This window comes from Salinicola sp. CPA57 (assembly GCF_003206035.1).
GTDB classification, from domain to species: domain Bacteria; phylum Pseudomonadota; class Gammaproteobacteria; order Pseudomonadales; family Halomonadaceae; genus Salinicola; species Salinicola socius.
The window spans coordinates 235,211-282,091 of record NZ_PZJR01000007.1; the positions used below are offsets into that span (position 1 = coordinate 235,211).

48 protein-coding genes and 1 tRNA gene (1 of these 49 running past the window's edge) are annotated in these 46,881 nt (G+C 59.7%); 33 read left to right on the forward strand and 16 right to left on the reverse strand.

The annotated features are described in order from the left end of the window. On the reverse strand, window positions 1–121 hold the start of the coding sequence (locus DOM36_RS09340; protein WP_110642858.1) for an NUDIX domain-containing protein. 386 nt of this gene lie to the left of the window's left edge; the window shows 121 of its 507 coding nt (coding positions 1–121); the start codon lies at window positions 119–121; the stop codon falls past the left edge of the window. 206 nt (window positions 122–327) lie between these two features. Between DOM36_RS09340 and DOM36_RS09345 the strand changes: the two genes are divergently transcribed. Next, the gene (locus tag DOM36_RS09345) at window positions 328–1,986 is read left to right on the forward strand and encodes an acyl-CoA dehydrogenase family protein (protein WP_110642860.1); all 1,659 of its coding nucleotides are present in this window, start codon (window positions 328–330) and stop codon (window positions 1,984–1,986) included. Between the two features lie 22 nt (window positions 1,987–2,008). Here the strand turns inward: DOM36_RS09345 and DOM36_RS09350 are convergent, their stop codons facing one another. Beyond that, window positions 2,009–2,617 (reverse strand): LysE family translocator, encoded by a 609-nt coding sequence (locus tag DOM36_RS09350; protein ID WP_110642862.1) that lies wholly within the window; start codon window positions 2,615–2,617, stop codon window positions 2,009–2,011. 174 nt (window positions 2,618–2,791) lie between these two features. Here DOM36_RS09350 and DOM36_RS09355 point away from each other — a divergent pair, with 174 nt between their 5' ends. Then, window positions 2,792–3,115, forward strand: a complete 324-nt coding sequence (locus DOM36_RS09355) for a DUF883 family protein (RefSeq protein WP_110642864.1) — start codon at window positions 2,792–2,794, stop codon at window positions 3,113–3,115. Window positions 3,116–3,274: 159 nt separating this feature from the next. Continuing rightward, on the forward strand, window positions 3,275–3,685 hold the full coding sequence (locus DOM36_RS09360; RefSeq protein ID WP_075570433.1) for a carboxymuconolactone decarboxylase family protein: 411 nt from the start codon (window positions 3,275–3,277) through the stop codon (window positions 3,683–3,685). 214 nt (window positions 3,686–3,899) lie between these two features. Here DOM36_RS09360 and DOM36_RS09365 read toward each other — a convergent pair whose 3' ends face one another. Then, window positions 3,900–4,745, reverse strand: coding sequence for a Crp/Fnr family transcriptional regulator (locus DOM36_RS09365; protein ID WP_348626396.1), 846 nt, complete (start codon window positions 4,743–4,745; stop codon window positions 3,900–3,902). A gap of 234 nt (window positions 4,746–4,979) precedes the next feature. Here DOM36_RS09365 and DOM36_RS09370 point away from each other — a divergent pair, with 234 nt between their 5' ends. Next, window positions 4,980–5,189, forward strand: coding sequence for a hypothetical protein (locus DOM36_RS09370; protein WP_110642867.1), 210 nt, complete (start codon window positions 4,980–4,982; stop codon window positions 5,187–5,189). Window positions 5,190–5,240: 51 nt separating this feature from the next. On the opposite strand, the gene DOM36_RS09375 is transcribed toward DOM36_RS09370, so the two are convergent. Next, window positions 5,241–5,855 (reverse strand): hypothetical protein, encoded by a 615-nt coding sequence (locus DOM36_RS09375; protein WP_110642869.1) that lies wholly within the window; start codon window positions 5,853–5,855, stop codon window positions 5,241–5,243. 719 nt (window positions 5,856–6,574) lie between these two features. Between DOM36_RS09375 and DOM36_RS09380 the strand changes: the two genes are divergently transcribed. From DOM36_RS09380 to DOM36_RS09405, 5 genes are all read left to right on the forward strand, one after another. After that, complete coding sequence (locus tag DOM36_RS09380) at window positions 6,575–7,720, forward strand: acyl-CoA dehydrogenase (RefSeq protein WP_198651249.1); 1,146 nt, start codon at window positions 6,575–6,577, stop codon at window positions 7,718–7,720. Beyond that, complete coding sequence (locus DOM36_RS09385; protein ID WP_110642870.1) at window positions 7,720–8,511, forward strand: PIG-L family deacetylase; 792 nt, start codon at window positions 7,720–7,722, stop codon at window positions 8,509–8,511. The genes DOM36_RS09380 and DOM36_RS09385 overlap by 1 nt, the downstream gene beginning before the upstream one ends. Next, window positions 8,508–9,113 carry a class I SAM-dependent methyltransferase gene (locus tag DOM36_RS09390; RefSeq protein ID WP_198651251.1) on the forward strand — a complete coding sequence of 202 codons (606 nt, stop codon included), beginning with the start codon at window positions 8,508–8,510 and terminating at the stop codon, window positions 9,111–9,113. The genes DOM36_RS09385 and DOM36_RS09390 overlap by 4 nt, the downstream gene beginning before the upstream one ends. A gap of 46 nt (window positions 9,114–9,159) precedes the next feature. Then, complete coding sequence (locus tag DOM36_RS09395) at window positions 9,160–9,828, forward strand: glycosyltransferase family A protein (protein WP_110642872.1); 669 nt, start codon at window positions 9,160–9,162, stop codon at window positions 9,826–9,828. An 864-nt stretch (window positions 9,829–10,692) separates the two neighbouring features. Next, on the forward strand, window positions 10,693–11,523 hold the full coding sequence (locus DOM36_RS09405; protein WP_110642876.1) for a Crp/Fnr family transcriptional regulator: 831 nt from the start codon (window positions 10,693–10,695) through the stop codon (window positions 11,521–11,523). A gap of 118 nt (window positions 11,524–11,641) precedes the next feature. Here the strand turns inward: DOM36_RS09405 and DOM36_RS09410 are convergent, their stop codons facing one another. Continuing rightward, a complete protein-coding gene (locus DOM36_RS09410; protein WP_110642878.1) occupies window positions 11,642–12,097 on the reverse strand; it encodes a universal stress protein in 456 nt (151 codons plus the stop codon). 185 nt (window positions 12,098–12,282) lie between these two features. On the opposite strand from DOM36_RS09410, the gene greB reads away from it, so the two are divergent. Both greB and DOM36_RS09420 read left to right on the forward strand, forming a co-directional pair. Next, entirely contained in the window at window positions 12,283–12,822 is a 540-nt protein-coding gene (gene greB, locus DOM36_RS09415; RefSeq protein WP_110642880.1) for a transcription elongation factor GreB, read from the forward strand. An 81-nt stretch (window positions 12,823–12,903) separates the two neighbouring features. Beyond that, window positions 12,904–14,148, forward strand: a complete 1,245-nt coding sequence (locus DOM36_RS09420; protein WP_110642882.1) for an HDOD domain-containing protein — start codon at window positions 12,904–12,906, stop codon at window positions 14,146–14,148. Here DOM36_RS09420 and DOM36_RS09425 read toward each other — a convergent pair. Both DOM36_RS09425 and DOM36_RS09430 read right to left on the reverse strand, forming a co-directional pair. Next, on the reverse strand, window positions 14,132–15,139 hold the full coding sequence (locus DOM36_RS09425; RefSeq protein WP_110642884.1) for a methyltransferase: 1,008 nt from the start codon (window positions 15,137–15,139) through the stop codon (window positions 14,132–14,134). The genes DOM36_RS09420 and DOM36_RS09425 overlap by 17 nt on opposite strands. After that, window positions 15,139–15,987 carry a methyltransferase domain-containing protein gene (locus tag DOM36_RS09430; RefSeq protein ID WP_110642886.1) on the reverse strand — a complete coding sequence of 283 codons (849 nt, stop codon included), beginning with the start codon at window positions 15,985–15,987 and terminating at the stop codon, window positions 15,139–15,141. Before DOM36_RS09430 ends, DOM36_RS09425 begins: the two co-directional genes overlap by 1 nt. Window positions 15,988–16,170: 183 nt before the next feature. On the opposite strand from DOM36_RS09430, the gene DOM36_RS09435 reads away from it, so the two are divergent. The 13 genes from DOM36_RS09435 to DOM36_RS09495 all read left to right on the forward strand — a co-directional run bounded on the left by DOM36_RS09435 (window position 16,171) and on the right by DOM36_RS09495 (window position 29,740). After that, a tRNA-Arg gene (locus DOM36_RS09435) sits at window positions 16,171–16,247 on the forward strand. 165 nt (window positions 16,248–16,412) lie between these two features. Continuing rightward, window positions 16,413–17,609: an integrase arm-type DNA-binding domain-containing protein gene (locus DOM36_RS09440; RefSeq protein ID WP_110642888.1), complete on the forward strand. Its 1,197-nt coding sequence runs from the start codon at window positions 16,413–16,415 to the stop codon at window positions 17,607–17,609. Next, a complete protein-coding gene (locus tag DOM36_RS09445; protein ID WP_110642891.1) occupies window positions 17,609–18,370 on the forward strand; it encodes an isochorismatase family protein in 762 nt (253 codons plus the stop codon). Before DOM36_RS09440 ends, DOM36_RS09445 begins: the two co-directional genes overlap by 1 nt. Before the next feature lie 229 nt (window positions 18,371–18,599). Further along, entirely contained in the window at window positions 18,600–18,896 is a 297-nt protein-coding gene (locus DOM36_RS09450; RefSeq protein WP_110642893.1) for an AlpA family transcriptional regulator, read from the forward strand. Beyond that, complete coding sequence (locus DOM36_RS09455; protein WP_110642894.1) at window positions 18,893–19,153, forward strand: hypothetical protein; 261 nt, start codon at window positions 18,893–18,895, stop codon at window positions 19,151–19,153. The genes DOM36_RS09450 and DOM36_RS09455 overlap by 4 nt, the downstream gene beginning before the upstream one ends. A 521-nt stretch (window positions 19,154–19,674) precedes the next feature. Further along, window positions 19,675–19,914, forward strand: coding sequence for a hypothetical protein (locus DOM36_RS09460; RefSeq protein ID WP_110642896.1), 240 nt, complete (start codon window positions 19,675–19,677; stop codon window positions 19,912–19,914). After that, window positions 19,907–20,224: a hypothetical protein gene (locus DOM36_RS09465; RefSeq protein ID WP_110642898.1), complete on the forward strand. Its 318-nt coding sequence runs from the start codon at window positions 19,907–19,909 to the stop codon at window positions 20,222–20,224. The genes DOM36_RS09460 and DOM36_RS09465 overlap by 8 nt, the downstream gene beginning before the upstream one ends. After that, window positions 20,217–21,284, forward strand: coding sequence for a toprim domain-containing protein (locus DOM36_RS09470; RefSeq protein WP_110642900.1), 1,068 nt, complete (start codon window positions 20,217–20,219; stop codon window positions 21,282–21,284). The genes DOM36_RS09465 and DOM36_RS09470 overlap by 8 nt, the downstream gene beginning before the upstream one ends. Beyond that, window positions 21,277–23,058, forward strand: coding sequence for a DUF927 domain-containing protein (locus DOM36_RS09475; protein WP_110642902.1), 1,782 nt, complete (start codon window positions 21,277–21,279; stop codon window positions 23,056–23,058). The genes DOM36_RS09470 and DOM36_RS09475 overlap by 8 nt, the downstream gene beginning before the upstream one ends. Before the next feature lie 430 nt (window positions 23,059–23,488). Continuing rightward, window positions 23,489–24,412, forward strand: a complete 924-nt coding sequence (locus DOM36_RS09480; protein ID WP_110642904.1) for a hypothetical protein — start codon at window positions 23,489–23,491, stop codon at window positions 24,410–24,412. Window positions 24,413–24,586: 174 nt separating this feature from the next. Beyond that, window positions 24,587–25,381 carry a nucleotidyltransferase domain-containing protein gene (locus tag DOM36_RS09485; protein WP_110642906.1) on the forward strand — a complete coding sequence of 265 codons (795 nt, stop codon included), beginning with the start codon at window positions 24,587–24,589 and terminating at the stop codon, window positions 25,379–25,381. 1,147 nt (window positions 25,382–26,528) lie between these two features. Next, complete coding sequence (locus DOM36_RS09490; RefSeq protein WP_110642908.1) at window positions 26,529–28,412, forward strand: AAA family ATPase; 1,884 nt, start codon at window positions 26,529–26,531, stop codon at window positions 28,410–28,412. A gap of 272 nt (window positions 28,413–28,684) precedes the next feature. Beyond that, window positions 28,685–29,740, forward strand: a complete 1,056-nt coding sequence (locus DOM36_RS09495) for a YiiX/YebB-like N1pC/P60 family cysteine hydrolase (protein WP_110642910.1) — start codon at window positions 28,685–28,687, stop codon at window positions 29,738–29,740. 106 nt (window positions 29,741–29,846) lie between these two features. On the opposite strand, the gene DOM36_RS09500 is transcribed toward DOM36_RS09495, so the two are convergent. The 3 genes from DOM36_RS09500 to DOM36_RS09510 form a co-directional block, all read right to left on the reverse strand. After that, on the reverse strand, window positions 29,847–30,080 hold the full coding sequence (locus tag DOM36_RS09500) for a GNAT family N-acetyltransferase (protein ID WP_110642911.1): 234 nt from the start codon (window positions 30,078–30,080) through the stop codon (window positions 29,847–29,849). A 545-nt stretch (window positions 30,081–30,625) separates the two neighbouring features. Next, entirely contained in the window at window positions 30,626–30,922 is a 297-nt protein-coding gene (locus tag DOM36_RS09505; protein WP_279626535.1) for a DUF6482 family protein, read from the reverse strand. A 14-nt stretch (window positions 30,923–30,936) separates the two neighbouring features. Next, complete coding sequence (locus DOM36_RS09510) at window positions 30,937–31,152, reverse strand: DUF2945 domain-containing protein (protein ID WP_075570452.1); 216 nt, start codon at window positions 31,150–31,152, stop codon at window positions 30,937–30,939. A 179-nt stretch (window positions 31,153–31,331) separates the two neighbouring features. Here DOM36_RS09510 and DOM36_RS09515 point away from each other — a divergent pair, with 179 nt between their 5' ends. The 3 genes from DOM36_RS09515 to DOM36_RS09525 all read left to right on the forward strand — a co-directional run bounded on the left by DOM36_RS09515 (window position 31,332) and on the right by DOM36_RS09525 (window position 33,943). After that, complete coding sequence (locus DOM36_RS09515) at window positions 31,332–31,568, forward strand: hypothetical protein (protein ID WP_110642913.1); 237 nt, start codon at window positions 31,332–31,334, stop codon at window positions 31,566–31,568. 192 nt (window positions 31,569–31,760) lie between these two features. After that, window positions 31,761–32,897: an MFS transporter gene (locus tag DOM36_RS09520; RefSeq protein ID WP_075570454.1), complete on the forward strand. Its 1,137-nt coding sequence runs from the start codon at window positions 31,761–31,763 to the stop codon at window positions 32,895–32,897. 59 nt (window positions 32,898–32,956) lie between these two features. Next, the gene (locus DOM36_RS09525; RefSeq protein ID WP_110642915.1) at window positions 32,957–33,943 is read left to right on the forward strand and encodes an MDR family oxidoreductase; all 987 of its coding nucleotides are present in this window, start codon (window positions 32,957–32,959) and stop codon (window positions 33,941–33,943) included. A 36-nt stretch (window positions 33,944–33,979) separates the two neighbouring features. Here the strand turns inward: DOM36_RS09525 and DOM36_RS09530 are convergent, their stop codons facing one another. Continuing rightward, window positions 33,980–34,414 (reverse strand): Rrf2 family transcriptional regulator, encoded by a 435-nt coding sequence (locus DOM36_RS09530; protein ID WP_075570456.1) that lies wholly within the window; start codon window positions 34,412–34,414, stop codon window positions 33,980–33,982. Between the two features lie 87 nt (window positions 34,415–34,501). Here DOM36_RS09530 and hmpA point away from each other — a divergent pair, with 87 nt between their 5' ends. After that, window positions 34,502–35,722, forward strand: a complete 1,221-nt coding sequence (gene hmpA, locus DOM36_RS09535) for an NO-inducible flavohemoprotein (RefSeq protein ID WP_110642917.1) — start codon at window positions 34,502–34,504, stop codon at window positions 35,720–35,722. A 126-nt stretch (window positions 35,723–35,848) separates the two neighbouring features. Beyond that, entirely contained in the window at window positions 35,849–36,913 is a 1,065-nt protein-coding gene (locus DOM36_RS09540) for a nitronate monooxygenase (RefSeq protein ID WP_110642919.1), read from the forward strand. A gap of 725 nt (window positions 36,914–37,638) precedes the next feature. Here the strand turns inward: DOM36_RS09540 and DOM36_RS09545 are convergent. Then, window positions 37,639–38,298, reverse strand: a complete 660-nt coding sequence (locus DOM36_RS09545; protein ID WP_198651252.1) for a hypothetical protein — start codon at window positions 38,296–38,298, stop codon at window positions 37,639–37,641. Window positions 38,299–40,235: 1,937 nt separating this feature from the next. Here DOM36_RS09545 and DOM36_RS09550 point away from each other — a divergent pair. Further along, on the forward strand, window positions 40,236–40,598 hold the full coding sequence (locus DOM36_RS09550) for a hypothetical protein (RefSeq protein ID WP_075570459.1): 363 nt from the start codon (window positions 40,236–40,238) through the stop codon (window positions 40,596–40,598). 249 nt (window positions 40,599–40,847) lie between these two features. On the opposite strand, the gene DOM36_RS09555 is transcribed toward DOM36_RS09550, so the two are convergent. After that, window positions 40,848–41,393, reverse strand: a complete 546-nt coding sequence (locus DOM36_RS09555; protein WP_110642921.1) for a cytochrome b — start codon at window positions 41,391–41,393, stop codon at window positions 40,848–40,850. Next, the gene (locus DOM36_RS09560; RefSeq protein ID WP_110642923.1) at window positions 41,390–42,463 is read right to left on the reverse strand and encodes a catalase family peroxidase; all 1,074 of its coding nucleotides are present in this window, start codon (window positions 42,461–42,463) and stop codon (window positions 41,390–41,392) included. The genes DOM36_RS09555 and DOM36_RS09560 overlap by 4 nt, the downstream gene beginning before the upstream one ends. A gap of 174 nt (window positions 42,464–42,637) precedes the next feature. On the opposite strand from DOM36_RS09560, the gene DOM36_RS09565 reads away from it, so the two are divergent. Together DOM36_RS09565 and DOM36_RS09570 are read left to right on the forward strand one after the other, a co-directional pair. Beyond that, window positions 42,638–43,159 (forward strand): RNA polymerase sigma factor, encoded by a 522-nt coding sequence (locus DOM36_RS09565; protein WP_075570462.1) that lies wholly within the window; start codon window positions 42,638–42,640, stop codon window positions 43,157–43,159. Further along, complete coding sequence (locus DOM36_RS09570) at window positions 43,156–44,007, forward strand: anti-sigma factor (protein WP_075570463.1); 852 nt, start codon at window positions 43,156–43,158, stop codon at window positions 44,005–44,007. Before DOM36_RS09565 ends, DOM36_RS09570 begins: the two co-directional genes overlap by 4 nt. Before the next feature lie 40 nt (window positions 44,008–44,047). Here DOM36_RS09570 and DOM36_RS09575 read toward each other — a convergent pair whose 3' ends face one another. Beyond that, on the reverse strand, window positions 44,048–44,911 hold the full coding sequence (locus DOM36_RS09575) for an oxidoreductase (RefSeq protein ID WP_110642925.1): 864 nt from the start codon (window positions 44,909–44,911) through the stop codon (window positions 44,048–44,050). A 113-nt stretch (window positions 44,912–45,024) separates the two neighbouring features. On the opposite strand from DOM36_RS09575, the gene DOM36_RS09580 reads away from it, so the two are divergent. Then, window positions 45,025–45,981 carry an AraC family transcriptional regulator gene (locus tag DOM36_RS09580; RefSeq protein ID WP_232823783.1) on the forward strand — a complete coding sequence of 319 codons (957 nt, stop codon included), beginning with the start codon at window positions 45,025–45,027 and terminating at the stop codon, window positions 45,979–45,981. Window positions 45,982–46,232: 251 nt separating this feature from the next. On the opposite strand, the gene DOM36_RS20060 is transcribed toward DOM36_RS09580, so the two are convergent. Next, window positions 46,233–46,580: a hypothetical protein gene (locus DOM36_RS20060; protein ID WP_157958610.1), complete on the reverse strand. Its 348-nt coding sequence runs from the start codon at window positions 46,578–46,580 to the stop codon at window positions 46,233–46,235. Between the last annotated feature and the right edge of the window lie 301 nt (window positions 46,581–46,881).

The window sequence follows — 46,881 nt, forward strand, 5'->3', positions numbered from 1 at the left end:
TGTACGTTGCCCGATGCCAGCAGTTCAGACGCCGCATCATGACTCGCGAGGCACTGCCACAGGGTCGATTGTACGGATCGACGAGCTGAACCTGCTCGTCGGCGATGACGGTCTCGCTCATGAAGACTTACCGGTCGGAAAACGGGTTAGCAGCGTATCACGTGATTCCCGCAATCCGGGTCCCTGGTATTTGAGTGATGTCCTCTGGCTGGCGTTCCGCTCGAGTCGCATCGCTAGAGCCCCGATAGTCGCAGCGCTTTGGTCGAATAGACCGCACAGCGGTAAGTGTCCGGTTTATGCTTGAGCCAGCCAACTCGGAGTCATCCCATGGCCGACTACGCGCCCCGCACCGAACTGACCACGCATCGGGTCGAAAACCAGCCGGGCCCCAACAGCGCAGGCGACCTGTGGCGCTCGGACCGGGCGCTGTGTGATGCCGTCGCGCAGTTCGCGCCGGCCTGGGTGGGGGAGCGTCTCGCAACGCTGGGCCAGCGGCTGGCCTCCTCGGATGTCGCCCGCTGGGGCGAACAGGCCAATCGTTTTCCGCCCCAGCTTCACGCCTTCGACCGCCACGGTCGGCGCCTGGACGAGGTCGACTACCACCCCAGCTACCATGCCCTGATGGATCTCGCGATCGCCGGCGGCTGGCACGCCGTCGCCTGGGAACACGAACATCACGGCGGGCATCAGGCTCACGTCGCCGCACTCTATCTGTTGACCCAGGCCGAACCCGGCTTCTGCTGCCCGATCACCATGACGCACGCGGCGATGCCGGTACTGCGCCAGCTGCGAGACGGCCAGGCGTGGCAGACGCGTCTTCTGGGGCGAGAGTACGACGCCTCGGCCATGCCCGCCTGGCACAAGACGACCAACACCTTCGGCATGGCCATGACCGAAAAACAGGGTGGCAGCGACGTGCGCCGCAACAGCACGCGGGCCCAACCGATCGCGTCGGCGGGTCCGGGCGAATGGTATCGGCTCGACGGTCACAAGTGGTTCTGCAGCGCGCCGATGTCGGATGCCTTCCTGACGCTGGCCCAGACCGACGACGGTCTCTCCTGCTTTCTGGCCCCGCGATTCACCCCGGAAGGCCAGCGTAATGCCATCGAGATTCAACGGCTCAAGGACAAGTGCGGCAACCGCGCCAATGCCTCGGCGGAGATCGAATACGTCGGCGCCTGGGCGCAGCTCGTCGGCGAGCCAGGCCGCGGCGTGCCGGCGATACTGGAGATGGTGCAACAGACCCGGCTGGATGCCGCCACGGCACCGGCGGGCATGATGCGTCAGGCGGTGAGAGAGGTCTGGAGCCACGTGCAGGCGCGGCAGGTCTTCGATCGACGGTTGGCCGATCAGCCGCTGATGCAGCACGTCGTCGCCGATCTGGCGATCGAGGCCGAGGCCAGCCTGCTGCTGGCGATGCGAGGCGCCCGCGCCATGGATCGATCCCTCGACGACGAAGGGGAAGCCGCTCTGGCGCGCCTGCTTCCTGCGCTGGCCAAGTTCTGGCACAACAAGCGCGGCCCGGCGTTCATGGCCGAGGCGATGGAGTGCCTGGGCGGCATCGGCTACGTCGAAGAGACCCCGCTGGCACGGCTCTATCGCGAGGCACCGGTCAACTCGATCTGGGAAGGCTCCGGCAACGTCATCTGTCTGGACGTGCTGAGAATTCTGGACCGCCACCCGGCCAGCATCGAGGCCTTTCGACAGGAGCTGAGTCTGTCGCGCGGCCATCATCCGGCCTTCGACGCTGCCATCGACTCGCTCGAGGCGCGTTTGACGGCCAGCCCCGAACGGCTGCAGGCAGAGGCGCGCTGGCTGACCCAATGCATGGCCCAAACACTGCAGGCCGCCCTGCTGATTCGCCATGCGCCCCGTGCCATCGCGGACACGTTCTGTGCCACGAGGCTGGCAAACGTCTCGCCCATTTTTGGCGTGCTTCCGGCCGGCGCGCCCTTGCCAGCAATTCTCGAGCGCCTGGGCGAATGAGCCACCGTAAGGCAGCGACCGTTCAGCCCATTGCCACTCGAGCCGCCAGTCCCAGCAGCACGATGCCCGTCAATCGATGTATCCACGCGGCGTGTCGCTGCAACCACGGCAGCACGCGGGAGTGGGACAGCAACAGCGCCACCAGCACGTACCAGCCGCCGTCCACCAGCGTCGCGGTGGCGACGATCGACCAGCGTCCGGCCGCGCTCAAGTCGGCGCTGACGAACTGACTCAACAGCGCGACGAAGAACACGATCAGCTTGGGATTGCCCAGTGCCACCAGCAGGCCGTCGCGCATGGCACGGCGCCAATCGCTGGCCTGATCGGAAAAGCTGAAACCGCCGCCGCCGCTGGCCCTGAGCGCCTGAATGCCCATCCACGCCAGATAGAGCGCGCCACCCCAGGTCACCACGCGGTACAGCCACGGCTGATGGACGATGACTGCCGCCAACCCCAGCACCGTCAGCCCCGCGTACAGCCCGACGCCCAGCGCGTGGGTCATGCCGGCGATGACGCCGCAAAGTCGCCCCCCGCCGACGGTGTTCTGCATCACCATGGCCAGGCTGGGGCCGGGCGACATGGCGCCAAGCGCGCAGATCGCCAAAAGAGACAACCAGAGTTGCAACGACACGTTTCGCTCCCCGTCTACCCCATCCAAATCGCACGCCGACTATACCTGACGCTCGCCGATTCGACCGCCGGGCGAGAATCGGATCCGGAAACGCGGACAATTCCGGCGGCGCGGGCACTTCACAGCGACTACGCTGTCATACGCATTCAGGCCCATCCATCAGGGAGGTGAAACATGAGCCTATTCAAACGTGAAGACCGCGAAGCCCGTACCGATCGCATTCGAGACGATCTGCATGACATCGGTGACCAGGGCCAGGCGTTGGGACGTGACTTGCGAGACGACGCCCAGGACGCGATCGAAGAGGCACGCCTGCAGAGCGAGGAACAGTACGCTCGCATGGCGGCAGAAGCGCGTCGCCGCGACCGCCGTTTCAAGCGCTCGGCGAACCAGTCCCTCAACGAGTGCGATCGCTACGTGCATGAAAATCCATGGCCCAGCATCGGCGCCGCCACGCTGGCAGGGGCCGTGATCGGCTTGTTGATCGGTCGCCGTTGACACGCTTTCGACGCCCCGCTCCGCGGGGCGTTTGGTTTCCTGATGACATCTAAACCATAGTTTCACTCTTTAACCGTGATTGAACTTTCCAATCAAAGCTGTGGAAACTTGAGAACGATAGTCGTTTAATCGCATTACACCTGAATTCAGGAGACCGAGATGAACGCTGACAAGTGGCAAACGATCGATGTCAAAAACATCGATAAATCTGCAAGATCCCTGCACGCCTGCTCACTGGATCCGTCCATTCGCTGCCTGGCGGAATTACGCGCCTCCCAGATCAATGGTTGCCTGAGCTGCACGCATTTTCGTCGCGAGCAGGCAGAAGCCCTGGGTATCTCTTCCAGCAAGCTGCAGGCACTGACCGCCTGGGCAGAGTCCGACGAATTCGATGAGCGCGAAAAAGCGGCGCTGGCGTGGTGTGAATCTTTCACCCACTTCCGTCCTGCCAACCCGACGACTCGCAAGCTGGCGCTGAATGCGTTCTCCCCGCGGGAGCTGGCAGATCTGACCATGGCGATCGAAATGACCAGTGCGCTGAGCCGCGCTTCGCGACGCGCAGCGGTCTAGCAGGCACCGTTGCCAGGTGTCATCTCGGCTCGCTCTCGTGACTGACGAGGGCGAGTTTTTCGTGTCTGGCATTCCGCCTCAGATAGCTATCTTTTCGCCACTACCGCCAGGCCCCGCCGGTATAACCACTGTTGGCAAACCCGGATCGCCACTTCGAAAACCGCCCTTGCATGCCGATGGGTTCATGCGTCGTAGAGATCCAGCAGAACCTCGTTCAGACCGTCAGCTCGACGTGGTGATGCAGACAGCCCACGATACTGCCCTCGTTGGCCAACGCCTGCATATCCAGCATATGCACCCAACCCCGCGAAAGCTTGAGCAGCCCTTCCTGTCGAAACGCCGTCAGCGTACGACTGACGTGGACCGGCGACAGCCCCAACGCATCGGCGAGCTGCTGTTGAGACAACGGCAAGCGAAAGCACTCCCCCGGGGTATGACGGTTACGTCGCAGACGGCAGGCAATTTCGAACAGCAGATAGGCCACGCGTTGACGGGCACTGCGACGAGACAGATGCACCAGGCGCTCACTCAACACGGCCTGCTGATAGGAGCAGGCGGCGAAGCAGACCGACATGAGACTCGATGACTCACGGAACAGGTTCAGTAGCTGCCGGGTCGCGACCGGCACGATGGCGCCGTCCTCCAGCATGGCGACGCTAGACGGGCGCTGCTTGAATGCAAAATCACTCAGCCCGATGACATCGCCGGGTAAATAGATCTCGAGAATATGGCGGGTACCACTTTCCAGATAACGGGACGCGTAGGCCCAACCCTTGCGCAAGATATAAAAATCCCGCGCCATATCTCCTTCATGCCACAGTACCTGTCCCTTGATAACGTCAGTCGCAGACCCCTCCAGAGCATCGAGCTGTCGCCGGTCATTGTCGGAGAGTTTTGCATAGTGACTGAAATGGTGGGCAATACATCCTTCCTGCTGACCCATGCACGCTTGCCTTCTTGAATTTTTCAAGCATGACAGCATGTTAGCTGGATCAATTACATAACATCGGTTAGGTAGACAGGGGAAAACCGCCGCCAGGATCACTGGAGCAGCCGCCATCCGGCGTCGACTGGCAACCCGCCAACGGATGATTCAGTGAGGACTTATACTGGGCTCGCGCCGGTGCTCGGGGCTTGATCCTCAAGCGCTGTAGAACTCAGGGGCTTGAAGAGCCCACGACTGACATCGACGACAGCAGCAACAGGTCGCGCCAACCCCGCTCGACCCGACTCCGAATGACCGATATTTTATATTAGAATTGCCTAATTATAAGAAGCGAGACAGGGACTCGAAATGTTCAGCCGCTACATTGTGAAGACCAAGCAGGCCGGTACGCCTCACGAACACTTCATCATTTCCGATACCCATCACCGCAACTGGACCGTGGGCGTGTACCATCGCGAGTACAATGCAAGGCAACGCGTCAAAGAACTCAATGAACTGGAGACGAGCGGCCCCGGCATCTGGAACCGCCCCGCTCGGGACACCTCTCTCGAGGAGTAGCCGGAGACGGGCCCGAGACGCCGATGGAGCCAATGACGCGGTAACAGCTGCTCAGATGGTCGGGCGACTCAGGGTGCCGATCAGATAGAGATCGTGCAGGTAGGCGTCGAGCCGGGAAATGCCATGCGTGATCGCGATCACGACGTAGATGAGCAGCATCAGAACCCACTCGCTGTTCATCCACGCCAGTGACTCCACGGAGACCTGGTAAGCGATCGTGTAGAGACTGAGCCCTCCGAAGAACATCACCACCAGGCAATTGATCAACACCAGCGACAACAGCACCGGCCGACTATCGCTGGTGGGAGGATTGGTATTCCAGGACAGCGGGTGACGAACCCGAACGCGTCCGTTGGAGACGATCTGGCGCTGACGTCGCAGCAGCGCCGCCAGATACTGCGAGGCGTTCGGGCGGGAGGCTGCGGAGAGCACAAGGCCCTGGTCAAAGCGCGCGCCAAACAGCCGGCTGACAAGATCGAGAAAACTCTGGGACTCGCCGGTCGCCGCATACTGCTCGGCCTGTCGTGACAGCTGACCGAGCGGGCTATCGCGATGGGTCTGGCGCTCGTCATCCTCGAAGTTCTGGGCGTAATAGATGTCATAGACCTGATAGACGGAAATCGCGACGCCTACGAAAATCAGCAGGAACATCAATACGCTCAGCATGCTTGTCTACTCCCCAAGGCCTTCTCACGATAAGGCTCATCATAGCAAGTGGGCGTCACCGCAAGCCATGCAGGGAGGTGCGGCAATTGGTCACCGAGGTCGCGCGCGGACCGTCGATGGACGAAAAAGCTGATGCTTTTTTCACGACACATTTCATGCATTGATGACGATGCGAAGTTCAGTGTAGCCGCTGCAGCGGGAAATCTGTCGTCGTCACGCTTTTCACATCGCACTTTACCCTGACGTGCTTATCCCAACGCGCTTATCCCAACGCGCTTATCTCCGTGATCTGTCGAACACCAGGAATAAAGGGAACATCTCAATCGACACCCTCCATCAGTAACATGCCGCCGATAAAGCCCGAGGCACATCTCTTTCTTGGAAAATGCCAAACAAAATCATTAATTTCCCGGCCCATTCCCCGTTCAAAGCATTAATCTGAATAAATAGATTCGATATTAAGGCAGCGTCCTTAATCTGCGTTGCCAACTTGTTTCTGATCGTCGGTTAGCCTCACAGAGTGCCAGGGAACGCCGCCCTTTTTCCGTGACGACAGGCAGCGCCGGTTCCAGCACGCTCATCGGAACTTGCTGGTTTTTCGCTGAGACGGTCGTAGCCTCTTGTGGAGGGATGTTGCCGATCTGGAAATATCCGGTGAGCGTTCAACAACGACTATTCTCATGGATGAATGGGCGCGCCGCCCGACAGGATTGCTAGCCGTGATGCATACCCCGGTGTCGAACGAACTCGACATGCCCTCTCCCGACGAGGTCGAGACGTTGATTCAACTGGCCAAGGAATGGCCCTCACCGGCTGACGAGCCTGAAGTCCTGGCAAACCGATTCGCGCATTTGCTGACGTTGCAGCTTGATCAGCTCCCGTTACCCGCAGGCGGTCGAACGCTGGAGCGGTGGCAGCGCCTGTCGAACGTCGCCAGCCTCGACCTCGGCCTGGCCAAGCTGTTCGAAGGCCATACCGATGCCATGGCTATCCTCGAAGAGATTTCCCGTCCTCGACGCTACCCGGCGACCGCGCGCTGGGCCGTCTGGGCTGCCGAGCCACCGTTCGCCCGACTGACGCTCGCGCCACGAGGACCGCTGCCAATGGCCGACGGTGACCGCGTCGTGCTCAACGGCAAGAAGGCGTGGTGTTCCGGGGCCCATGCGGTGACCCATGCGCTGGTGACGACCTGGTACGAGACAGTTCCCTATCTCGCGGCCGTCGACTTGGCGCAGCCGGGCGTCAGGCTGATGCAGTCGGGCTGGTCCGCCGTGGGTATGGCCGCGACCGCAAGCATCGAGGTTGAGTTCGCTGACGTCGAAGCGACCCTCGTCGGCGGCGCGGAGGCATATCTGCAACGGCCCGGCTTCTGGCATGGAGGTATCGGCGTCGCCGCCTGCTGGTGGGGCGGCGCCGTGCGCATCGGCGACACCCTGCTGGCCGCAACGACCTCCGAGGAGCCACATCGATTGGCCCACCTCGGCATGGTGGACGTGGTTCTCGACAATGGCGCTTCGAGGCTGCGTGATGCTGCAGCCTGGATCGACTGCCATCCTCATCAGGATGCCCGGCATCTTGCGCTGTCGGTGCGCGCCGCTATCGATGACATCGTCTCGACGGTCATCGAGCACGCCGGGCGGGCGCTTGGCGCTGGCCCCTACTGTCGTGACGCAGCGTTCGCCAGAATGGTCGCGGACCTGCCGGTGTTCGTGCGTCAGGCACACGCGGAGCGGGACCTCGAGGCGATAGGACGAAGCCTGCAGCAACGCGCCCGGCAAAATAGCGCCACCGGCACCGAAAAGGCCTGCGCGCCCGATGATAGCGGCCCCAAACATTGCGCGCCCCAGGGATGGAGATTGACGTGATGAGTTCCGATGGCATCAATCCCGATGCAGCGCTGGCCGCCGATGATCGCCGGATACTCGGCACAGGCACGGCGCTCGACGAGTGGAATCAGTGGCCCGGACTTGCCGCCCTCCCCAGGGTCGACGCCGAGACAGTGGCTCCCGCGGGAGCCCGCATCGTCGTCGTCGCCCCACACCCAGACGACGAGATTCTTGGCTGCGGTGCGCTGCTGCAACAGTGGTCGGCACTTGGCCGCGAACTGCTGGTGGTTTCGGTCACCGATGGCACCGGCAGCCATCCAGGCTCCAGCGCGTGGCCGGAAGAACGATTGGGCCAAATAAGGGCGGAAGAGAGTCGGCGAGCGTTATCGCGACTCGGTATCCAGCGCCTGGATGTCATTCGGCTGCATCTCACCGACACCCGGGTCGGCGAAGAGACCCATGAACTGGCCTATCGTCTGCATCAGCTGCTGCGAGCCGATGACGTGATCGTCACCACCTGGCGGGGTGACGGCCACCCGGATCACGAGGCGACGGGGCGGGTCTGTGCCCGGTTGGCGGAGGATCGCAAGCTGGCGCTGATCGAACTGCCCATCTGGATGTGGCATTGGGCCGAGCCGGGCGACAGCCGTGTTCCCTGGCACCGGGCCAGACGCATTGCGGTCGGTACGCCCGAGCTGGCGCGCAAACGAACGGCGATGATCGAGCATGCCAGCCAGTGCGAAGCCGATCCCTCGACCGGCCGGCCGGCGGTCCTCTCGAGTCACACGCTCGCTCGGCTGATGCAGGACCACGAAGTCGTGCTGCTATGAGTGACCCGCGACTGTTGGCACACTTCGAGCGGCTGCATGCCGATTCCATCGATCCCTGGGGGTACGACACCCGCTGGTACGAGGCCCGCAAGCGCGCGCTGACCCTGGCGATGCTGCCTCGCCAGCGCTATCGCCACGGCTTCGAGCCTGGCTGTTCCATCGGCGCCCTGAGCGCGGAACTGATTCAGCGTTGCGACGCCTTTACCGGTTGGGATGCCAGCCCCAGCGCCGTGGCCAGCGCCAGAAGACGCCTCGGCCATCTCGATAACGCCCGCTTCGAACAGCGAACGTTACCCACCGCCTTGCCCGCGTCCACCTTCGATCTCATCGTTTTCAGCGAGGTGGGCTATTACCTGCAGGAGCCAGCATTGGTCGCCACGATCTACAACTTGCAGCGAGCGCTACGACCCTCCGGCGATCTGATCGCCTGTCATTGGCGTCACCCTCTCCAGGACGGCTATCGCTCCGGCGATGCCGTGCATGAACGCTTGCATGACTGCCTCGAACTTCATGCCGTATCGAGCCTGGTGGAACGTGATTTTCGCATCGACCTGTGGTCTCGGGATGCGCTCGATGTGGGACGCTGGGAGGCATTGAAATGACGTTCGCCACGGCAGTGAACCGGTTGCCTCGCCAGAGTACCGCGCCTTGATCGGCATCGTGGTGCCGGCTCATGACGAGGAGGAAACGCTCGACGCCTGTATTGCCTCGCTCAGGCTCGCCGCCTGCCATCCGCAATTGGACGGTGAGGCCGTTCGGATCGTGATCGTGCTGGATGCCTGCACCGACGACTCGGCGGCGATCGCCCGGCGGGCAGGGGTCGATGTACTGGAAGTCGCCTTTACCAACGTTGGGCTGGCTCGCCATCGCGGCGCGAACTGGCTGATAGACCAGGGCGCGCGCTGGCTGGCGTTCACCGACGCCGATACCGTCGTCGAAGCGGACTGGCTGGTGCACCAGCTCGCCAGTCGCGCCGACGCCGTCTGTGGTGGTGTCCACCTGCTCGATTGGGCCAATCTGTCCCAGGAGATCCGTCGCCGCTATCTGGCTCATCGTCGTTCAGTCGCCGATGGACGCCATATTCATGGCGCCAACCTGGGCGTCAGCGTTGCCGCCTATCTCGCCGTGGGTGGATTCGCGCCCCTGGTCGCCCACGAAGACGTCAAGCTCGTCGGCACCTTGCAACAACACGGATTTACCATCGACTGGTTGCAGACCATGCGCGTCAAGACCAGCTCGCGACGCAACGCCAGAGCTCCTGAAGGCATGGGCGCCCTGCTACGGTCGCTGGAAAGAAATGATGCCGGTATTGGATGAAGAACGCACAGTGACCGTGTGCGCCACAATGATCCTGCGCGCCCACTCCTTGAGCCGAAACCAATTCCACCGATGCGTCATCAGCGTTTCATCCCTCCCAAGCCTTTTAAGCTCTGTCTGAAAAATCGGCGAGCGATGGCCAGACTAGGCAAAAATTGACGAAACAGCGGAGTTTACGAGNNAGTCAATTTTTAACGCCGGATGGGCGAGCGCAGGCATTTTTCAGACAGAGCGTAGCTTCTCTTCTCAGTGCCGCAGCTAGCGAATACGTACGGCGTGACAGCCATGGGCCGCACCAACTCTCGCGACCTTTCTTTCAGGAACAGTAAAAAGATTCCAATCAACGATCCCAAAAGAGGGATTTTTTTTGTAATCAACCGAGTTGCACATAAGTTAATTTTCACATCGACTTTTCCGTCTATAACAACGCTTAGCGTTAGTCGCACTCTAAAACAAGCTAAAAATCCAACAACAATTGACGCAGATCAAGTTTGAAAAGGATTGGACAATTATTGGTGGAATACAGCAGGTTGCACCTAACTAAAACTAGCCTTACCAAAAGGAAATAAAAAACGTCATTTCTTAACTACAATGAATAACATTTAAGAACACGATCCACTCGACGGAAATTGGATATCCACTAGCTTCATAAGCAGTGGCAACGTCAAACCACGACATGAACCCAAGGATAGGGAGAGTTTCGTATGAGTTATTTCAACCCGCGTAAATTTCATGACTATCGCCCGGACACACCGGGTCCGGCTGATACAAGGACGGCCAATCAGGTCGATCAACCTGCATAGAAAGAATTTCAAGTCAAACCCGGCGAGCAATATGACCGGGTATTCATCGAGGTAGATTTCCATGTCTTCGTTAGTCGAAGCCGCCGCGCCATCGCTCAAGATTTCCCAGCGCCCCGCGGCGAACTCACAGCCGTGGCAAGGTTATTCACTTTATTTCGAGATTCTTTCGCGTCACTCGCCGCTGTCGATCACCAATCGTGAAACCTTGACCGAACTCCAGCAAGCGCCACGCCGGTTCAAAAAAGGCAGCGTGATCAAGAATCACGAATTGAACACCAAGTATGTGCTGGCCATTCAGAATGGCTGGGCGTGCTCCTGTCGCGTCACGGAAGAGGGCAAACGTCAGATCATCGATCTCTATCTACCGGGTGACATCGTGGGCCTGCGCGACTATCACGCAGGCGGGCGTTTCGATGAAGTCATCATGCTCACCGAGGGTCTGGTCATCCCTATGCATAAATCCCAACTCGACCTGGGGATGCAGAAAGATCACAGCCTGGTGAATGCCGTGCTGGCGACCTCCATGCATCAATGCAACATCATGGCGGATCGGCTCAACAATCTGATCAGCCACGACGCCACGACCCGGATCGCCTATTTCATTCTGGAGCTGCATGCACGTCTCAATCTGGCGCGTGGCGAAATCCAGGAACTGACGCTTCCCGTTTCCCAACAGGTCATCGGCGATTTACTGGGAATGACCAATGTGCATGTCTGTCGCTGTCTCAGTCAGCTCGAGTTCCAGGGGCTGCTGACGCGCGACAAGGAGTCGCGCAACATTCGAATTCTCGATTATGCAGCCTTGTTGACGTTAGCCGAATTCAACACGTCCTACCTATACTCTTGCCGAGTTGATAACCCTCGAGCCAGCCGTCCTTTGAATCCACATTGAGTCAATGGATAAATTTCAGCGATAGCGAACCCATGAAAAGCGAGTAGCGGCGCGTAGAGCATGTTCCGTCATACTGTGATGCACTGACGCCTGCCCCATCGTCCCGATTTTCTGCCGTTCATGGCGCATGCTCCAGAACCGATTTCTCTTCCTCGTTGACGACGATCAGGTGACAGGGCGTCGACTGTTTGATCTCGCCGATCGTCCCTTTCCATCCCGGTGATCTCCTTGAGGTCCCCATGATGATCGCATCGACCGCGAGTCGTCGGGCCTCTTCAGCGATGGTCTCGGACAGTTTTCCATCCCTGGCCAGGAAGTTCACCGCGGCCATGGGTTCGTTCAGCCGCTCCCACCACGCTTCCAGCAACGCTTGGCCCCGTGCCAGATCCTCGCGATCCAGTCCGTGCGTGGGAGCGCCGGTCGCTGCGCCAAGCACATCGCCCTTCTCCCGAGGTTCGACGACATGCAGCAGGTAGAGTCGGGAGTGTTCGTGCTGGGCGATCCCTCTCGCTTTACGCAACGCTGCCATGGAGGCCGGATTTTTCCCCATGGGAATCAGAATGGAATTCTGCATTCTTCGCTCTCCTCGCCATTTCACTGCCGAGTATAGCGGCCCCACCCTACCCCTCTTTGACCTCGATTAATGCCACAAACCTGCCCGGCCAACACATATGGGGCGAGCGTATTCGATATGCCCATAGTGGTGATCGGCGAATTCGCGTTAGGCTATCTCGATCCTCAAGGCTCGAGAGATTTTACATGCAAGGTCGAAACATGACGCGCTGGCGCGATCCCAAGACAGATCCGCGCCAGGAGAAGAAAAGCAATCTGATCACGCCTCAGGGGTTCGATCGACTGCAGGGTATTCATGATCATCTATCGCGTATCAAACGACCGCAGTTATCGACGAAAGTCGGTGAAGCCGCCGCATTGGGTGACCGCAGCGAAAATGCGGACTACACCTATAACAAGAAAGAGCTCAATCGGGTCATCGCGCGGATCCGATACCTGCGCAAGCGACTCGACGAGCTGCAAGTCGTCGATCGTCTGCCGTCGGATCTGGGGCGAGTCTACTTCGGCGCTTATGTCGTGCTGGAAGACGATGATGGCGAAACGCTATCGGTGCGCCTGGTCGGCCATGACGAAACCGATACCGCCAGGCACTGGATCAGTGTCGACGCGCCGCTGGCTCGGGCGATGCTGGGGAAAGCGCTCGATGATGATGTCATCGTCGCGGCCCCCGGCGGTGAGACGCACTATATCATCACCGATATCACCTACGCGGATCAGAATGGCTAGCTCGATAGGCAAATCGAACCATAGCCACTGAGGTTCAACCAGCCACCGGGCCGCAACGAACGAGCTCATCGAGGACAGCCCATGTCGCAGGCCTCCGAAACCCCAGCAGCATCGGTACTGTTCGCGCGACAACCTATCTTCGACGCCGCTCTCGAGATCGTCGCCTTCGAGCTGCTGTTCCGCCCGACCGATGGCGGGCCGATGCCGATGCCGTTCGATGGCAATCGCGCAACCAGCACGGTTCTGCTGAACGCTTTCACCCAGGGCGATCTGCAGACGGTCAGCCAGGGCAAGCCGCTATACGTCAATTTTACCGCGGAGACGCTGAGCAACGACTTGCCGTTCGACCCGGCCCGTCTGATCGTCGAGATACTCGAGGACATTCCGTTCGACGATGTCATGCATGACCAACTGGTTCGGCTCCGCCAGCGCGGATTCACGCTTGCGCTGGACGACTACACCGATGCAGATGCCGAGAACCCTTACCTGCCTCTCGTGGATATCGTCAAACTCGAATATCCCCATTACTGCAACGAAGGCTTCGAACAGATCGTCGGCGCGCTACGCCAGCGACACCCGCATATCCGGATACTGGCCGAGAAGCTGGAGACGGAAGACGACCTCAGATGCTGTCGGCACGTCGGCTGCGATCTGTTCCAGGGCTATTTCCTGGCTCGCCCTCAGATCATGCATGGCGCCGCGGTCGCCACCGATCGTATCGCCACGCTCAAGCTCATCGCCACGCTCAACAAACCCAAGGTGAGCGTGCGCGAGATATCCAACGCCATCGAGTGCGATCCCACCCTGGGCGTGCGCCTGCTCAAGCTGGTCAATACCGCGAAATATCGGCGTCAGGCCGACATCACCTCTCTCACGCAAGCCGTCGCCTTGATCGGCACGCAGCGCATCCGCAGCCTGACAACCTTGCTGGCGCTGACGGAGATGGAAGACAAGCCGGAATCGCTACTGCAGTTGGCGCTCTCCCGCGCCTGCCTGTGCCGTGAGCTCGCCGGCAGCGAGGCGGAGCTGGCCGAAAAAGCCTTCATCGCGGGTCTGTTTTCCTACCTGGAAGCATTCTTCAATCGCCCGCTGGCGGAGCTCGTCGACTCGCTGCCCCTGCATCCCTCGATCACCGAGGCGCTGTTGAATCATGTCGGCCCGGTCGGCACGTTGCTCGAGACCGCCATCCGGCTGGAAAGCGGTGAATGGAACGAGATCCCCTGGGCTCCCCTGAAAGAGATCGGCATTCAGGCCACGGACGTCAGCGCGGCCAACCGGCGAGCGATCCAGACCGTGCGTGAGCTTCAGACTAACGCCGGGTCTTGACCGCTCGATAGACCCGAAAACGGCGATTGTCGGCCAGGATCTCGAAACTCCCGAATGCGGCTTCGAGCCAGTCCGGGTACGGCAGAAAGGCGTTGGCGACCAGCGTCAGGCTGCCGCCTTCGACGAGATGCGCCGGCGCCTCGCGGATCAAGCGCTCGGCGGGGCCATAATCGATCGAGCGCTGCTGATGAAACGGCGGGTTGCTGACGATGGCGTCGAAGCTACCTTCCAACTGGCGATAGACGTCGCTCTGGAGAACCGTTCCGGCCAACTGATTGGCCGCCAGCGTACGGCGTGTCGCCTCGACCGCGAATTCATTGATGTCCACCGCGGTGACTTCACAGCCCTGCAATGCCAGCCACGCCGCCAGAATGCCGTCTCCACAGCCGACATCCAGCGCGTGTAGCGGCGCGTTGCCAAGCGCCGGCAACGGCGACTGCGTCAATGCCTCCATCAACAGCCGCGTGCCCTCGTCGAGCTTGCCGTGACCGAAGACGCCGGGGTGTGTCTCAAGCGTCAGCCCCTCTGCCGTGAAACTCTGCCAGACGGCCTCCGGGTTGCGAACGGATTCGACCGTCCGGCTCGCGAACAGCGTGCAGCGACGTGCCGTATCCAGCTTGCGGCACACCTGCTGAAAGCCTTCCAACATATTCGGCACCCGTTTGATGCCGCCCTGATTCTCGCCGACGACCTGCAGCGGCGTGCCAACCGGCAAGGACGCATTGAGCGCCGCCAGCCACCATTCACCCAGGGCATGGCTCTTGGGCCAGAACAGCACCGCGCCCGGTACCTCGGCAGACGGTGCGGTGAGGGCGCCGTAGGCCGGCCGCCCGGCCTGGCGCCAGGCATCGCAGACGTCCAGCTCCGCACTCCAGACGCTGCCCTCGCCGGACTCGAGCCAGCCATCGCGGGGCGGCGCGACCCATAGCCAGCCGCGATAGTCCGCATCCTGGCGGGCGAGCAGTTGACACGCCGGTGGCTGCGTCGACATCAGAACGTCTCCTCTGGGCCCGCGCTGTCGGCGTGCCGAATGATGTAGTGAAGGTAGCGCCCCAGGCGCCAGTGCGGCTCGGTCTGGCAGTAGCGCTTTTCGAGCTCGATGATCGTCGCAAGCTGGGCTTCGTCCGGCGAACGTTCCCGCAGGTAATCGTGAAAGATCCGAATGCCGGCGACGCTTTCGATCACCAGCCCCTCTTCCCGACACCAGCGCTCGAGATCGGCATGCGTCAGCGGCGAGATCGGCGTCAACCGCTGCCGCTGGCCGGTGCCCGAAAGCCGGTCCTCCAACGCCTTGTCGAGGTTGCCCTTGACCACGTTGGAAAAACGCAACGCATCGCGGTTGAACACCATCAGCGACAAACGACCGCCCGGTGCCAGCAGGGACTTCAACGTGACAACCGCCTGACGCGGCTGGGCCAGCCATTCCAGCACCGCGTGGCATACGACCAGCGGCCATGGGCCCGGCGCCAGCTCCGGCAACGCCTGGATCGAGGCATTCAGCGCCCGGATGGGCAACTCGCCGAATTCGGCCTGCGCACGCGCCAGCATCTCCGCGGAAGGCTCCGCCAGAGTGACATCATGCCCCCGCTCGGCCAGCCAAACGCTCATCTGGCCGAGGCCGCCGCCTACATCCAGCGCGGCCGCACCGTCCTGCGGCAGGGAACAGGACAGCAACTGATCGAGCACTGCCAGCCGGATCTGGCCGCGCGCCGTGGCGTAGAGGCTATTGGCGAACTTGTCGGCCAGGCCGTCGAAGATCCGGTCCTGCCCCACGGGGATATCGTTGCCGTGTCGCGGGCTCGCGGTGGGCAGCTCGGAAGCGTCATCAGAACTAGGCATGAGAACACGGCATGAGATAGCGAAGGCTCGAATCGGAAAGGCGGCATTGTACCAACGCCAGCGCAGAGCGTCCCGACGCAATGGCCCCCACGGGTTTATCTCGACGAATCCGGCCCTTATACTATGCGCCGCTCGAGACACATGCTTCGCTCGACGAACAGCCGTTGTGCTGTTCCGCCTTCCGCCCCCATAGCTCAGCTGGATAGAGCGTCCCCCTCCTAAGGGGAAGGTCTCAGGTTCGAATCCTGATGGGGGCACCAAATTACATTCCTTAACGTTCCAAGAAGTTCCAAAAAACAAAGAAAATTCATAGCGTTACACTACAATTCAGTCCTCAGCGTTCCCAATTCTTCCTCCCAAATCCGGTATACAGATGGCATACTCATCGGAGTAACCCTCTGTTCGATTGTCACTCGTATGCCACTATGCCGCTAACCTCCCGCAAGATCGAAACAACCAAACCAGGCCCCAAAACCATCGCCCTATCAGACGGCTTGGGATTGGAACTCAGGATTTCGCCCAATGGTCACCGGGGCTGGCGTTTGCGTTACACCCGACCCAACGGCAAGCGCAACATGATGAGCCTTGGCCCATACCCCGAGATCACGCTCGCCGAAGCCAGAGAAAGGCGAACGGACGCGCGACGCCTCATCGCTAAAGGCATCGATCCGGTCGAGCAGCGCAAGGAGGAAAAGCTGGAGAAGGAGCTGGCTAACACTCATACCGTTCGGGCCATGGCCAAGGAGTGGCACGACACCATGAGCCATCGCTGGAAAGCCGGCTCAGGCAGAGACAAGCAAAGCTGGGCAGCACTGGAGCGTCACGTTTTCCCCTATGTGGGTTCCCGCCCCCTGGAGGGAATCAAGCCGCTCGAGTGGTTAGAGCTGCTGCGTCGGCTCGAGGCAGCGGGAAAGGGGGAGCAACGCCGGCGCGTTCATGCCTTCTGTCGGGACATCTACCGTTTTGCCATCATTACCGGGCGCGCCACCTACAATCCGTTGACGGATCTTGGCGCAGCGCTTCTGCCTCAGAAGAAAAAGCATTACCCATACCTTCCTCAAGACGAATTCCCGGCTCTCGCCGAGGCTATCGAGGGGTACACCAACAGCCCCATCGTTCGCATCGGACTGAAATTGCTCACCTTGACCGCCGTTCGTCCCGGTGAGCTTCGTCTGTCCAGATGGAATGAGTTTGATCTTCAGGCTGGCGTTTGGGTGATTCCCGCCGAGCGAATGAAAATGGGCCGCGAACACAAGGTCCCACTGCCCTCTCAGGCCATTCTCGAGCTTCGCGAACTCCATAGGATGACCCACCCTTTCGGGTGGCTTTTTCCGGGCAGGAACAACCCTCGCCAACCGCTCTCGAACGCGACGTTCAACATGGCGTTCAAGCGTATGGGGTACGAGGGCCGCTTGGTGCCCCATGGCTTGCGCCACATGGTCGCCACCGGGCTCAAGGAATACGGCTACCCCCGCGAGTGGATCGAGATGCAGCTCTCGCACAAGCTGCCAGGCGTCGAGGGGATCTATACCCATGCCGAGCATATGGCACCGGAACAGCGCCCAGCGATGATGCAGTTTTGGGCGGATCGGCTCTATCCCACGACCAACGAGGCAGATTGATGAGCCGCTTCTCCTGCAAGGTTTGTGGTGGCCCTGCCAAAATTCGCTCCAGTAAGATACTGGCCGAGGGTTATCGCGTCCTCTATCTCGAGTGTAAGAATCTGGATTGCAGAGCTCGGTTCAAAATTGACGACATCCAGCAACCGCTAACCGAAAAAGAGAAAATCGAGAAATTCGGAATCAAGCGACTGACTCTCTCAAGTAGTGCGCTTCTGATCATCGATCAACAGGTTTGCATGAAGGATCGCGGGATCCTTCATCGCAATAATCATGATGCCGAGAAATACATCACAGAGCTGCTCGCCATTTGGCGTAAACGTGAGCTCCCAGTCATTCACATCCGGCACATCTCTCGCGAAGCGACTTCCGGGTTTTCTCCTGGCCAACGAGGCGCCGATTTTCAGGATGGTTTCAAGCCATTAAAAAGTGAAGCTGTGTTCGAAAAGAACGTGCCGGATGCCTTTATCCACACCGGGTTGGAGCGATGGCTCAGAGTGCGTGGGATAGAGAATTTAGTGGTCTGTGGAGTATCGAGCGAAAACTCGGTGGAGGGCACAGTCAGGACGGCTGGAAATCTGCAATTTCATGTGTGGGTGCCTGAAGCCGCTTGCTACACCTTTGCCAAGAAAGACTATTTCGGAGCTTCCCGCACTGCCGAGGAAGTACACGCCATGGCGATGGCGAATCTCTCCGGCGAGCACGCTTTGGTTTGCGATCATGAATGGTTACAACTCGCGCTGAAATACTGGTCTGCTACGTAATGATTGCCTTATTTGGCCGTATTTGTCCGCCATTGTTCATATTTGTCTCGCCCTAAAGCGACGCCGCTACCTCCCCCGATTTGTCAACGAAGCGCATCCACTCCGGGTTTGCTGTGAACCCCCGTTCTACAACGCAGATCGCTCGAAGTCCTGCTTTCTCCCCGGCAAGCTGATCACGTCCCGAGCCGGAACCGCTCGGAAACGTCATCACAGCCACCGAGGAACCATCATGGCGAACGTCTCAACGACAACCGCTTTCCAGAAGGTCGAGCGCATCGAACTCGGCAACCGCCTGTTGCGTCGCCGCGACGTGGAGCTCAAGACCGGCAAGAGCCGATCCGCGATCTATGCCGGCGTCAGCAACGGCACCTTTCCGGCACCGGTGCCGATTGGTGACAAGAGCGTCGCCTGGCTCGAGGAGGAGGTGGATAGCTGGATCGCCGCCCGTCTCGCCGAGCGCAACCGCACGCTGGCCGGCCGCCAGATTCACCACTTCGCCAACACTGCCCAGGAGGCCCGCGCATGAAACGCTTCACACTGACCGTGGGCGACCAGTCGCTCAACTTCACCGAAGAAGATATCCCGGCACTGGACGAGGCGCTGAACGTCGCGACCAACCGCGCCGGCCGCGAAGTGATCCGCCATAGCGCCAGCGGCACCCGCGTGGCGGTGCTGATGGAGCGCAACGGTAGCGGCGGCAAGCATTCCACGCTGCCCCGCGATCCCAATACCGTCCTGATGCGCGATCTGCATCGCGGTCCGACGCTCGAGACCGACTGCTAGACCGCCCGCACTCTCCGACCTAATCCGACTCGATTCACACAGCCGCTCGACGTTCACGCCGAGGGGAATAGGGAGGCTTTGTGCCTACGAAACGCGAAAACCCCGGTCAGCGTGGGGCTGCCGGGGCTCTCAAAGACACTCTTAGCAATGACGATCCTAGCAAAATCCGGGGCGGTGTCACGCCCCGACACACGCCGATTTGCCGGGGGCTGACGCTCTCCATTCGTCATCCTTTGGCCGGGGAGGGCTTGCACCTTCCTAAAGGGTCCGGCTACGATGCTCTCGTTACGGCAAAATTCGTAACCGGGTTTGGCGACCCGACAGGAAGGAGGCGCAGTAGCGCCCACACCATTGCAGGCGCTTTTTTTGTGCCCGTAATGCGTCGTTATGGCGGGCTGCATGGGGAGACCTTCGGGTCTGCCGGGTTCCTCTTTCTCCGGTTCGCCAACCCTGTGCAGTCCGCCCCCAAGCTGTTTGGCGACAGCCGGGGCGGTTCCTTCGAAGAGAGAGGAGCCTCACCCATGGCAGAACACGCCCCCCGTGCGTCCGCACGATCCGTCATTCCCCCGCATCAAATCGCTACCGCCGTTATCGGTGCCAAGCTGATCGCTTTTCGCGTCAATCGCCGTCCCGATCAACTTGCCCATCTGCTGGGCATGACCCGCATGGCCGCCGAGCTGGGCGCGATCACGCCGGAAGAACGTCAGCAGTTCCTGGCCGACCTCGATGACCTGATGGCCGAGGAGATGCGTCATGGATAAGCGCCTCGAGCAAGCCAACTGCCTGACCGAGACCGAGTGCCTGCTGATCGATCCGCGCAGCAACCGCGAGACGTTGCTGGACAACGCGGAGATGCGCCTCGACGCGATCAAGGATCTGATGTTCACGCTCTCGACCATGAATGGCCGGGACAACGATCTGACCTCGGTGGATCTCTCCAATCTGGCCATGGTGTCGCGCTTCCTCGTCGGCGACGCCTGCGACTTACTGGCAGCGGCGCGTCAGCGCGACCTGGATGCACGTGCGGCAGCGCATCGGCAGACTATCAAGGGAGGCGCTGGCCATGTCTGAAGTCGTCGCCAAGATCCAGCGCGTGTCTCGCGCCTCACTGGCTTACGCCGAGACCCTGACCCGTGAGTGGCTGCCGCAAGGCAGCCGCCAGGGCAGCGAGTGGGTGGCTCGCAACGTCGCCCGCGGCGACCGTGCCAGCGGCTCGTTCGGCGTCTCGCTCGTCACCGGCAAGTGGAACGACTTCGCTGACCGCCAGGCCCACGGTGGCGATCTGGTCTCGCTCTACAGCTACCTGTTCGGCTGCCGGCAGGTCGACGCCGCCATGGCGATCGATCGGCGCCTGGGGCTGGGCGTGTTTCGCTGGGGCGCGGCTCCCATCACGTCTCCCGCTGCCAACTATCCGTCCGGATTGAGCGTATCGGATGCGACGGAAGCGGCCCACCGCCAACGGCTGGAGAGTATCGCCGCCGACAAGGCCCTCGCTCGCCAGGAAGCGGCGGCCCGGGCCCGCACGGTGTGGGACGCCGCCAAACCGGCCAGCGCCACCCATCCCTACCTCATGAGCCGGGGCGTCCCGGCCTATGGCCTGCGCCAGTGCCGGCGCGGCTGGCTGCTGGTGCCGCTCTACGCCCAGGGCGAACTGGTCAACCTGCAATGGATCCTGCCCAACGGCAAAAAGCGCTTCCTCAAGGGCGGCCAGGTCCAGGGCGCCTACTCGCTAGTCGGCGAGCCCGTCGCCGGTGGCCGGCTGTTCATCTGCGAGGGCTGGGCAACCGGCGCCACGCTCTATCGCCTCACCGGCGACCCGGTGGCGTGCGCTATGAACGCCGGCAATCTGCGCGCTGTCGCCGAAACGATGCGCGCCGCCCTGAATCGCTCGCTGGATCTCGTCATCGCCGGCGACGACGACCGCCAGACCGAAGGCAATCCGGGGCGGCAGGCGGCCAACGATGCCGCCCTGGCCGTGGGTGCGATGGTGCTCTATCCCAAGTGGCCGGACGGCTGCCCCGACGATCTGACCGACTTCAACGACCTGTATCGCTGGCATCGGGCCCGGCTCGATGAGGCGTCCCGGAACGACCAGCGACAGGCTGGCATGACGGGAGGTGACCATGAGTGAGTCACAGCCGCACCTGACCGTGGTCGGCGAGCCGGCCGCACCCAACCTGGAACGCCTCGAGCGACCGTCGTTCGCAGTGTACGAAGGGCCCACCAGTGTCGACGGCCGCATCTTCCGGGCCGGCACCTGGTACCACGGCATCAAGCACACCAATAACGACGACGGGGGCCAGCCTTACGACGTCTGGATCTGCGCCCCGCTCCATGTCGACGCCGAGACCGTCAACAGCGATGACGGCAGCATCGGCCGCCTGCTGCGGTTCCGACATCGGAGCCAGGTCATCGAGCATGTCATGCCGATGGAAGCGCTGGCCGGTAAGGGCGAGGAAGTGTTGAAGGCGCTAATGCGCCAGGGTCTCGAGATCGAGTACCACCAGCGTCGCCACGTGCCGGCCTATATCGCCAGCCACCATGGGCTGAACCGCATCCTGGCCACTACCACCCGGCCGGGCTGGCACGACGCCAGCGGCGCGTTCGTGCTGCCCCACCGCATCATTGGTAAGGCCGACGTGCGGTTTCAGGACAGCGGCAAGGGCGCGCATCTGTTCACGGAGCGCGGCTCGCTCCCAAGCTGGCAAGAGGAACTCGCCTACTACTGCCAGGGCAACCCGGTGCTGATCCTGTCGGTCTGCTGTGCGCTGGCCGGGCCAGTGCTTTCCCGTGTCGGCGTCAACGGCGGCGGCGTGCATCTGGTCGGCGACTCCTCGAGCGGTAAATCCCTCGCCCAGTCCCTCGCCGCGTCGGTGTGGGGCAATCCCGGCGTCTTTGCCGCGTCCTGGGATCTCTCCAAGGGCGGCATCGAGATCGAGGCATCGTCACGCAACGACACGGTACTGATCCTCGACGAGATCAAGCGCGCCGACCCCAAGCGTGTCCAGGAGATGGCCTATGCCATCGCCAACGGGACCGGCAAGGGCACCATGACCCGGGAGCGGGAAGGACGGCCCAAGCTCTACTGGCGCGTGCTGGCGCTGTCCAGCGGGGAGCGCTCGCTGTCCGAACACGCCGCCATCTCGGGTAACAGCGCCCACGCCGGCGCCGAACTGCGGATGGTCGACGTCAACGCCGGCACCCGCACCTATCGCGCCTTCGATGACGTCCACGGCATGAGCGGTGCGCTATTCCATCGGCGCTTGACCACGGCCGCCTCGCAGCACTTCGGCCACGTGGGGCCGGCGTTCGTCGAACGACTGGTACAGGAGACCGACCCGGACCACTTCCACCGCCGTTTCACCGAGATTCGCCAGCACTTCGATGCCGTCAGCCCCCAGGCCGGCCGCGTCGCGGATCGCTTCGCGGTGATCGGTCTCGCCGGCGAGCTGGCCATCGAGTACGGGCTACTGCCCTGGCCGGCCACCAGTGCCGCCACGGCATGCCGTCACCTGTTCCTCGAATGGCTGGCCAGCGTCGGCGACGGGAACGCCGAGGACCGCCAAATCGTCGCCGCGATCAACGACTTCATCGCCCTGCACGGCGATAGCCGGTTCTCCGACATCGCCGCCACGCTACCCAATCCCAACGTGCGCCAGCGCGCCGGGTATTACGAGATCGTCGACGGCAAGCGGCTTTACCTGTTCAACCGGGCGTCGCTCACCGAAGCGGCCAGCGGCTACGGCCGGGAACGCATCCTGCGCACCCTGGAAACCAGCGGCGCGTTGGCCAAGACCGACGGCGGCCGCCGCCAGAAAAACTATCGCCTGCCAGGAGGTGGGTATGCGCGTTTCTTCGTGATCGATCCCGACCGCCTCGACACCGAACGGGAGGCGACAGCATGAGGAAGCATTTTTCACAGGAACCTAGTTTCAGTGGCAACACTGGCAACAGTGGCAACGCCCAGCAACCATGCGGGTTACAGCCGTTGCCTATAGAACAGAGAGGTGGCAACAATGGCAACACATCTCCTTGTATCCCTATCTATGGCTCCCACCCTGTTGCCACTCCAAAAATAGCGGCAACACGTTGCCACTTACAAGTCACTGAAAATAAAGGGAATTGCCTCTGTTGCCTTGTTGCCACTGATTTTCGAAATCAGGCAGAGGAATATTGGGACATTGGTACATCGGGAAATGACACCGGTATCGGCGACGTCTCGAGCCCATCCCTTCCTCCCCTGGCGAGCGACTGTTTTCCCGAATCGAGCCCCCTGACCCTGGCTGGCCACCCCCGGCCAGGGCGATGCCCCGCACCCCAAGGAGAGCCCAGCGCATGACTACCCCGACCGAGAACAGTCAGGACACCCAAACCCGCACCCAACCGACCGGAGAGACTGCCGCCATGACGACGACCGAAACGCGCCTGCAAGGCCAGCGCCTCGACTACCTGCCGCAGACCTCGGCCATCAACGCGCTGACGCCCGAGAAAGCGAGTGCCCGACTGGAACAGGCCCGTGCCGACTACCTGGCCCAGCGTGAACGCCTGGCGCCCGCCGCCCAGGAACTCGAACGGCTGCGCAAGACCCGCAATGCCGCCGAGCATCAATCCCGGCAGACCGGCGAAAGCTGGCGCAAAGGGTTTCTGGAGAACTTCGGCAAGCAGGGCAAGGGGATCCGCGAACAGCAGAAAGCCGAACGGGAATGGCGTCTCGAGGTCGAGCAGACCGACGCCATGATCGAGCTGCTGGCGCCCCAGGTGGAATGGCTACGCCTGCATACCCAGGTCGCCCGGGAGCAGTTCCAGCGGGCTCGCCGTGACGCCAGCGAAGTCATGACCCAGCAGATGCTGTTGGCCGCCGCCGAGGCATTGTGCCAGAGCGAGCCAGCCGCGGCGTTCTATGCCACGCTACCGGCGCTGTTCGGCCGGATAGAGACCGATCTTTGCAACAACGCGGGGTATATGGCGCAACACTTCCAAGTGGATACCACTGCCGAGCCCGGCACGGTCATCAAGCACCAGCTAAGCAATCAGGAGACCCAGCACCTCGATCACGAGATCCGCAAACGCCAGTACGCCGCCATCGGCGAGATGGTCTGGCGCTTGCGCCCGGGCAAGCTCGACGCCACCCAGCCGGAAACCCTGGCCGACATCGCGCCATTGACCTGCGAGGACGGCCGCAACGTCTATGGGGGATCGCTCAAACGCGCCCAACGGCTCAAGGAACTCCAGGCCTTGCTCGAGCTGCCGGCGCACTGACGACGCCCAGCGCCTCGATAGACACACCAGACAACAGCCCCGCCCGCCGCGGGGCTTTCGATGTTGGGGCGAGGAGCGTTCGGCGAGGCCCTAGGCAAAAGGGGCAGGCATCGCGACACGCTGATAGCATTGAAGCGGCACCGCCAACCATGACGCCGACCAGGAGCCCGTGCCGTGGCCTTCTCCGACAACGTCACACCCCAGGGCTATCTCACAGAGCCGCCGTGTGGGCCGTTGCAACCTGCCTTCGTCGGCATCGTCGACGCGGCATGTCGGGCACTCGCCGATCAGCTCGGGGCGCGTCTCGATAGCGTCTACGTCTATGGCAGCGTGGCGCGGGGGAAAGCGGTTCCGGGCACGTCCGATCTCGACTTGACCCTGCTCCTGTCTCGGCCGCTGACGCCCGACGGCCAGGCCGATCTCGAGCGGCTGAAAGCCACGTTCGAGAGGCACCATCGTGGGGTATCGAAGATCGACTTCGACGTAGGGACGCTGAGCGAGGCGCTGTCGCCGGCGCACCGGCATAGCTGGGGCTACTGGCTCAAGCATCAATGCCGTTACGTGTGGGGGACGGATCGCCGCGGTACGCTGCCACGTCACAAGCCCTCGCGTGCCATCGCCCTCGCAGTCAACGGCGATTTTCCCAAGGTGCTGGCGTGCTATCGGCAGCGGCTCGCCGCCACCGGCGCGCCAAAAGAGCGCCGCCGTCTGCAGCGCGAGGCGGCCCGCAAGCTGATCCGCGCCACGCACACGCTATGCCACCCCGCCGAGACCCGCTGGCCGGTCACGCTCGAGGAGCATGCCACCCTGGCAGTCGAGCGCTATCCCGCCCGGGCCGACGACCTGGGCTACTTCTTGCGCATGGCGCGAGAGCCCGATGGCGATGCCGACGCCTTCGACACACGGCTCGCTAACGTCGTTGAGTGGATGACGGCACAGCTTGCGCAAACCGGCACCGCCGCGCCCTGATCCAAACCCTATCGCTCGCCGAGAGAGAGGGATTTTGCCTAATTCTATGGTTGGCGCCATTCGCCACGTTCGTCAAAGCAATCAGGAACAGTCAGGCAGATTCTCACAGGAACCTGAAAAATAGTGGGAACACCGGGAACACGCGGGCGGCCTGAGCGAGAAACGGACGCATGCGCCGTCAGAGGCCCAGAGAGCCCTTTAGCGCCGCGATAGGCTCACAGCGTGTCGTCGAAGCCGTTGCGTGCCCCCTGGGCGAGTCTGAGCCGCGCTGATGGCCGATCTCGCCCCCGTGGCCCGTGCCTGCCACCCTTGTGCCGGTCTCACCTCGCCACGTGCGATCAGCACCCCGCCCCGCCCGCACTCTAAATGGGTCGGAATTTTCGCACCTGCCGAAACGTCCTCGAGCCGCGCCACGGCTGATGTGGCGCAGCCCTGAACAGTGCCGGAAATCTATGCGGATTTATGCAGTTTTGCGCTCGCACGCCAGCCGGAACAGGAGTGGACGTGCCCGACCGCGACATTAGACCAATCGATGGGCGATGAGGGGATTCCTTAAAAAGCCTGAATCGTGCTAAGTGTTCCTATACGGCGACAGAAAGGGTGGTCGTTGCCGTGGCTGGGGCCTGGATCGGCGGGTTTTACGCCAGCACCGCCGGCGCGCTGTCGACTCCCCTCCCCGCCTGCGCGCTACATGGGTCGGTTTTGATGCAGCGTTGCAGGTGGCTCCAAGCCGCACCGTTGCTGGGGCGGCTGACCGATTTGGCGCCCTCGGAAATGATGCGGAATGATGCATTTTGCAGCCTACCCGACGAAAGGCGGGAGACGTTGGATAGAGAAGTGCAACGGAATGTGGCAGATTGATACCAAAGGTATTCCTAACAGGCCTTGAGAAGGCTGAAAGGTTCCGGCCCAAAGCGGCTCTTCCGGCAAAGGCGGTAGACGTGTTTATTGGTGCCATATGGCAGTCGTGAGGAAAGTATTCATTGAAATCAGCACGTCGGTGATGCGTTATGAAAATATTGAACGCGCGCACTCGTTCAAGCGGGAAACGGGCGTGCTACTTAATACCTGTTAGCTCGAAGACGAGCCACTGAAGCCTAGGGTTTTACTGCAGATATCGGCATTTAATTATGCATAAAGGTTAATTATGAAATTAATACAATTCCGAGTAACAAACTTCCGGTCTGTTAATGACAGTGGTTGGATTGACGTCTCAGACGTAACCGCCTTGATTGGTGAAAACGAGGCGGGAAAGACAAATCTGTTGCTACCTCTTTGGAAATTTAACCCAACGGCAACCGGTGAAATCAGCCTCCTTGATGATATGCCACGCAGTCGATACTCAGAAATGCGCAGCGAACCGGCTTTACATCTGTTCATTTACTGCAAGTTCGAACTGAATGAAACCGATAGCGAAATTGCTAATAGTTACGGCATCGAAGTCAAAGAGGGTTCGACCATCATTGCTCGGCGAAATTTCGCAGGCCAGTACGGCTTCGAGTTCCCCGATTTTCCAGATGTCGAATTTTCGGATACCTTTAACCCCGCATTGGAACAGCCTGCTGACAAAGAAGGCGAAGAGCCTAAGAAGGGACCAAGCCTTTGGAATCGTTTCAAGAATAGGTTGCCAAACTTTGTATACTATTCAAATTATGGAAATTTAGACGACCAACTTTATTTGCCACATGTCGTCGATAACATGGAGCGTAGCGATTTGGGGGCGCGCGAGGCTGCAAAGACTCGAACTCTTAAGGTATTGTTCGACCTAGTTAGCCTGAGTGCTGAAGAGATGTTAGAGCTAGCCCGTTCCACAGGTGTTATTGAGAGAGTAAATCAACAAGGCCAGAAAATTGGAAACGTTACAAGTAAGGCTGACGACGAGATAAAAGAAGATGATAAAAAACTTCGTGAACGTTTGGCGTTGTTACAATCAGCATCATCCAAGCTGACGAGGAGCTTTTCAGACTGGTGGAAACAAGGCAACTATCGGTTTCGGCTGGTTGCTGATGGAAACTACTTTCGGATATTGGTCGCGGATGACCGCCGACCTGAGGAAATTGAACTCGAGAACAGGAGCGCTGGACTTCAATGGTTTCTGAGCTTCTTTTTAGTCTTCACTTATGAAAGCGAGGATGCCCATGAAGAGGCAATCGTGCTTCTTGATGAGCCAGGACATTCGTTGCATCCACTCGCACAGCGGGATTTAACATCGTTTTTCAACAACCTTGCTAAAACTAACCAGTTGATTTTCACAACGCACTCTCCGTTTATGATCGATGCCGACCGGCTGGATCGTGTCCGAAAAGTATTCGTGGGAGACGATGGCAGCACAGAGGCTTCAAGCGATTTAGGAGTCACGAGAGGAGCTAAAGGACTGAAAGACAATGGGGCAACCTATGCGGTCCATTCTGCCTTGAATTTGACTGTGGCAGAAAGCCTCCTTCTTGGCTGTCAGCCAATCATCGTCGAAGGCCCATCAGATCAACATTACCTTACCGCTATCAAAAGCATATTGATAGGCAATAAAAAGATTGCACCTAAGTTCGAATTAGTTTTCCCCCCGTCCGGTGGCGCCAAAACCGCAAAGATTATAGCGTCCATCTTATCTGGAAGAGATAACGACCTGCCGAAGGTGTTGCTAGACAGTGACGCCGCTGGGAAGCAGGCTATCAAATCTCTTAAAGGAGACCTGTATTCTGATGACAAGGACAAGGTAATCGAAACTGACGATGTTTTTTCCGACCTCAAGGGTACGGAAATAGAAGACCTTCTGCCTACTGCCCTAATGATTCAGGTCCTCGACCGAATGGAACGACGTGCAGAACAAGAATTTGAAGACATTCATGACCCGACGAAACCAATAGTTCCTCAAATAAAGAATTGGGCTGAAAGAGAAGGCTTCGCCATGGAGCCCGGATGGAAAGTAAAGCTCGCGCTGGGCGTCAAAGATAAGCTTTTAGCGAACACGAGCCGATACGTTGAGGGTGACGATATAAAACGATGGAAAGAACTTTTCGACAAGTTACTCTGATTTCTCTTGTATGAATAGATTGCCTTCCACTGGAGGGCGCTGTCGAACGGTCATATGATGTGGATAATCGACCTAATGAGTACATATTGGCGGAATGTTTTTTTCGCTGCGCTCGAAACCAGCCGCAAATCTAGGCGTATATCAGCACCAACTAAAAATCCGCTCTTGGCCGGATGCGACCCAGAGCGGATGGTTCGAGCAAGGTCGCATACGCATTTAAGCCAATAAACGATCATTTTATCTAATACCTGTCATATCTCTACGGAGTTAGAATGAAGTACATTTTGGATTTTGAGAAGCTAGTACCAGGCGACATTATATTAGAATCAGGGAATAGCAAGTTTAGCCCTGTCATCAAGACTATTACTGACAGCATTTACTCTCATGCAATGATCTATGTTGGCCACTCCATTATTCATGCTCTAACGGATGGAGTATATTCGACTAATCCACAAAGAGTTTTGACTGATGATCCTAAAGGGTTAAAGGTCCTTCGATTGAAAAGCCCGCTAACCGAGCAGGCGCGCAATACTGTAGTAAATTATGCGAGAAATCTTTCCGGTAGCATTTACAGCGTGCCTGAAGCGAGTCTAAGCGCAGTCCTTGGAAAAACAAGAAAGTCATCAGCATCTAGGCAACAATTTTGCTCCAGATTAGTGGCCCATTCATACCGTCAGATTGGTGTAAGTATCGCAAATAATCCTGATTACTGTACTCCAGAAGATATCAATAGGTCTGCAAAACTTAATGAAATTACAGGTGTTCTAAAGCCAGCCGATGAACAAGAGGTTGCCTTTGCCGAGTCAGATAACCCTATACGAGAAAACCAGAGAAGAATGTTTTTATGGTTGAATCAAACAAGAGAGGTTTTCGCTAAAAGAAAAATCGAAATCCAGACAGAATCCGATGTCGCGTCTTTCCTGATGAAGAATAACGACTTAGATGGATTGGTTTGTGAGTTCATCAAAGATAGTGAGTATCTGGAACACTATGACTATGACAAAGATGTTAATCCTCATAGATATGAAATAAAGGCTCTGCTGGAAAAGTGTTCAAGCGCGGAGCATGCATTGGAAGTTTTCTTTGGGGAAATAAACAAAGAGCCTAGTGAGATTGCTAGACATTCAAATAGCTACTTTCTAAGCGGGCTGAATTTCATACACTTGGGGCTAGAATACCATAAGCTTCACAAACAACTTTATCGAAATCTATTGCTTATGTCCCACGACAGATTGGTTGTTTTATGCCAGCTCGCGGAGATATTTAGGCAGCCTAAGCTTGCGGAATACTGCAATTATCAAACAAATTACATTCAACGAATAATATAACAAGTTGCTGCACGTGGATAATTACTCGCTTCGCTCATAATTTACCGGTGAGCAAAGCGTTATATCGACTCTGGCTTAACGTCGGCTTCTGGCCGATTACTGCCACTCAGAGTTCATTCTCCACGAATCGGGCTTTGACGAATTTCATTAAGCCGCGGTCCTGCTTCTCAATTGGAAGCCAACCGGCACGCTTGTAGAATGCGTAGGCTCTACTACAGATCTCGGTTTCCAGCCAAATCTTATCGAGTTTGGCGAACAGATGGCGCTCTGCTTTCTCAAGAAGTAAGCGGCCCACATCTCGCCCCTCATGGCAGCGCGGACGAAAAGCCCAAATACGCATGCGGTCTCGTCGCGTACCATCGAAAAGCCGACGGGTACTCGATTGGCGGATTGGAGCCATGGCTACGGGGCGTGCGATGCACAACCCTACGGTCAGCTTTTGAAGCTGCGAGGTATATCGGATGGTATATCTAGATTATAGAAACTAGGAAATTTCTCATAAAAACAAATGCTTACTTGTAATTATAGAATCCTGATGGGCACCAGACCTGCTTTTTCGATGCCCCAAAACACTATCGCCCTGCCTACACGCTAGATGTGGCGAAGACTATGCACCTGATCAGAGTGACAGAAACCGCGCCATTGCTGGCGCAGCGTACACCTGGCCGATGGCGAGATTTTATCTGGATTTATCGGGTTTCGTGTCTTCGTATCAATAGAGTCGCGCGTAGATGTAGATGAAGCGACTTAACGTCCGATAGAGCAGAAGGGCAATTGCTGAGAATCCCGAAATGCGGCCAAGTGCCACCTAGCTGCAGATGACCGAGGACGCCAATATTATTGATGGGCAACGCTGACGCGTCGTATCAATAGTCTGGCCCGACATCATTCAAGCCGGGTCTTGTTCGTGGTCGAGTACATTCGATCGCCCACCATGAGCGTGCCAGGGCTCTGCTGTACCAGATAGAGCGGTATGGATCGCGATTCGACGGCGCTTCGCAGCCGCTGACGGGCGTGGCCCAGCGAGTTGTCGCATATCGGCGTTCCATCGTCATTCGTCAGCATCACGTCCTGACCATCGATATGTGCGCGGTACTGGAAGCTTTGACTCGTCGAGGGCTCGACATCCAGTTCGGCCACGCGACCCTCCCGAGCAAGTTGTACAAATTCACCGTATGTCATCGCCCTCTCCTCGACTACGCTTTTTCCACTTCACTGTGGAGCTTCAACACCCTGGCGCCATCCTCCTGCTTGATGAGGTAGGCCGGGTTCTTATCACTACCCTTTCGCGTGACCTCGCTGCCCTGCAGCTTCCTCGTCACCTTTTCCTGGAATTTCCGAGTGACCTGGCCTTGCGCCCAGTGATCGCCCCACTTCCACTTGACCCATTCACGCTGTTTGAAATCCGCCATACGTCACCTTTTGCTATACACGACAATACTCTTGTACAACTTTTTGAGGCGTGCCATTATTCCTTCGTCGGCAAGGATCGCTGACAAGGGGTGAGGTATCGGTCGCCTGGCCCTGGGTAGTTGCCCCCACATAGGCCGATCAGGACGATCGGGTAGTTACAAGCCAAGGATGGCTATCAATGAAGCACGACATTTCCTGCCCGCGATGCGGATGTTCCGAAGCCCACTCCAGTGATAGCGACCAGGCATGGGACGAGATCACCTGCCGGATATGCAAGGAGTTCATCGGCACCCGGGACTATCTCAGCGGATTCCATTCCCAGAATTACCGTCTGCATGCCTTGAGCCTGTCGCTGGGCATGGTGATCGAGATGGCGCATCAGGGCGATTTGCTGCCAGCAGCGAAAGCGGCCTGATATTCGCCGGATCTGACGGTCGCAATCGAGACGAGCGTCAGGTCTCTCCAGCTCAAGCTTTTCTCGTGGTCTGCTCCCTGAGTGCCGCTCTCCCCGAGCGGCTTTTTTTCGTCCCCAGCGGATGTTTCCCTTCAAGCGCTACAATGATGTCTCCCTGAATTGGATCGAATGATCAGAGAGTGGAGCCCGTTCATGCCTAGCGCTCGTAAAACCTGGCTCGCCGTGGCGGCCGCCTTCGTGCTGAACGGCGGACTCTTCGGCGCCTGGGCCTCGCGAATTCCCACCGTCGTGCAGCACAACGATATCGATGGCGGTCAGTTGGGCCTGCTGCTGTTGCTGCTCGCGCTGGGCGCCATCGTCTCGTTCCCGCTCGCCGGGCGTGCTTCGGATGCGTTCGGTGCGGCACGCACGACACTCGCCATCGCGCTCTTCTACTCGGTAGCGCTGGTGTTGATCGCACTGGCGCCCAACTTGTGGCTGCTGGCCCCCGCGCTGTTCCTGTTCGGCAGCGCTCACGGCTCCATGGATGTGGCCATGAACAGCTGGGCCGGCGAGGCCGAGCGCTACATCGGCCGGCGGGTGATGTCGTCGCTCCACGCGATGTGGAGCCTGGGCGCCGGCCTCGGTGCCGCCGCCGGCTACGTGGCGGTCAAGCTCGATCTGGGCCTGGTCGTGCATTTCACGAGCTTCGCCGTCCTGCTCTACGCCGTCACCAGTTGGTTCGCCCATATCGGCTGGCAGTCGGAAACCCGGCCCCGTGCGCCCGGCGGCAGTCTCTTTCCCCTGCCCAAGGGGCCGCTGCTGTGGGTGGGGGTCATCGCCATGTGTGCGTCGATCGGCGAAGGCGCCATGGCGGACTGGAGCGCGCTCTTTCTGGTCGCCGTCACCGCGGCCAGCGAAGCCCAGGGCGCGCTTGGCTATACGGTCTTTTCTGCGGCGATGGTGATCATGCGTCTGCTCGGCGACCGCGTGATATCGATCCTCGGCCCGACGCAGGCGGCACGGTTCGCCGGAGCCTCGGCGCTGGCCGGCGTATTGCTGGCCGTTCTGTTTGCCCATCTCTACACGGCGTTGGCGGGGTTCGTGCTGCTTGGCGTGGGCTACGCACTGATCATGCCACTGGCGATCACCCGTGCTGCCAATGATCCGCAGACATCACCGGGCGTGGCGATCGCCAGCGTCGCCACGCTGGGCTATGGCGCGATGCTGTTCGGCCCCCCGGCGATCGGCTTCACGGCTCACTTCATCACCCTGCACTATGCTTTTTGCCTATTGGGGATCCTGGCGTTCTTCATCATCCTGTGCGCCCCGGCGCTGGATCGGCGGTAATCACCCCGTGTTACCGTTCGCCCTTCCCCAGACGCCCGATCTCAACCGAGGAGATAGCCATGTTCGACGCCATTCTGATCAGCCAGCGGGAAGACCAGTCTTCCGAGGCGGCGCTATGTCGACTGGAAGCGGACGATCTCCCGCCGGGCGACGTTCTCGTCCGGGTGGAATGGAGTACGCTCAACTACAAGGACGCCCTGGCGATCACCGGCAAAGGAGCCGTAATTCGGCAATTCCCGATGGTACCCGGCATCGATCTGGCCGGCACGGTGGCAGAGAGCGACAGCCCGGACTGGCAACCGGGCGACCGCGTGCTGATCAATGGCTGGGGCATCGGCGAAGCGCACTGGGGCGGGCTGACGCAGATGGCGCGGGTACGCTCGGCGTGGCTGACCGCCCTGCCCGATGGCCTCGATCTACGCCAGACCATGGCGATCGGCACCGCAGGCTATACGGCCATGCTCAGTCTCGTCGCGCTGGAGCGCCACGGCCTTACGCCAGATAGCGGTGATGTACTCGTTACCGGCGCCAGCGGCGGCGTGGGGAGTTTCGCCGTGATGCTGTTGGCGCGGCGGGGCTATCGCGTCGTCGCCTCGACCGGGCGCGTCGAAGAGCGGGCCTATCTGGAACGTCTCGGCGCGTCGGAGATTCTGCCACGTGCCGAACTGGACAAACCGGGCCGCCCGCTCGACAAGGCGCGCTGGGCCGGCGTCATCGATTCGGTCGGCAGCCACACGCTGGTCAACGCCTGCGCCCAGACCCAGATGGACGGACTGGTGGCGGCCTGCGGGCTGGCTCAGGGCATGGATTTCCCGGCCACCGTCGCGCCCTTCATCCTGAGAGGCGTGAGCCTGCTCGGCATCAACAGCGTGTTCCGCCCCCATGCGGAACGGACGGAGGCCTGGTCCCGACTGGCGGCGGAGCTCGATCTGGATAGGCTCGAACAGACGACTACCGATATCGGCCTCTCGGAAGCGATCGCCGCGGCGGGCGATCTGCTCTCCGGCCAGGTTCGCGGCCGGCTGGTGGTGGATGTCAATCGGTAGGCGGACGCTATCGCCCTTGCCGCATGGATGCGCGGCTCAGCCGGGGCTGCCCAGCAGCATGCGCAGCTCCTGGCGATTCTCGGCGAGATCGGCCAGCACGTAGCCGTCCAGCACCGCCAGGAACGCCTGCTGGGCTTTCCATAGCACGCCCTTCAACCGGCAGCCCGGCTCGATCGGGCAGGTAGACTCCGGCCCGAAGCACTCCAGCAACTCCAGGTTCTCGGTCTGTCTTACCAGCGCCCCGATGCTGATCTCCTCGGCGGGTCGCTGGAGCCGCAAACCGCCTCCCCGGCCGCGCAGGCTGATCACGTAGCCCAGTTGCACCAGCGTCTGGGCGACCTTGGCCAGATGGTGCGCGGAAATACCATAATGACTCGCCGCCGACTGCACTGTGGCCGGCATCTCTTCGTTTCTCACCGCCAGATAGATCAATAATCTCAAGGCGTAGTCGGTATGTGTCGTCAGTTTCATCAGCGCTTGACAGTCATAATTTGGTAAATAATACTCTTATTTAAATAGGTATATAAAATACTCATTAAAATCATCTGAGGAGACACTATGCCAACCGCCGCGCAGATCGATGCCATCAAACGGACCGTTCCGGTGCTCCAGCAGCATGGCGAGGCACTGACTCGCCACTTCTATGCCCGGATGTTCGAGCACAATCCGGAGGTCAGGCGTTACTTCAACCCCGCACATCAGCGCTCCGGAGGCCAACAGCGCGCCCTGGCTGGCGCCATACTGGCCTATGCCCGGCACATCGAAGACCCCTCGGCGCTGGCCGGCGTCATCGAGGTGATCGCCCAGAAGCACGCGTCGTTGACGATCCAGCCGGAGCACTACCCGATCGTCGGCGAGAACCTGCTGGCTTCGATCCAGGAAGTGCTGGGCGACGCAGCCACCGACGATATTCTCGATGCCTGGGCCGCCGCCTACGGGGAACTGGCTCAGGTTTTCATCGACCGCGAGCAGGCGATCTACGCCGGGCAGCGTGAACGGCAGGGTTGGGCGGGCTTCAAGTCGTTCACGGTCGAACGACGCCAGGTCGAGAGCGACAATATCGTCTCGCTCACACTCGTGCCGACAGACGGCGGCACACCGCCCGCCCATCTGCCGGGGCAGTATGTCTCGGTTCGCTTGCAGGACGCCGACGGCAACACCGCCATGCGCAACTACAGTCTCTCCAATGCGCCGGGGGCGGCAGCCTATCGAATCAGCGTCAAACGTGAGGTTGGAAATCGCGACGTCCCGGGCGGCGATGTCTCGAACCGCATTCACGACAGGCTAGCCCAGGGCGACCGGATCGAGCTTTCCCCGCCATGCGGCGCCTTCACGCTCGATCTGTCGGCATCGGCGGACAAGAAGCTGGTCTTCATCGCCGGAGGTGTCGGTATCACACCGCTGATCTCCATGGCCCATGCCGCGTTGAAGGCTTCCGCATCGAGGCAGGTAATCTTCATTCAAGCCGCACGCCACGGTGGAGTGCGCGCCTTCACGAGCGAGCTGGAGACGCTGGCCCAGGATCACCCCAACTTCGCGCTATACACTTGCTTCAGCGAACCCCGACAAACGGATCGCAACGGCGATCATCAGGTAAAAGACGGCGAGCTGGAAGCAAACGATCTGGAACGTTGGGTCGGCGGCTGGGACGCGACCTACTATTTCTGCGGCCCGCTGCCCATGATGCAAAGGATCGATAAGATGCTGGACACCAATGGCGTGGCGGCCGATGACCGCCGCTATGAATGTTTCGGTCCCTTGCAGCCATTGGCGGCCTGATCTACTGCTAATAGTGCGCCCGAATCCCGTCGAGAGAATTTCGACCCGATCTGGACTTAGCCTGTCGGGTCTCTATCCATCGAGTCCTGGACTTTCGAGCCTCAACCCACGCCGGAGGTAGCGGCCATGCCTGGCAAATTCATTGATGATCTCGGCCTGGAGGCTCCCATTTTTCAGGCGCCCATGGCGGGCGTTTCGACCCCTGCCATGGCAGCGGCGGTCTCCGACGCGGGCGGCTTGGGCGGGCTGGGGTTGGGGGCATCGACGCCGGATGCCGCGCTGCAGGCCATTCAGGAAACTCGGGCACTGACCTCTCGGCCGTTCAACGTCAATGTCTTCTGCCATGCATCCGCGGTACGCGACAGCATTCGAGAACGGCATTGGATCAAGCGCACCCGCCCGCTGTTCGAGGCGTTCGACGCCACACCACCGGAGAGCCTGAGAGAGATTTACACGCCCTTTCAGACCAATGACGCCATGCTCGGAGTGCTGCTCGAGACTCGTCCCGCCGTCGTCAGCTTTCATTTCGGCCTGCCAAGGCCGGATCAGATCGAGGCCTTGCGTCTGGCCGGATGTCGCCTGATAGCCACCGCAACTTCCCTGGCGGAAGCACGCCGGATCGCGGACGGCGGGCTCGATGCCATTATCGCCCAGGGCTGGGCGGCGGGCGGTCACCGCGGCATGTTCGATCCTGCGGCGCCGGATGAACGACGATCGACGCAGACGCTGGTCCGCCAGTTCGTCAGCGAGGTTCCACTTCCTATCATTGCCGCCGGCGGACTGATGGATGGCGCCGATATTCAGCGTGCCATCGACGGAGGCGCGGTGGCGGCACAACTGGGCACGGCATTCCTTCGTTGCCCGGAGAGCCTGGCCGACGAGGCTTACCGCGCTCGCGTCGTTTCCGGCGTGGAAACCGTGATGGTCCGCTCTATTTCCGGTCGACCGGCGCGCTGCTTGATCAATCGTTACACGGCATGGGCAGAGGGTGTTGCGATCAGCGAGATTCCGGCCTATCCATGCGCCTACGATCTGGGCAAGGCTTTGAACGCTGCGGCGAAGGCCAAAGGTGAAACGGGGTTCGGCGCACAGTGGGCGGGTTCCGGTGCAGCTCGAGCAGTCGATCTGCCGGCGGGCGAACTGCTGAAATTGCTGGAAGCACAAAGGCAATCCACGTGCCGCCATCCCTGAGCTTTGGCCAATGCTTAGCCGAAAGACAGCCGATGCGTTTTCACGCTACACGATTGGAGTCGATGATTCCTGCAACAGAAGGTTTGACGGGGCGGAAGCAAACTGGAGTTGAGACAGCCGACGCACGACCGTGAATGGAAAAGAGGGACAGAACATCTTGAAAAAGCGATAACATCAAAGGCACAGCGGATAAGAGACTCGGCATTTCTAAGTCTCCAATACGCTGCTATTCCATGCCACATTGCACCACGGCATCCTGCCGTGCATCCATGTGATAGCCGCATCCTGCGGTCTCGCTCCTTCCAGCACCTCCTTGGCGCAAGCGACCACAGTGGACCCGTTGGTCACCGAATAATTTGATACAGATTACTTAAGGCAAAATAAAACCGAGGCTGACCAACAAGATCCGGCTGTCACCAGCCGGCCGCATCCACACCAGACCCTCCAAGGCTCCCTGCCAAGCGTCCCTGAGCGCATGTTGAAATATGTGGACCCCGCGCCCTCCGTGGCGCACCGCTCAATGTGGCGCAGAACCCGCAGAGATGCCACTGCAAATGCTCGTCGAGAGCAAGTCTTTCAAGAGAATCATGCTGATCAGCGCAGTGGGGGATATGGCGGAAACAGAAATGCCCCGCCATCGCCGCCCCCCAAATGAAGATGTCGCCGGGCAGCCTGAAATCTCTACATGACGTTTGTCCGCCCGCGTCGACTTGCCGCCATCTCGCCTAACCGTCCAGCGCGCGAATCCATCGGCGAACCACGCGGCGTCTCAGGTGCGATGCATAGCGCTTGGTGGTAAGACGGGTCGGTACGAGGGTTTCCCCTGACGAGGTCATGGTCAGATCGAAAGTTCTGGCAGCGCCTATTGGCGAGTCTTCACTACCATAAATGGCGATGACCCGTAGTTCTATCGCCTGCAGCGTGCGACCGTCGGTCGCCTGAAAGTCTTCAGAGGGAAGCCCGTGAAAACGAAGCACCCGACCGATGATGTCGTGGAAGGTACCAATATGGTTATAGCTGCCGGAGAGCATCGGCCCCTGCCGGGTGGTTTCGATCAGACGATCTGCTCCATCGTCCTTGGCGGTCGATTCCTCGAAGTCGATCAGATCCTGGGAAATTGTCCCTTGGTCCGTGTGAAGAATCGCCACGATGTGCTCGATGAAGATCGGCTCCGGGCTCATGTTACTGATGACACAACGGGCCTGCAGCGTACGACCGAAGCCGCGGTTGATGATGATCTTGGGCTGGCGTTGGCGTCTGAAGTTGAGATACAGCAACTGGGCATAGAAGAGCCAGACCAGCAACGTGCACAAACCCGTCAGGGCTGAAATGGCGGCGCTGTTTTGAGAAAGCCAATCCATCATTGTAATGCTCACTGCCGACAAATCAGGGCAGTTCCTGACAGGAACCGCAAACGAAGGGTAATCTCGGGTGACATCTTGGCGACATACACAATGACCGACAATATCCCGTGACGGTCACGCGGCTAACACCGCCAAGGCATCCACATCGGTTCCACCGTGAAGGAAAGCCTAGCAGCGACTGCGATCACTACCCACCATGAAGCTGCCAAAAAGCGCACGGCGAAGAAAAAAATGCATAACGAAGAAAGGGAGTCGGTTGGCCGACTCCCCCAAGCGCTGCGTATCCCTGCTGATTCACCACGGCATCCTGCCGTGCATCCCTGTGTCGCCGCGTCCTGCGACGCCTGTCCTTTTCAAGAAGCCTTCCCTGCTTCATGACTCACTGTGGACCCAACCTGCATTAGATGATTTGATCCGCATCAAGTATGCCGATCAAATTTGTTTCAAAATGTGTCGATAATCTTGGGAGTCTACCTGTCACGACAGATCAGCCTCAGTGCCGCCGAACCCTTCTTCTTCCTGGACAAGCCGTCGCCTGGCGGCCGACATCGCCAAATTCACCCATGCGCCGCCCACTGCCTCAATGCATTCCCTGGTTGACAGCCCCCTACTTTAGCCATACTTTCGAAACGGGGCGCTCCCGAAAAAGCTCAGCTACCGATGTCAATTGTCTCTCGACAAATGACCCAGGGCAGCAATCACATAAAGCGGCCATGAACCCAGCAATTGAATAACAGCGCCCCGCTTCGGTTATCCGAAGCAGCCAAACCCGCGGTGCCGATCGGAGATTGTTCCATTCGGCAGCCGCGGGTTTTTTATACGGCGCTACGTTTACACAACATGAAACACTATCTTTACAGAACCCAATGAATAATTACCAGGCAATGACGTGAAGCCGCCTATGTTTCCAAAGAGCAATAAAATTGCCCGCATTTTTGCACATTTTACTTTCCCGTCCTGACGCAAAACGGCGACAATGCAGCCTATGCATCACATGTGCGGTGAGCGTCGCACATGTTTGCCAACGTGTTCATGGTCGCCTTCGAAAGCGATCTTTCTGGCCCCCAGGCGCTACATCATCCCCGATGACGCCAGGTGGGCCATTTTTTTGCTCTTCATTCCAGATCTATCGCGATCTGGGTGGTCGCCGACGCTCCGGCCCGATTGCCCGACCTTCGGCCAGACTCCTCCCCGAACTCAAGGGGAGCGAGCGGCAAAACTTCTGTCGGGAGGGTTTTCGGTTGAAGCGTAAAAACTAGGGACAGGCGATTCTTCAGGCGCAACACGAAATCAGATCCCATGTCTCTGGAGCGCGCAGGGGTTGAAGGCAGACGTAAAGTCTAGAAATGGTGGGCCCAGTAGGACTTGAACCTACGACCAAGGGATTATGAATGCAGCGAATGGAGAAATCCAGACCGCGCCTGCCATGCGGTTTCCAAGAAAACTCAGTCACTTAAGATTTTCCACACATCACACTTAGAGCCCCGAGAGCGCTGAATCAGCAACCAAACTGCAACCAAGCCCCACTTGAGCAGGCGCTCGTAGAGCTACCGTCAGGGCAACTCCAAAATAGGTATCAGAACTGAAGCAACCCGTTGCTAGCTGACGCGACGTCGGGACCGTTGCCACCGAGTCCAGTGAACCAAGAGCGGCCAGCGGGCCTGCATAAACTTAAGAAATTGTCTCTGTCACAGATTGGTTAGTGATTTTCTCAATTCCCCCATCTCCGTGTCATGATATCCCACCTCGAGAGAACGCAGAAATTCTGGCCACAGCTCTATATTCTAGATATGCAGCAGCAGAACTTCGGATGGTCTCAGGTGAGGCGATATTGTCACAAAAGCAGTGGAATAAATTCAGTCATTGAGCGTCTTACCTTTAGCCGACAGTGACATGATTTCTCTGTCGACAGCGACCGACACCGTAGGTCGTAGCTATTTCCATGACAGGAGTCGATGATGAAAACCAAGATAATGCCCCGCCTGGCCCAGATCGCTGCCGCCGTGGCCCTCGCCGGCATCATGCCGGTACTGGCGCAGGCCAACGATAGTATCGCCCAGCAGGAAGCCATGCAGAGACTGCACCAGCCACTGAATCTGCAGCCGGCCATGATGACGGCCAACCAGTTCGGCGCCTGGCGCCTGGATATCGGCGCGGGTCACAGTGAAGCCAGTGCCAATGCACTTCGCGCCGAACAGAACCGGACCGGAATGGAAACCATGAAAGCGCTGGGCAGGGAGCAGCAGAGTTTGATAGCGGAGGGTCAGAGTGCTGCGCAAATGGGCGTCGTGAAACGGCTCTACAACACCGACCCCGCCTGAAAGTCGACTGATCGAAAGCGGTAGGAAACTCCCGAAGCCGAGGCTGATCACCTCGGCTTTTATCCGTTTGTCCCGCGCTCGATCGTTGGCGCGATTCTTTTCCGATGAGATCCGACCGGTGCAAAACCGGTCACTTACCGCCATGAGTTTGATGCAGAAATGTTAAAGCGATCAGGATCAACAAGCCGCCGATCCGATCGCTTTTTTCATAGGTAACCCGTTCGCCTTTTCAGGAAAAGGGTATGCGGTTCACGGATGCTTTTGACCTTTCGTCATGCTTGCCAGTACGCCATCCCGACGAATCAAGCCGTGGTACAAGGCCGCCGTTAGGTGAATGAGAATGACGGCGAAAAGACTCAGCGCCAGCCACGTATGGGCAAACCGCAACGCGCTATACAGCGTGGCAGAAGGCGACACCAGATCCGGCAGCGTGATACCGGAATACAGGGTCACCGGATAACCGCCGGCCGAGAGCATGGTCCAGCCGATCAGCGGCATCGCCAGCATCAGCGCGTATAGCATCCAATGAGACAGATGCGCAGCGGTGCGCTGCCATGGGGGTAAATCCGCAGGCAATGCCGGAGTACCGTGACGCCAGCGCACCAGAAGACGCACGATGACCAGGGCGAGAATCGCGATCCCCAGGGGTTTGTGGAGCTGAACGAGCCACACGTGACGCTCGGAAACCGTGGCCACCATGCCGATACCGATGAACAGCATCGACATGACCATGATAGCCATCGACCAGTGCAACAGCCGAGCGGGAACGGAAAAGGTAGCGGTCCGTGAGTTCATGATTGCGGCTCCTGGGTGGAGGGTGTGGCCGATTCGGCCTCCTCGCGGGTACGTCGGTTATAGGATTCCGAATAGGCCGCGGAGCGCGCGCTCAGCAGCGGATCATCGGAGCCGGCGATGCCATCGGGCAGCACCAGCGGGTCGTAGTTGATATCCCGACAGGGGCCGTCGGCCTGAGCCTGGGCGCTCTCGATGGTGACAACGCCGGCATCGATCTGGCGACGATCCTCGGGCCAGACCAGGGTGGCATCATTGGTCGGGTCACCCGGATTCGCCACGGCCACGATCAGATGCCAACGCTGCGGCCCTTGCTCCAGGCGTTCACGCAGGTCTTTGGACAGGAAATCGGGATCCTGCTTCTGGGCGTCGGTCATCGCCGTGAACGGCGCTTCCGGTACCAGCCCCCAGCGTACGAAGTGTGTAGTCCCGGCGGCATCGATGAAGCGGAAGGCATCGAGGCTGTTGTAATCGACGTTGACGAAGCTCGAGGAGCGCTGGGCGGTTTTCGCCCATGCCAAGAATGGCTTGGTTTCCGGATGGTCGGCAAAGAAGGCCGACATTTTCGCGGCATCCGGCTTGCCGCTCTGCGAATCCGGCTGGGAGGCTTTCAACAGTTCCCAGAATGCCTGCGGCGTCGATACCGGAAATACAGGCATCGCGTTCATTGCGGTCCGCCACTGCTCGTCGTTCGACAACTGGAATTGCAGCGCGAAACTGCGTATCGGTGGCATGCCATCATTGGCATTCGGATTACCCCCGGGAATCGCGAACCGGCCGATGAGCGGACTCTGCTGTCCCGCTTCGAAAACGCTGGCGCGGGACAGGCTGGCCGCATTGCCATTGCTCTCGAAGCGGCCCACCACGCAGTACCCCTTGGCGTGATTGCGGCGATAGCCTTCGTGAACACCGGCGTTGTCTTCCAGCGTATTGATCATCCGATCCGGGGTCAGCCGGCCGGGGTCCAGCCAACCGCCCACGTAGGCGAAGGCCGTCGCCAGGATGGCGATAACGAGTCCGATGACCGTGAACCGAAATATCGTATTCAACGGTGGTGGAGTTTTCAGGGTCATGTTCGCTCCGGGGAACGTTGTCCGAATGGAGGCAGTAGGACGACGCTGTCGACGCTTTATTCCCGCCCGCTGGATCGCGTCGCAGAAATATTGGCAATTTCATCGACGCCAGAAGGGAATAGAATTTCAACCGATTCGTCCTACAGCGACCTCCTTCGACACGCTGGAATCCCCATGAGCCCACCCGATGACGATCAACTGCGTGAAATACTGCCGCGTCTGCGGCGCTTTGCCCTGTCGCTGAGCCAGAATCCCAGCGATGCCGATGACCTGGTACAGGCGACGATGGAGAAAGCGATCGGCCACTGGCAGCGCCGCCGCCCCGATGGTGATCTTCGCGCCTGGCTGTTTTCGATTCTGTATCGTCAGTTCATCGACGGTCGCCGTCGCGCCGGGCGCTACGCAAGGCTCATGCAGCTGTTCACCAGCGACCCCCAGACCAGCGCCTCGACGGAAGATATCGTCGTGGCCAACGCCACCTGGGAGGCGTTCGACCGACTTTCTCCGGAACATCGGGCGCTGCTGGTGCTCGTTTCGGTGGAGGGGCTGAGCTACCGCGAAGTCAGCGAAACCCTGGACATTCCGATCGGTACGGTAATGTCACGACTGTCCCGGGCACGCCGATCGCTGCGCGACCTGGACGAAGGAACATCGGGGGAAAAACCGTCGTCACCGTCACTCTGGAGACTCAAATGAATCCACGTCACCCCACCGAGCAGGACCTGCACGCCTATCTCGATGATCAGCTGGATGCCGAGCGCCGGCAGTGGATCGAATCCTGGCTCCAGGCCAATCCCGAACAGGCGGCGGAACTCGAACAGTGGCGCGTGGATGCAAGGCGCTTGCGCGCGCGTTACGCCAACCCCGAACAGTGGCCAGACAACCCGGCACTCGATCCCGCCGCGATTCGGCGTCGCCAACGAGCCAACAGCCAACGCTGGCTGGCGACGGCGGCCATGCTGGTCATGGCCCTGGGTATCGGCATGACCGGCGGTTGGAAAGTGCACGACATGATGACCCCGCCCTCGATTTCGGCGCAGCCGATGGCCGACGCCGTTCAGGCCTATCGCCTGTTCACCGATAACGTCTCGCTCGACGGGAACACGACTATCGATAGAAACACTGCCATCGACGGCAACACTGCTATCGATGGGAACGGTATTGTCGACGCCAGCGATACCGCCGTCTCCGAACCGGACGCCAACAGCCGCGAGGGAATCGTCAAACTGTTTCAGGCCCATTTCAGCGACGGGATCATGCCGCCCGATCTTAGCGCCGCCGGCCTGGAGATGACGAGTGCGCGGCTGCTGGCCACTGATCAAGGGCCTGCCGCGATGGTGGTCTATCGTGACCGGACCGGGCGTCAGATGATGATGTACATACGCCCGCCGGGTGCCGGCAATCACATGCTGGAGCCGGGCAAGCGAATCGACGGCAAGCTCATGGCGCAGTACTGGTCGAAAGGCAATTACAACTATGCCGTCGTCAGCCAGCCGGACGATCCCAACGCCGCCATGCTCGAAGAGATGCTTCGGGAGAGTTGAGATTCGGCGACATCCCGCGGATGTCGCCGATGCTGAACCCTCAGCCATCGGTCGAGCGCGTGAGCGTTTCCCATGCCTGGATCTCCTCGGCCATCGCCGACAGTTTTTCGCGCACCAGCCCCAGCGCATCGCTTCCCAGCAGCAGATGTGCCGGCGGCGTCTCGCTGTCGATGATGGCCAGCATGGCGCGGGCAGCCTTTGCCGGATCGCCGAGCTGCTGGCCGCTCTTCTCCTCGCGGGCATGGCGGATCGGATCGAACAGCGCGTCGTAGTCGGGAATCGAGCGCGGTGTGCGGGACATCGAACGGCCGGCCCAGTCGGTGCGAAACGAGCCGGGGGCCACGGCGGTGACGTGGATATTGAACGGCTTCACTTCCTTGCCGAGCACCTCGGAAATCCCTTCCAGCGCAAACTTGCTGCCGCAGTAATAGGCAATGCCCGGCATGGTGATGAAGCCGCCCATCGACGTGATGTTGAGGATATGCCCGCACCGACGTGCGCGCATGTAGGGCAACACGGCCTTCGTCACGGCGACCGCACCGAATACGTTCACATCGAACTGACGACGCATCTCGGTCAGCGTGGACTCTTCCATGATCCCTTCGTGGCCGTAGCCGGCGTTGTTGACGAGAACGTCGATCGGCCCGACGCTCGCCTCGATGTCGACCACGACACCGTCGATGGCATCGAAGTCGGTCACGTCGAGCACCCGGCCCACCGCGTTCGCCGGATCGAGCTGCTCGAACGCTTGCCTGGCGTGATCGTTGCGCACCGTGCCGACGACGCGGTGACCGCTAGCCAGCGCTTCCTGAGCCAGCGCCCGGCCGAAGCCACTGCTGACGCCGGTGATGAGAATGAGTTTGTTGGACGACTGCTTGTTGGAAGACAGTTTGCTGGACGACATGGCGATGGCTCCAATGAATCAATGAGAGCTGCACATTACGCCTTTGTATTTCACGCTTTCAGGCTTATTGTTCTTGTTTTATTGCCTATTCTTATCATCTCACGCGATACGACATGAACAAGACCATTCCCGCTCCACCGACGGCTGAACAGCAGCACATGGTGGCGCTGCTTCGAGCGCTGGCGCCGAACGAGGGTTACAACCTGACCGCGCTGCCTGACGTGCGCATCCTGCGCTCGGATAGTCCCTTATCGCGTACTCCGGTTCTGTACGATCCTGGCATCGTGCTCGTATGTCAGGGGCGAAAACAGGGGTTCTTCGGTGATCAGGTGTATCTGTACGACGAGCAGCACTACCTGGCGGTCTCGGTGCCGGTGCCCTTCACGATGGAAACCGAGGCGACGCCGGAGCGTCCGCTGCTGGCCATCTACATGCACCTGGATTTTCAGCTCGCCGCCGAGTTGATGATCCAGATCGAGCGCGATGCCGGGACAGCACGGCCGAGTGCGCCGCAGAGTTTGATGTCCAGCCCCATGGACCCGGCGTTACGGGCATCTCTGGCGCGCTTTCTCGAAGCGATGAACCAGCCGCTCGAGGCGTCGATTCTGGGCCCGGCGCTGGTTCGAGAGCTCTATTTTCGCGTGCTCACCGGAGCACAGGGCGATGCGATGCGAGCGGCGCTGGCCATGCGCGGGCAGTTCGGAAAGATCGGCAAGGCGCTACGCTGTATTCACGCGACTTACGCCCAGCCGCTCGATCTGGCGCAACTCGCCAGTGAAGCCGGCATGAGCGTTCCCACGTTCCACAACCACTTCAAGACCATTACCCACACCTCGCCGATGCAGTACGTGAAATCCACGCGGTTGCACCAGGCGCGCTTGCTGATGGTGCGTCAGGGAATGACCGCCGAGGCCGCCTGCCATGCCGTGGGTTATGCGAGTCCTTCGCAGTTCAATCGGGAGTTCAAACGGCTTTTCGGATTGACGCCAGCCGCCGAAACGAAGCGCATGCGGGAGAATTTCGCGATACCGCCGGCCTTTGCCAAATCGGATTACGTCTCGTCGCACTGAGATCGATCAGGGGCCCGAGCGACGCAGCTCGCTGACGGACAACCCTATTGCCGTGATCAGGAAATAGATGGCGTGATTGCCCTCCGACTAGTAGGTAGCCTTGAAAAGCCAATAACAGAATCCGCCTATCGTCACGGCCACGAGGGATTGGCAAGAAAATACCCAATCAGCGCCGAGGGCTCGAGGCCGCCCCGAGGCTTCGACATGGAAACCGCACTGGATACGGGCCAGCGTCTGTTTCATGCTGGCAGTTACGAAACTGTGGGGTTGGCGGCACTGACCGACGCACTCGGTGTGAAGCCGCCCAGTTTTACAAAGCGTTTGGTAGCAAGTCCGAGTTTTTCGCACAGGTCATCGAGCGCTACGCGCAATCGGCCCTCGCGCTGGACGAGATCCTGCTGTCCGGGCGGGCGCCGGCGGATGCACTGGCGGAATTGCTGGAGAGCGCCGCGCGAACCTATGCGCGAGATCCGAAACAGCGGGGGTGCCTTGTACTCGAAGCCGCCCGAGGCAATGACGGAGATGACAGCGTCATTCATGCACGCCGGGTGGCAAATCAGCGCCGTGATCGAATTCGCGAGTTCGTCGCCCGCACCCATCCGGAGCACGCATCCTCGGTGACCGACTTCGTGGCCAGCACGATGTCCGGGCTTTCAGCCAGTGCGCGGGAAGGCATGGACGAATCCCGGTTACTCGGTGTAGCACGCACTGCCGTTGCGGGACTGAAGGCGCAGTTGGATGCGGATTGATGGTGGGTATGCTTCATCTCATTGCCGCTGACCTGCCACTGAACATTTATCCAACTGAATCGCCCCTAGTTTCGTAGACACCTCCAGGCCTTATACTGAAGGCAGCAGGAGGTTCCATGAGCCGTCAACGATACACCGAAGAATTCAAGAT

Coding starts and splice junctions, on each gene's coding strand:
- DOM36_RS09345 (WP_110642860.1), top strand. CDS start 328: ATGGCCGACTACGCGCCCCGCACCGAACTGACCACGCATCGGGTCGAA.
- DOM36_RS09355 (WP_110642864.1), top strand. CDS start 2,792: ATGAGCCTATTCAAACGTGAAGACCGCGAAGCCCGTACCGATCGCATT.
- DOM36_RS09360 (WP_075570433.1), top strand. CDS start 3,275: ATGAACGCTGACAAGTGGCAAACGATCGATGTCAAAAACATCGATAAA.
- DOM36_RS09365 (WP_348626396.1), bottom strand. CDS start 4,745: ATGGCGGCTGCTCCAGTGATCCTGGCGGCGGTTTTCCCCTGTCTACCT.
- DOM36_RS09370 (WP_110642867.1), top strand. CDS start 4,980: ATGTTCAGCCGCTACATTGTGAAGACCAAGCAGGCCGGTACGCCTCAC.
- DOM36_RS09375 (WP_110642869.1), bottom strand. CDS start 5,855: ATGCTGAGCGTATTGATGTTCCTGCTGATTTTCGTAGGCGTCGCGATT.
- DOM36_RS09385 (WP_110642870.1), top strand. CDS start 7,720: ATGAGTTCCGATGGCATCAATCCCGATGCAGCGCTGGCCGCCGATGAT.
- DOM36_RS09390 (WP_198651251.1), top strand. CDS start 8,508: ATGAGTGACCCGCGACTGTTGGCACACTTCGAGCGGCTGCATGCCGAT.
- DOM36_RS09405 (WP_110642876.1), top strand. CDS start 10,693: ATGTCTTCGTTAGTCGAAGCCGCCGCGCCATCGCTCAAGATTTCCCAG.
- DOM36_RS09410 (WP_110642878.1), bottom strand. CDS start 12,097: ATGCAGAATTCCATTCTGATTCCCATGGGGAAAAATCCGGCCTCCATG.
- greB (WP_110642880.1), top strand. CDS start 12,283: ATGCAAGGTCGAAACATGACGCGCTGGCGCGATCCCAAGACAGATCCG.
- DOM36_RS09420 (WP_110642882.1), top strand. CDS start 12,904: ATGTCGCAGGCCTCCGAAACCCCAGCAGCATCGGTACTGTTCGCGCGA.
- DOM36_RS09425 (WP_110642884.1), bottom strand. CDS start 15,139: ATGTCGACGCAGCCACCGGCGTGTCAACTGCTCGCCCGCCAGGATGCG.
- DOM36_RS09430 (WP_110642886.1), bottom strand. CDS start 15,987: ATGCCTAGTTCTGATGACGCTTCCGAGCTGCCCACCGCGAGCCCGCGA.
- DOM36_RS09440 (WP_110642888.1), top strand. CDS start 16,413: ATGCCGCTAACCTCCCGCAAGATCGAAACAACCAAACCAGGCCCCAAA.
- DOM36_RS09445 (WP_110642891.1), top strand. CDS start 17,609: ATGAGCCGCTTCTCCTGCAAGGTTTGTGGTGGCCCTGCCAAAATTCGC.
- DOM36_RS09450 (WP_110642893.1), top strand. CDS start 18,600: ATGGCGAACGTCTCAACGACAACCGCTTTCCAGAAGGTCGAGCGCATC.
- DOM36_RS09455 (WP_110642894.1), top strand. CDS start 18,893: ATGAAACGCTTCACACTGACCGTGGGCGACCAGTCGCTCAACTTCACC.
- DOM36_RS09460 (WP_110642896.1), top strand. CDS start 19,675: ATGGCAGAACACGCCCCCCGTGCGTCCGCACGATCCGTCATTCCCCCG.
- DOM36_RS09465 (WP_110642898.1), top strand. CDS start 19,907: ATGGATAAGCGCCTCGAGCAAGCCAACTGCCTGACCGAGACCGAGTGC.
- DOM36_RS09470 (WP_110642900.1), top strand. CDS start 20,217: ATGTCTGAAGTCGTCGCCAAGATCCAGCGCGTGTCTCGCGCCTCACTG.
- DOM36_RS09475 (WP_110642902.1), top strand. CDS start 21,277: ATGAGTGAGTCACAGCCGCACCTGACCGTGGTCGGCGAGCCGGCCGCA.
- DOM36_RS09480 (WP_110642904.1), top strand. CDS start 23,489: ATGACTACCCCGACCGAGAACAGTCAGGACACCCAAACCCGCACCCAA.
- DOM36_RS09490 (WP_110642908.1), top strand. CDS start 26,529: ATGAAATTAATACAATTCCGAGTAACAAACTTCCGGTCTGTTAATGAC.
- DOM36_RS09495 (WP_110642910.1), top strand. CDS start 28,685: ATGAAGTACATTTTGGATTTTGAGAAGCTAGTACCAGGCGACATTATA.
- DOM36_RS09500 (WP_110642911.1), bottom strand. CDS start 30,080: ATGCGTATTTGGGCTTTTCGTCCGCGCTGCCATGAGGGGCGAGATGTG.
- DOM36_RS09505 (WP_279626535.1), bottom strand. CDS start 30,922: ATGACATACGGTGAATTTGTACAACTTGCTCGGGAGGGTCGCGTGGCC.
- DOM36_RS09510 (WP_075570452.1), bottom strand. CDS start 31,152: ATGGCGGATTTCAAACAGCGTGAATGGGTCAAGTGGAAGTGGGGCGAT.
- DOM36_RS09515 (WP_110642913.1), top strand. CDS start 31,332: ATGAAGCACGACATTTCCTGCCCGCGATGCGGATGTTCCGAAGCCCAC.
- DOM36_RS09520 (WP_075570454.1), top strand. CDS start 31,761: ATGCCTAGCGCTCGTAAAACCTGGCTCGCCGTGGCGGCCGCCTTCGTG.
- DOM36_RS09525 (WP_110642915.1), top strand. CDS start 32,957: ATGTTCGACGCCATTCTGATCAGCCAGCGGGAAGACCAGTCTTCCGAG.
- DOM36_RS09530 (WP_075570456.1), bottom strand. CDS start 34,414: ATGAAACTGACGACACATACCGACTACGCCTTGAGATTATTGATCTAT.
- hmpA (WP_110642917.1), top strand. CDS start 34,502: ATGCCAACCGCCGCGCAGATCGATGCCATCAAACGGACCGTTCCGGTG.
- DOM36_RS09540 (WP_110642919.1), top strand. CDS start 35,849: ATGCCTGGCAAATTCATTGATGATCTCGGCCTGGAGGCTCCCATTTTT.
- DOM36_RS09550 (WP_075570459.1), top strand. CDS start 40,236: ATGAAAACCAAGATAATGCCCCGCCTGGCCCAGATCGCTGCCGCCGTG.
- DOM36_RS09555 (WP_110642921.1), bottom strand. CDS start 41,393: ATGAACTCACGGACCGCTACCTTTTCCGTTCCCGCTCGGCTGTTGCAC.
- DOM36_RS09560 (WP_110642923.1), bottom strand. CDS start 42,463: ATGACCCTGAAAACTCCACCACCGTTGAATACGATATTTCGGTTCACG.
- DOM36_RS09565 (WP_075570462.1), top strand. CDS start 42,638: ATGAGCCCACCCGATGACGATCAACTGCGTGAAATACTGCCGCGTCTG.
- DOM36_RS09570 (WP_075570463.1), top strand. CDS start 43,156: ATGAATCCACGTCACCCCACCGAGCAGGACCTGCACGCCTATCTCGAT.
- DOM36_RS09575 (WP_110642925.1), bottom strand. CDS start 44,911: ATGTCGTCCAGCAAACTGTCTTCCAACAAGCAGTCGTCCAACAAACTC.
- DOM36_RS09580 (WP_232823783.1), top strand. CDS start 45,025: ATGAACAAGACCATTCCCGCTCCACCGACGGCTGAACAGCAGCACATG.
- DOM36_RS20060 (WP_157958610.1), bottom strand. CDS start 46,580: ATGGGTGCGGGCGACGAACTCGCGAATTCGATCACGGCGCTGATTTGC.